Consider the following 53,974-nt stretch of genomic DNA (forward strand, 5'->3'; position numbering starts at 1 on the left):
CATATCACATCATAGTCCGCAATTGACGGGTGGTATCGTTTCAACAGCTACCCAGTCTGCGGACAACATGCAATTGGCATGATTCATGCCTGCCCATTTTGGCGCAATTAGTTTTTGCGGGGAGGAACGGTAAAGGTACCCGATACGCGGCCACCCGAGGTGCTTGTTCCTGCAGGGCCGCCGCCATTGATTGTCGAGCGTCCGGAATTGAGATCAATCACCAGCCGGCCGCCATTCAGCTTGTTGCTTCCCTGCACCAGATTCACATTGCCGATTAAGGTAATCAGGCTGGAATTAAGGTCGTAAATGGCTGCATTGCTTGTCGCGTGCAGATCGTCTTTGGTGATCGTCACGCCGCCGGTTGCATCCAGCCGCTCCACATCCGTCCCGCCGCGGGCGTTTGAATAGGCTGCGGTCAGGCGGCTCGACTTTAGCACAAGCCCGGCCTGCGTAACGGTAACGCCGCCTGCAAGGACAACGCGGTCGGCCCGGTCTTGCAGTTCCAGTGAGCCTGCGGTGAAGTCCACAGGCGCGTTGCTGTTGTGGTTGCGGATCGATTGTGCCGAAGAGGCGGTCGACAGAATTGCCGCCGCGCCCATTGCCGCGCACAGACCGGTCATGAAGGATCGTGTGTTCATTGCGGCCTCACTTAATCGCATTCTGGTTGATACGCAAATGGACCCCGCCGTCGAGCCGGACGACACGGGTTTCCAGATCCGCTTTCAGCCGCTTTGCCTCAAACGTACCGACCTTTGTCCGGCCGCTGACGGCACCGAAGCTTTGCATGGTCTTGTCCTTCAACGACAGCTCCACATTGCTGGCGACCATATTGTAATCGGGCGAAGTGACGGCAAGGGGTCCGTTGACCCGCATTGTTTCGCGGTTGAGATTATAGGTCCCCCGCTGTGCGGAAATGGATGCAGGTCCGTCGTTCAGCAGGATACGGGCGGACAGTGACGTCATGTCGAGCACGGGTTCGGCAGATGTTTTCTGCACAGCGCTTCCGGCGCGCAGAGAGAAAGGCCGGCCTTCGCTGTCTTCGCCGCGGTAGAGCGCCTCGATAAGCCGCATCCGTTCGCGCGACAGGTTGACCTCATCCTTGTTGAGAACAAAGCTGAGCTCCTGCGTTCCGGCAAATGGGCTGAAGGCCAGCACGGCGAGCAATATGCCGATGATGCTGGGCAAGCCGACGCGCAGGAAACGGATCAGCCGGTCGTGCCGTCCGCCGGGCAGGGCCCAGCGTTGTCGTTGCGTGCGTTCAAGATCGGCCTGTTCGGACATGGGGACTATTAAGCGCCTTCGAACCTTAACTGTGTCCGAATATATCTATTTCCGGCCAGCCGGCCAGATCCAGCTCGGCGCGATGGGGCAGGAAGTCGAAACAGGCCTGGGCAAGCTGCGTCCGGCCTTCGCGTTCCAGCCGGACAACAAATTCGGCATGGAGCCGGTGCAGATAGCGCACATCGCTTGCGGCATAGTCCTTTTGCGCCTCGGACAAGGTTGGACCGCCCCAGTCGCTCGACTGCTGCTGCTTGGAAATATCCATGCCCAGCATTTCCTTCACCAGTTCCTTAAGGCCATGCCGGTCGGTATAGGTCCGCGTCAGGCGCGATGCGATTTTGGTGCAGAAAAGAGGCGCAGCCGTCACATTCAGATAATGCGAGATCGCAGCCAGATCAAAACGCGCGAAGTGGAAGAGCTTCAGCCGTTGCGGATCGGCGAGGACGGCGCGCAGATTCGGCGCGGCATAATCACTGTCCGCGGCAAAACGGACGAGATGCTCGTCGCCCTTGCCATCGGAAATCTGCAACAGGCACAGCCGGTCACGGGGCGTGATCAGGCCCATGGTTTCGGTATCGACAGCGACGGGTCCTGCGGCCAGAACGTCGGCGGGCAAGTCTTCTTCATGCAAATAAACAGTCATGACCGGTCCCTTGCCCCACCATGCCCGTCAACGCAAATAAAACTGCGATTCTGTGCGCCGGAAAAGGGCACGTAATATTTGCTATCGCGTAATCTTTTAATGGGATATAGCTTGGGCTTGCGCGATCAGGAAGGGCCGCGCTTGTGATGTGCAGGACTGTCGCCCTCGACTGCATAGACTAATTTGTTTTGGGCGGTGAGAAGGCAAGTACGAAGACATGGGTTTTGATCGCAAGCGTAACGGCCGTGGCCGGGACAAACGAGACGGTTTTGGGGATGACAGCTATGATGGCTACCGGTCGCCCCCTCCATTCCAGAGTGATTTTGGTGGCGGACGCCCAGGTGGCGGATTCGGTGGCGGCGCAGGTGGCGGTGGTGGCTTCGGCGGACCACGTCGCGGTGCCGGCGGACCCCCGATGCCCGCGCAGGTCATTGGATCTGGCAAGGGAATAGTGAAGTTTTTCAATAGCCAAAAGGGTTTTGGCTTCATTCAGGTGGATGACCGGCCCGATGATGTGTTCGTGCACATCAGCGCTGTTGAGCAGGCCGGCCTGTCCGGTCTGGCCGAAGGTCAGCCACTCGAATTCACATTGGTGGACCGTGGCGGCAAGGTGTCCGCAACCGATCTGGTAATCGATGGCGAACCTATTGCCGTACCCGAACGCGCACCGCGTCATGAACGTAGTTTTGACCGCGATCGTGGCCCCCGTGATGGTGGTGGCTTCCGGGGTGGTGACCGCGACTCGGCACCACGCGGACCGCAGCGCGAATCGACCGGCGAACGTGCCAATGGCACGGTGAAATTCTTCAACGACATGAAGGGTTTTGGATTTGTGCAGCGCGATGACGGTGGCGAAGATGTGTTTGTGCACATTTCGGCATTGGAACGTTCGGGCATGGGCCAGGTGGCACAGGGCGACCGTTTGTCATTCGATATCGAGATCGACCGCCGGGGCAAATTCTCGGCCGCTAATCTGAGCGCGCTCTCCGAATAAACCGCATATAAAAAGAAAAGGGCGAGTGTGGCATTTGCTTCACCCGCCTTTTTTGTGCCTGGTGCAGAAAAGGATCAGGCTTTCCCGATGGTCGCCTCAAGGAACCATGCGCGCTGCTCCGCCTGGTCCGTCCAGTCGTCGAGCAGACCGTCGGTCGCATTGTCGCCTGCCTCTTCGGCAAGGTCTTTGGCTTCCTTTAGTGCTTTTACCAATGTCTCGTTATCGGCGTGCAGTTCCTTCAGCATCTTCGTCGCATCTGTGGACGTCGAGTCATGATCCTTGATACGCTGCTTACCGGCAATCGCGCCAATTGATGTCAACGTATCCTGCCCCAGTTTCCGCACACGCTCGGCGACAAGGTCAGTGGTTGCAATCAGTTCGGCGGCCTGTTCGTCGAACAGGAGATGATATTCGCGAAAATGTGGTCCGGTGACATGCCAGTGGAAATTTTTCGTCTTCAGATAAAGCGCATAATAGTCTGCAAGCAGGCCATTCAGGGCATCGGCCAGTGCCTTTTTGCTGTTATCACCTTCTGCCATCATCATTCTCCATTGTCTGAGTTCGTCCGTTGAACGTCATATAAGGAGGCAGGTTCCCTTTCGCTATTGGAGCTTCTCGCTGAGACAGAGTGAGAGCATCGTTCAAGCAATCCCGAACGCCTGAGTTGCAAGGACGAATCCCCAGATCAGCAACAAGCCCCCCGAAATCCAGCGAATGGGTTTGAGCGGTACGATCCGGGCAAGCCGCTCACGCAGCAGGACCGCAGGAATGGTCGCAGCCATGATTCCCACAAATCCGCCAATCAGGGCCATTCCCCAATAAGGGGTACGCGCACTTTGGGCCGCAATGATAAACTGGCTTTTGTCCCCGAATTCGAGAATGAACAGCCCGAGAAATGCTGTCAGGAAAGCCGGCAGTTTCCAATCTGTGAGCGGGTCGACCGTGCGCCGCCACATCAGCATGCCCGCGCCTGCAAATATATAAGCGAGACCGGCAAACAGCTTCACCGGTGCTTCGCTTATCCATTGATCGATAACGGAACCGCCCGCGGCGGATAGGGCGCAGTTGCATAAGGTTGCCAACGCCAGTCCGGTAAGGATTGCACCATTCTTATGGTAACGCAACGCGAGCGCCGCTGCCAGAATCTGCGTCCGGTCGCCCATTTCGGCGAGAAAGACAGACAGGAATGTGGAAAGCAGTGCGTCCATGACATGCCACTAGCATCGGGGGATTAAAATCTGGAGAAAAAGATATCGGCCTGTTCGGCGTCAGTTGGGCAGGCGAACAGCCACCGATGCCAACAGCGATTGCGTCACCGAAGGGCTCAGCTGCGAACACCCGATCGCATCTTCCAATATACCGGTAAAGCTGCTGACCACCGAATCGCCACCACCATGATCGATGACGCGCTGCATCGTTGCCTCAAAAACACTCGCAATTTCGGCAACAGTTGCGAACTGGTGCACCATTGCCGTTTTCCGGATGGCTTCCAGACGGACGAGGAATTGCAGGGGATTTGTGTCAAACGACGTTAAGCGCAATGCTTCCAGCAAGTCGCTTAGCTCTGCCCGAATCAGCATTTGCCGATCATGATCCATTTCCATGGCAATGCCCCTGTGCCCTTTTGCAGAGGCAGTTTGCGCCAACATGGTTAACAAGTGGTGAAACTGTGGCTGGTATCGCAGATGCGGTGTATATCTGCCAGAATCTGGCCCAAACCCGACTCAAGGCTTGACTTTACGCGCGCGAATCCGCAAAGGCGCGCGTCTGTGAACGGGACGCGTTGTTGCGGCCGCTGTTTTTAACGAAATTCGAACACGAAGGAATGGGCCATGGCGAAGCCAGCCACGATCAAGATCAAGCTGCTCAGCACTGCTGACACTGGCTTTTTCTATGTCACCAAGAAGAATCCGCGCAACATCACCGAAAAGATGACGTTCCGCAAATATGATCCCGTCGTGCGCAAGCATGTCGAGTTCAAGGAAGCCAAGATCAAGTAAGCTTCACAGCTGCTTTTTCAGTGATCGATCAGGGCGCTTTCGGCGCCCTTTTTGATTCATGTCGCCCCTGCCCTTGCGCATGGCGGCCTTGCCTCTACATCTAGCCCAGATGCAAAAGCTTACTCTCCAATGGACCTGGGCTGCCCCTTTGTGCGCATGGCTCATGATTGCCGCAACCGCTGGCATGGCTTTGCCCGCCGGTCTTCTGGCAGCAGTCCTGATTGCAACCGTATTGGCCGCCGTGCACCATGCCGAGCTGGTGGCACATCGGGTGGGGGAGCCGTTCGGGACATTTTTGCTGGCGATTGCCGTCACCATCATCGAACTGGGCCTGATTATCACCCTCATGTCTGCGGCCGGTCCCGATGCCGCGAGCCTGGCGCGTGACACCGTTTTCGCCGCGGTCATGATCATCCTCAATGGCCTGATTGGCGCCTGCATATTTTTCGGTGCTATTGTGCATAAGGAACAGAGTTTCAAACAAACCGGTGTCAGCGCATCGCTTGCCACGCTCTGTGCCCTGACGGTGTTGACACTGGTCCTGCCCAATTTCACCCTCAGCGAACCGGGGCCTGTCTATTCACCTGCGCAACTGGGTTTTGTCGCGATTGTCTCCTTTCTTCTCTACGCGACTTTTGTTGCGGTGCAGACGGTTCGCCACCGCGACTATTTCTTGCCGGCCAAGACGCTGGCGGCGGATGAAGATATCCACGCCGACCCGCCTACAAATGCGCAGACGCTGTTCTCGGCTGTCGCCTTGCTGGCCTGTCTGGGCGCTGTGGTGCTGCTGGCCAAGACCCTTGCGCCCACTATTGAGGCGGCCGTCGCCTCGGCCGGCGCTCCGCGTGCCATTGTCGGTGTGATTATCGCGGCGCTGGTATTGCTGCCCGAAAGTGTCGCTGCCGTGCGGGCGGCGCTGGCGAACAGACTGCAGACCAGCCTCAATCTAGGCCTTGGTTCTGCGCTGGCGACCATTGGCCTGACGATTCCGGCGGTTGCCGCGCTTTCCCTGATGATGGGGCTGCCCATTGCCTTGGGTCTGGATATGAAAGGGATGGTTCTTCTGTTCCTGACATTGGTCGTGACCACGCTGACGCTCGGAACCGGTAAGACGACCGTGTTGCAAGGGGCGGTGCACCTGCTGATTTTTGCGGTCTATCTGTTTACGACCATTGTGCCCTGACGGCACCGGCATCAGCCGATAATGGCGCGCACAGCCTCCAGAAATTTCATGACCGAAACAGGTTTTGAAAGATAACCGCGTGCCCCGGCCTGAAGTATGCGTTCCTCATCCCCTTTGCCGGCGTAAGCGGTTACGGCCATGACCGGAATTGCGGCGAGCACCGGATCCTTTTGCATCGCCTCGATCAGGTCGATGCCGCTGACATGGGGCAACTGGATGTCCATGATAATCAGATCGGGGGCAAACATCCGGGCCTGCTCCAGCGCCAACCGGCCATCCCGCACACCTTCGACCGTAAACTGGTGCGCGCGCAGCAGGTCGGTGAAAAGCTTGAGGTTCAGTTCATTGTCCTCAACAATCATCACCTTTTTTGCCATGTGCGCTCTTTTCCCGCTTTGCGTTCGACCGATGCTTCGCTTAAGCCAAAGCCATGCACGAAACAAATAGCAAGTTAGAAGCGTCGAGTCTGGCGTTCCAGGCTTTGGCCTGGGCGTTGATGGACACGTCACGTGCAGACCGGTTGCTCGCCTTGACGGGACTGACGCCGGAGGGGCTTCGGACATCAATCCATCAACGGGGGACGCAAGCGGCCATTCTTTCCTTTCTGGAAGCCTATGAGCCCGACCTGATTGCCTGCGCAGAAGTTATCGGTGTGTCCCCACTGCATCTGGTCAAAGCGCGCGAGGAATTGGAAATATGAACAAGCCTTTGTTGATCTCGGACTGCGACGAAGTGCTGTTGCATATGATCGTGCCTTTTCGCGACTGGCTCGATGAAGCACATCACATCCATTTTGATCTCGTCCACGGGGACTGGGGCGAGGCCCTGCGTCACAAGCATGACGGAACGGTAGTTGAACGGGGACGTGTCTGGGATTTGCTGAACGGATTTTTCGATACGGAAATGCACCGGCAGCAGGCCATAGACGGAGCCGTGGACGCTATAAACCGGCTTAACGAAGTTGCCGATGTCGTAATATTGACCAACTTGCTGGACCATCGTGCAGGACCCCGTGCGGCGCAATTGAAAGCGGTGGGCATTTCGGCGCCGGTGTTCACCAATCAAGGCGGCAAGGGCGAAGCACTTGGCCGCATATTGGATGAATATAAGCCGAGCGTCGCGGTCTTTGTCGATGATCTGGGGCACCAGCATGACTCGGTCGGGGAGCTTTTTCCCGATGTCTGGCGGCTCCACTTTGTCGGTGAGCCGTTATTGTGGGAAAGGGTGAAGCCATCCAGGGCCGCCCATGCACGTCTGGACCGATGGGCGGACGCCGAACATTGGATCCGGGAGAAACTGGTGGCAAATGAAGCCGCACCTGCTTTGGAAAAGGGATTGTCATGATTGAAGAAAAACTGGCCGAACTGGGCATCAGCCTGCCTGAACCTGCGGCGCCTGTCGCGTCATATGTACCAACGGTCGAAGCGAACGGGATGCTGTATGTTTCGGGACAACTGCCCTTTGTCGATGGCAAGGTCGTGACCGGAAAGGTCGGCGACGCACGCAGCTTGGCCGATGGGCAACTCGCGGCCCGGGCATGCGGTATCATGCTGATCGCGCAGATGAAAAAGGCGTTGGGCGGCGATCTCGACCGGGTGGAACGGATCGTCAAACTGGGTGTGTTTGTGGCATCGACTGCGGAATTTACCGATCAACCAGAGGTTGCAAATGGTGCGTCCGACCTGATGGAGGCTGTCTTTGGCGAGGCTGGAAAACATGCTCGTGCAGCGGTGTCGGTACCTGTCCTGCCGCGCGATGCTACTGTGGAAATCGATTGTGTCGTAAAGGTGCGCGCGAATTAATGGCCGATGGCGTTGCTGCCGAACTGTTGACCCGGGTCAGCGATGTCCTGCCTGCCGAATGGGACGCACTCAACCCGCGTCGCAACCCCTTTGTCAGTCACGCCTTTCTGAGCGCGCTTGAAGAATCAGGCAGTGTCGGACCGGGTACAGGCTGGTCGCCGGCGCCTCTGATCATCCGTGACGGGGCAGGCCATCCGGCAGCTGCGCTCCCCGCCTATTTGAAAACGCACAGCCAGGGCGAATATGTGTTCGACCATCATTGGGCCGACGCCTTTGAACGGGCCGGCGGGCGCTATTATCCGAAACTGCAAGTAGCAGCGCCCTTTTCGCCTGTTCCGGGTCCCAGATTGCTGATGCGCGATCCGGCGCAGGCGGCATCGCTGCTGGCGGCGGCGGAAGCGGTGGTGGATCAGAATGGTCTGTCTTCTGCCCATGCAACTTTTATCGATAGTTCCGAGCTGGAATTTTATCGGGCGGCGGGGTGGTTGATCCGGATCGGAACGCAATTCCACTGGCAAAATCGGGACTATGGCAATTTCGACGATTTTCTGGCTGCCCTGTCTTCGCGCAAACGCAAGGCGATCCGGAAGGAACGTGTGGCGGCGCAGGCATCGGTCCGGATCGAACAAATTCCGGGGACCGAAATCACCACCGAAATGTGGGACGCCTTTTGGATTTTCTATCAGGATACCGGTGCTCGCAAATGGGGCCGTCCCTATCTCACGCGATCCTTTTTCGACATCATTGGCGACAGCATGAAGGACAGCATTGTCCTGTTCCTCGCCTATGACGACGCGACGCCTGTCGCCGGTGCGTTGAACTTCACCAGTCCGGACTGTTTATATGGCCGCTATTGGGGATGCACACGCGACATACCCTTTCTCCATTTCGAACTCTGCTATTATCAGGCGGTCGACTATGCGATTGCCCATGGCATGCCGCGTGTCGAGGCCGGGGCGCAGGGCGAACACAAGCTCGCGCGGGGCTATGAGCCGGTGCCGACTTACTCCGCGCATTATATAGCCAATGGCGGCTTTCGCGCAGCGGTTGCCGATTTCCTGGAGCGCGAGACGCAGGCTATGGAGCGTGAGATAGAATTTCTGGGCGAAATGGGGCCGTTCAAGCGGCTTTGATTTTTAAGGATCGGTACACAAAACGCCGCTTGCAATAACGGGTTTAATCGCGCAATTAAACGGGTAGAGAGGAATCAGCCATGAGCAAACCAAGCCCCCAAGAACTTGCCGATTTTGAAAAGCAATGCGACGCTTGGTTCGCCGAACATACGGTCCGCGATCCCGGATTCATGCTGCCACTGACCTTTATGGAAGTGTCCACCGACCGGCAGTTTGACTTTCTGCGCGAATGGCAGCGCAAAGTATATGAGGCTGGCTATTTCGGCATGAGCTGGCCGACCGAATATGGCGGCTATGGAATGCATCCCGAATATCAGCGGATCGCGACCCGCATCATGAAATCTCATGACGCGCCCATCATGATCAACGCGATTGCGAATGGGTGGACCGGTCCGCTCTTGCTCGACATCGGCCGGGAAGAGGACAAGCGGCGCTATATCAAACCGATGCTGAGCGCCGAGGAAATCTGGTGCCAGGGCTTTTCCGAGCCTGAGCATGGGTCGGATCTCGGCTCTGCACAGACGAAAGCTGTGCGGGATGGCGACGAATATGTCATCAACGGATCGAAAATCTGGACCTCGCTGGGCGACCGCGCGGACTATATGATCCTTCTCGCACGTACCTCGAATGACGGGCCCAGCAAATATGCAGGGCTGAGCTTTTTCCTCGCCCCGATGAAGATCCCCGGCGTGGAAACGCGGCGGCTGAAGAAACTGACCGGCGAATATGGTTTCACCCAATGTTTCTTTACCGACGCGCGCATTCCCGCATCGGGCCTTGTCGGTGAAGAGGGGCAGGGATGGATGGTTGCGATGAAGACGCTGGAATATGAGCGCGGCGCAAAGGTTAATCCGGTCGGCGGCTATTTCGTCAAGGAAATGGACGTGATGAGTATCGTCGATTTTGCCCGCACGGCAAAACGGGGCGGCAAGCCGGTGCTTGATGATCCCGTCATGCGCGACAAGCTGGTTGAATATATGATCGACATTCAGGCGCTGAACCTGAATAACCAGCGCCGCCGCATGGCACCCTTGACCAGCGACCGGCCCATGGGCCTCGCCCTGATGAACAAGCTGGCGCGCACGGAATTGGTCCGCGAACTGACGGAATTTTCGCTCCAGTTCCAGGGCAGCCGCGCAGGCTATTATGTCGGCGATGAAAATGCGGTCGACGACGGCTATTGGCACCGTTCTTATCTCAACAGCTTTTCTGCCACCATCGGTGGCGGCACCAGCCAGATTCAGAAGAATATCATTGGCGAACATGTGCTCGGATTACCCAAAGGGCGATAATGCCCCCGCCCTACCGGCCAACGAAAGGTCCGGGCGGCTATTATCAATTGGAGGATTGGATGTCTGAAGTTTTGACCCAGACGCAAGACGGCGTTCTGATTATTACCATCAACCGGCCCGAGGCGAAAAACGCGGTGAACCAAGCGGTAGCGCAAGGCGTTGCCGCAGCGATGGAGCAGCTTGACGGCGACAAAAGCTTGAACGCCGGAATCATCACCGGCGCCGGTGGGACATTCTGTTCCGGTATGGATCTCAAGGCGTTTTTGAAAGGCGAATTGCCCAGCATAAAGGGCAAGGGTTTTGCAGGTTTCATTGAATCCCCACCGGCCAAGCCGCTGATCGGGGCGGTAGAGGGATATGCTCTGGCAGGCGGTATGGAAATCGCCATCGCCTGCGACCTTTTGGTCGCCAACAACCAAGCCCAATTCGGCATTCCCGAAGTAAAGCGCAGTCTTGTCGCAGCAGCGGGCGGGTTGCTGACTCTGCCTTCGATCATTGGCAAAAGAATGGCGATGGAGCTTGCGTTGACGGGTGATTTCATTTCCGCGCAACGCGCTTATGAAATCGGCTTTGTAAACCGGCTGACAGAAGGTGCGGCCATCGACGCAGCTTTGGAACTTGCGTACAAGGTGGCGGCAAACGGCCCTCTTGCGTTGATTGCAACCAAAAGGGTCATCAACGAACGGCCGGACTGGAATTCGACGGAAATGTGGACCAAGCAGAGCGAAATCTGCGGACCCGTTTTCACGTCGAAAGATTCACGTGAAGGTGCCCTTGCCTTTGCCGAAAAGCGCAAACCCAACTGGCTGGGCGAATAAGCATGGGACATCCCGTTGTTCATGCCGCAGCTTTCCCCGACAAAGCGGCCGTCATCATGGCGGGATCGGGCGAAACCGTCAGTTATCGCGAACTGGATGAACGATCCAACCAGTGCGCCCATCTGTTCCGTTCATTGGGTCTGGGTCACGGGGACACCGTCGCCATATGCCTTGAGAACCGGGCGGAATTTTTCGACCTGGTGTGGGGCGCACAGCGCGCAGGGCTGATCTATGTGGCAATCAGTTGCCGCCTTACCGCTTCGGAAATCGACTACATCCTGAAAGATAGCGGCTCTGCCGTGCTTTTTGCCTCACCTTATCTGGGGGCCACGCTGGACCAGCTGCAGGCTCCTGTGAAACGTTACATATTGGGCGGCCAACATGCAGGATGGGAATCCTATGAAGCCGCTGTGTCGGCGATGCCCAAAACGGCAATTCCGGATGAACGGGCCGGGACCGATATGCTCTACAGCTCGGGGACGACCGGGCAACCCAAAGGCGTGCGCTTTCCATTGCCAGAGGACCCCGACATCGCCTCGCCCAATGCGCTCTCCGGTCTGGCTGCGATGGCGTTCAAATTTTCAGGCAACAGCATCTATCTCTCGCCAGCCCCCCTCTATCATGCCGCTCCTTTGCGCTGGTGCATCGCGGTTCACCGGCTTGGCGGTACTGTCGTCGTCATGGAAAAATTCGATCCGGAAGCCGCGCTTGCAGCTATCCAGAAATATAAGATCAATGCCAGCCAATGGGTGCCAACCCATTTTGCCCGGATGTTGAAGCTGCCAGCCGATGTGCGCAACGCCTATGATGTTTCGTCACTGGAAACCGCCGTCCATGCCGCAGCACCATGTCCGATTCCTATCAAAGAGGCGATGATCGAATGGTGGGGACCAGTACTGCGCGAATATTATGCCGGCACCGAAGGTCAGGGCATCACTTTCATTTCCAGTGAAGAATGGCTGACACATAAGGGGTCCGTTGGACGCCCGCTCAACGCTGTAATACATATTTGCGATGAAAATGGTGACGATGTCGAAACAGGCCAGGAAGGCACCGTCTTTTTCGAAAGCGCAGCCAAGTTCAGCTACCATAACGACCCTGAGAAAACGAAGAACGCCACCAACAAGCATGGCTGGACGACTTTGGGTGATGTGGGGCGGCTGGATGAGGAAGGCTATCTTTACCTCACTGACCGCAAGAGTTTCATGATCATTTCGGGCGGTGTGAACATCTATCCGCAGGAAATCGAAAACCACCTCGTCACCCATCCGAAGGTTCGTGATGTCGCGGTCATCGGCGGGCCGCATGAGGAAATGGGTGAAGAGGTGATCGCTGTGGTCCAGCCACTCGATATGGCTGAAGCCGGTGATTCCCTGCGGGACGAACTGACCGCTTATGCGCGGGAAAAATTGTCGGGGATCAAAATTCCGCGACGGATCGATTTCCGGGAAGAGCTACCCCGTCACGACACAGGCAAATTGTACAAGCGCCTGTTGCGAGACGAATATTGGGCCGAGAAAAAGGCGTGAGTGCAGGCCCGAAAATACCACCCGATCTGGCGGCGACGATCGTCGATCCGCTGGCCTTTGGCGCTTGGCAACCGCTGTTGGATGCCTATGCGACGCTGCGCCGTGAGGCACCGATCGCTCTTGCGGAAATTCCGGGTTACCGGCCGTTCTGGGTGGTGACACGGCATGCGGATATTCTGAAGATCAGTAAAGACAATACGACATTCCTCAACAATCCCGCGACGGTTGTTCTGGCCCCGATCATGGCCGAAATGTTTGTGTCGCACCTTATGAACGGCAGCCCGCATCTGGTAAAATCGCTTGTCCAGATGGATGCGCCGGAGCATCCCAAATACCGGCGGTTGACGCAGGACTGGTTCATGCCGGCCAATCTGAAAACGATCGAGGCAAATATCCGCACCATCGCCAAAGCCTCGGTCGATAAAATGCTGGCCATGGGGAACGAGTGTGACTTCGCGCGGGATGTTGCGTCCATGTACCCCTTGCACGTGGTCATGGAATTGCTGGGCGTTCCCGAAAGCGATGAACCGCTGATGCTCAAACTGACGCAAGAGCTGTTCGGTGGCCAGGACCCTGATCTGAACAGAACGCGGGCGGTACAGATGTCGGCTGAAGACGCTGCCAAGATCATGGCCCAGACTGTTGCCGATTTTAATGCCTATTTCGAAGCGATGGCGCAGGATCGCCGGGCAAATCCGCGACAGGACCTTGCCACCATCATTGCGACCGGGATGATCGACGGTGCGCCGATTCCCGATTATGAAAGCGCAGGCTATTATACGATCGTTGCGACAGCAGGCCATGATACGACATCGGCTTCGACCGCCGGTGCCATGTGGGCGCTGGCGCAGGATCCGGATCAGTTTGCAAAGGTAAAGGCGGATCGCACATTATTGCCCGGTTTGATCGAGGAAGCCATCCGCTGGACGACTCCCGTGCAGCATTTCATGCGGACGGTGGCGACAGATACCGAGGTGGGAGGCATCGCCATGAAAGCCGGCGACTGGCTGATGCTTTGCTATATCTCCGGAAATTATGATGAGTCGGTGTTCCCCGAGCCGGAACGCTTTGATGCCACGCGCAGTCCCAACCGGCATATTGCCTTTGGTTCGGGCGCACATCAATGTCTCGGCTTGCATCTTGCCCGATTGGAGATGAAGATATTGTTCGAAGAATTACTCGACCGGCTGGATTCGGTCGAACTTGCTGGCGAACCAAAGCGGTCGCAATCGACTTTTGTTGGTGGACCGAAAACATTACCGCTGCGCTTCAAAGCAGCTTGAACGAGAGAGGATGCTCCCATGGTAACGCAGTATAAAAATCTTATTGGCGGCGAACTGGTCGACAACGGAAAATGGATTGATGTCGTCAATCCGGCGAACGAACAGGTTATCGGACAGGTTCCCGATTGCGGTCAGGCCGAACTCGATAAAGCCGTTGCGGCGGCGCGCGCCGCATTCCCCAAGTGGAAAAAGACAAGCGTGGAGGAACGGCGCGCCTGTTTTGCGAAAATGGCCGACGCCATCAAGGCAAATAGCGATGAATTGATGCGTCTTCTGACAAGCGAGCAGGGCAAGCCCCATATGCAGGCTGGCAGTGAAATTGCCGGTTGTGTTGGCATGACACGGGCGCTGCCGACGCTGAATCTCGAAGAGAAGATCAGCGAAGACAGCGACAAGCGTCTTAGCCGTACCCGCCGGGTTCCGGTGGGCGTCGTAGGGGGCATTGTGCCGTGGAATTTCCCGGTACTGATGGCTGTGCAAAAGATTGTGCCGGCCTTGCTGTCCGGCTGCACCATGGTCCTGAAGCCTTCGCCTTTCACGCCGCTTGCAACATTGCGGATGGCCGAACTGATTGCCGATGTGTTCCCCGCAGGCGTTCTCAACATCATTACCGGTGGCGATGCTCTCGGGCCGTTGCTGACGTCGCATCCGGACATCGACAAGATCACATTCACCGGTTCGACCGCCACGGGCAAGCGCGTGATGGAATCGGCGTCGAAAGATCTGAAACGCATCACGCTCGAACTTGGCGGAAATGATGCCGCGATCGTGTTGCCGGATGCAGATGTCGCCAAGGTCGCCGAAAAGCTATTCTGGGCGAGCTTCTACAATGCCGGTCAGGTCTGCATCGCGGCGAAGCGCATTTATATCCACGAAGATATCTATGACGAGCTTTCGGCAGCGATCGCGGCCTATGGTGCTGCTGTGAAAGTCGGTGACGGTGCGGAGCAGGGCACGGCTATCGGTCCGATCCAGAACAAGCAGCAATATAACCGCGTTCTGGAACTGATCGCCGATGCCAAGGAAAAGGGATATAAATTCCTGATCGGTGGCGACCATGATCCGTCCATTCCCGGCTATTTTGTTCCTGTAACGGTACTCGATAACCCGCCCGAAGACGCGCGCATCGTAGCCGAAGAACAATTTGGTCCTGTCATGCCGCTGATGAAATTCTCGTCGGTCGATGAAGTCATCAGTCGCGCCAATGCGTCCGATTATGGCTTGGCCGGTTCGATCTGGACCAGCAACCCCGAAGCCGCCGTTGAAGTTGCAGAGCAGTTGGAGACCGGTACGGTCTGGATCAACGAGTCGATGCATCTCGCCCCCAACGCCCCCTTTGCCGGTCACAAGCAATCGGGCTTCGGTGCGGAATTGGGCGAAGAAGGCTTGTTGGAATTCACCTATCCGCAAGTCATCACCATCGCGCGGGAAGCCGCCTGAGCCGGCCTCACCCTTTTGTCAGGGTGAAGCATGACAATCTCAACTTGACTCTCCTCGGCCAAAGTTTAATCGTCTGATTAAATTTTGACCCATAGGAGAGTGAAGATGGCAGATGCCTATATTGTAGACGCAGTGCGTACCGCCGGTGGACGGCGCGGAGGTAAGCTCGCCGGGGTGCATCCCGTCGATCTGGGCGCCGCCGTGCTTGATGCCATTGCCGACCGCAATGATTTTGACCCCGCCGCGATTGAAGATGTCATCATGGGGTGCGTGATGCAGGGCGGCGAGCAGGCCGGTGACGTCGGTCGCAATATCGTGCTCGCTTCGAAACTGCCAAACTCCATCCCGTCGGTGAGCATTGACCGTCAATGCGGATCGTCGCAGCAGTCAATGCAATTTGCCGCACAGGGCGTGATGTCCGGCACCCAGGATATCGTTCTGGCTGCCGGGATTGAAAGCATGACACGCGTCCCCATGGGTTCGACGTCGATGCTGTTCAAAAAAGAAGGTCTGGGCACATATAAGAGCCCACGGCTCGAAGAAGCCTATCCCGGCATCATGTTCAGCCAGTTCATGGGCGCCGAAATGCTCGTCAGAAAGCATGGCTTTAGCCGCGAAGACCTGGATCGCTTTGCGCTCGAATCGCATCAAAAGGCAAAGGCTGCAACGGAAGCAGGCGCCTTTGCGAATGAAATCGTCGGCGTCGAAGTGGAAACGCCCGAAGGCAATATCATCCATAATAGCGATGAAGGCATCCGCTATGATGCTACGATGGAAAGCATGGCGGCGGTCAAGCTTTTGCAGGAAGGTGGTTCGATCACGGCTGCCAATGCCAGCCAGATTTGTGACGGCGCAAGCGCCGTGCTGATCGTGTCGGAGCGTGCCCTGAAAGAACATGGACTGACCCCGCGTGCGCGCATCGTGAATCTGACTGTGACGGCAGGGGACCCTGTCATCATGCTTGAAGAACCACTCTTTGCGACTGACCGCGCATTCCAGCGTTCCGGAATGAAGATTGACGATATCGATCTTTACGAGGTCAATGAGGCCTTTGCCCCCGTCCCGCTCGCCTGGTTGAAGCATACCGGTGCTGACCGGTCGAAAATCAATGTGAATGGTGGCGCGATCGCACTGGGCCATCCGCTCGGCGCATCGGGCACAAAGCTGATGGCGACGCTGCTCAACGCGCTTGAGGCGCGCAAAGGCAAATATGGCTTGCAGACGATGTGCGAAGGCGGTGGCCAAGCCAACGTCACGATCATCGAGCGCGTATAACGCACATCAACGAAAAGGCAGTCACCCTGAAATAGGGTCGGGGTGACTGTAAAACATAAGGAAAGACACAAAGATGAAACTGGATTCCTCAATCGCCGCCGTGGTTACCGGCGGTGCTTCTGGCCTTGGCGAGGCAACGGCTCGTCAACTGGCCGCCAAAGGCGTAAAGGTCGCAATTTTCGATTTGCAGGCCGACAAAGGTATGGCCGTTGCTGCCGATATCGGGGGCATTTTTTGCGAAGTGAATGTTACGAGCGACGAAAGCGTCGATGCCGGTTTTGCCAAGGCGCGTGCAGCGCACGGTCAGGAACGGATTCTGGTCAATTGTGCCGGGACCGGCAATGCAGCCAAAACGGCCAGCCGATCGAAGGAAGACGGTTCCATCAAGCATTTCCCGCTTGATGCTTTTGACCGGATCATCCAGATCAACCTTGTCGGCACATTCCGCTGCATCGCCAAATCGGCAGCCGGCATGCTGACACTGGACCCGCTGGAAGATGGAGAACGCGGCGCGATTGTAAACACCGCTTCGGTTGCGGCAGAAGATGGCCAGATGGGGCAGGCGGCCTATTCGGCGTCCAAGGGCGGCGTTGTTGGCATGACTTTGCCGATCGCACGTGACCTGATGAGCGAAGGCATTCGGGTCAACACGATCCTGCCGGGTATCTTTAACACACCGCTGATGAACGGTGCGCCGCAACAGGTGAAGGATGCGCTGGCCGCATCCGTGCCTTTCCCCAAACGTCTCGGCCATCCCGAAGAATATGCGATGGTTGCGCTGACCATGATCGAATGCGGCTATTTCAATGGTGAAGATGTGCGCATCGACGGCGCCATCCGCATGGCACCGCGCTAAGGCCGTGACCGACTTTACCCAGATCCGTTATGACGTGGCCGACGGCATCGCCACCATCACGCTCAATCGTCCGGAAAAGATGAACGCCTTCACCAATGTGATGATGCGGGAAATGTGTTCGGCTTTTGATTTGGTGGATGCCGATGATGCCGTCCGTGCGGTCATCGTAACGGGTTCGGGGGAGCGGGCATTCTGTGCAGGCGCGGATCTGACGCCTGAAGGTGGTGGCGATGTCTTTGCCAGCGGATCGAAAGTCGAAACCCTGTCGGACGAGCGGGTGCGCGATTCGGGCGGGCGGCTCACGCTTCGTATCTTCCAATGCAAGAAACCGGTCCTTGGCGCGATCAATGGAGCGGCGGTCGGCATCGGCGCGACAATGCAATTGCCGATGGATTTCCGGTTGGCGAGCGAAACCGCACGGTTCGGTTTTGTCTTCGCACGCCGTGGAATCGTTCCTGAAGCAGCATCGAGCTGGTTTCTCCCGCGATTGGTGGGGATGCAGCAGGCACTGGAATGGTGCATGACGGGACGCGTTTTCGATGCGGCAGAAGCGTTGAAGGGGGGATTGGTCCGCTCGGTCCACGCCCCTGCTGATCTGTTGCCTGAGGCGCAGAAACTGGCGCGCGAAATTGCGGACAATACCGCACCCGTCTCGATCGCACTCACCAGGGCGATGCTATGGCGCCTGCCCTCCGCAGATCATCCAATGGCCGCGCACCAGATCGACAGCCGCGCCATATACCGCCGTGCCCGGTCCGGTGATGCCGCGGAAGGCATTGCCAGCTTTCTTGAAAAACGCACGCCCATTTATCCGGATAAGATATCCACAGATTTGCCGGACTTCTTCCCTTGGTGGGACGAACCTGCTTATAAGTGACGCTACGGCAGGGAGGCAATGGGGACCATATGGCGAGCAGCGGACCAAAATTGATTAGCGACGCACCGGAAAGCGGAAACGCCCGTGACCAGTTGATTGAGGCCGCAAGCCAGATCATGCGTGACGGCGACACCATTGATTTGTCCTTGTCGGAACTGTCGATGCGTGCCGGTCTCAATAGCGCGCTCGTCAAATATTATTTCGGGAACAAGAATGGCCTGATGCTGGCCCTGCTCGACCGGGACATGGGCAATATCGTCCACGGGCTCGGGGCTCTGGTGGCCAAGGATATGCCGCCGGAGGAAAAGCTGCGCCTGCATATTGGTGCAGTGATCGATACCTATTACGCCTTCCCCTATTTAAACCGTCTGCTGATGCGCATGGTGCGCGATAGCGCGCCGATTGAGGCTGCCCGGATTGCCGATCTTTACCTCCGTCCAATATCCAAGGCCTATGACACGCTGATCAGTGAAGGGGTAAAAGCGGGCAAGTTCCGGAACATTGACCCCCAGTTTTTCTATTTCACCGTCACCGGTGCGGCGGACCGTTTCTATTCCTCGCGCCTGGTATTGCGGCATTGCTATAATCAGGACGATTTTAACGAGAATATGCGCGACCGCTATCGCGACCACACTATCGAGCTCATCATGCGCGGTCTGTTGGTCTGACACCCGACGTCACGGGCTAGAGATCGAGTGCCCGCCTGATTTCGTCGCCGTCAGCATCAAGCATCGGGGGGTGGGCGTAATTGGTCGCCGGTGTTCCGGCATAATGCACCGGATGTTTCATGGTCCGGTATTTCCCGAGTTCGGGACTTTCCAGTTCCTCGAAAAAGCCGACGTCGGCCAGATGCGGGTCCGTGAGCACATCGGCCATCCGGTTATACTTCATCGCCGGTATGTCGTTTTCCGCCAGCAAATCGAGCCATTCGTCCGTTGTGCGTTCCGCCGTGACTTCCTCAATAAGGGTATAAAGCTCGCCCGTATGCTTGGTCCGTTCCTGATAGGTGGCAAAACGGGGATCATCAAAGACACCCGGCCGTCCACCCAGTTCAAAGAACTTCGCCCATTGCCGGTCGTTATAGGGCACGATCGCGATGAAGCTGTCCTTGGTGGGATAGGGTCGCCGCCGCGGGTTGACCGACCTCGTATAGCCCATGCGCCCATTTCCCGGGATGAAGGTTTCGCCCCAGAGATTTTCGACCATATGAAACCATGTGAAGCATTCGAACATCGGGACCTGCACAAATTGCCCGCCCTTCCCGTTTGCGCGAGCAAGCAAGGCAGCCATGGTGGCATTGGCAGCGAACAGGCCACTGACCTTGTCGGCAACCAGAGATGGCGCATAAGTCGGCCTTCCGCCGTCCCGTTGTTCGCTCAACGCGGCAAAGCCCGACGCGGCCTGAATGAGATCGTCATAGGCCTGCCGCTCCCCATAAGCGCCGCCTGCTCCAAAACCGGCGCAATGCACATATATGATGTCGGGGTTGATCGCCTTGACGGTGTCATATCCAAAGCCGAGGCGTTCCATGCCGGCCATCCGCACATTGTGGATGAAGACATCGGCCTCTTCCAGCAAGGCGGCAAGTACGGCCTTGTCCTCGGGCTTTTTGATGTTGAGGTTGATGGCTTTTTTGTTGCGGTTCAGTGCTGCAAATATTGGGCCATGCTGCTTGGTGGGCGAATCGCCTGCATGGCGCATCAGATCGCCCGGTGTATTTCCTTCGCTGTTTTCGATTTTGATGACCTCGGCCCCAAGATCGGCCAGCTGCACGGTGGCATAGGGGCCCAGCACGACCGTCGCCATGTCGACTACCTTGATGCCCTTTAAAGGTCCTGTGGGCTCTTTATCCCATTTCAGCTTCGGCCAGGCCGCCATCACACTCTCCTTTATCCTTGCATCACCTGCTAGCATATTTAAGCGTACAGTTAAGAACTTTATGAGAGGAATATCGGGTGGGATTTGATGCACATGCTCCCGTCATCATTGGCGTAGGTGAAGCAAGCCGCAAGTCGGTATCAGGTGAATGGCCACGTCCGGTCGAGCTTGCGGGCCAGGCTATAAAGGCAGCGCTCGCCGACACGGGCCGGCCGGATGCTGTCGCTGCCGCTGTTGATGCAGTCGCGGCAATCCGGACGTTTGAAGACAGTGGCATTTCCATGGGTACCGGTTCGCCTGATAATGTCCCTGAAGCCTTTGGTGCGGCGGGGGGAATATCTGCCGCTCGGTTGATCTATGCCGATGTTGGCGGCCAAAGTCCGCAGGCAATGGTCCACGAACTGGCGGGCGATATCCGGCGAGGGGAAACCGGATTGGCCGTTATCGTTGCCGCTGAGGCAATGGGCACTGCCAAAAGGGCACGTAAAGCAGGTGTGCAACTGGACTGGCGTCTTGCGTCGGATACCGGCTATGACAATCGCCTGTCGACATTTCCGATACTGAGCCGTGCCGAAATCCGGCATGGCATAATTTCCATGCCGCTGGCCTATTCGCTGCTTGAAAATGCCCGGCGCTTGGGTCTTGGACTTTCGCGTGACGATTATCAGGTTCGCATGGCCGAATTGAGTGCCGCCATGTCGGAGGTGTCCCTGACGCGCGAACATGCACAATTTGCAAAACGGTTCACCACGGGCGACCTCGTCAAAGGTAGCGAAAGCGACTATTGGCTAACCGATATCTATCGCAGATGGCGGGTTGCACAGGATGCCGTCGATCTGGGAAGCGCGATTATTCTGACCAGTGCCGGCAAGGCGCGTGAACTGGGTGTCGCGGACGACAAGATGATCTGGCTTGCCGGGTCCAGCGAAACCAAAGAGTCGCCCTATAGCGAGCGCAAGGACATCACCCACCCGTCCGCGCTGGAATATGCGCTGCATGCGGCATTGGACCAGGCTGGGTTTGAGGCAGCGCAGCTCGGGTCGGTCGATATCTATAGCTGTTTTCCTGTCGCGGTATTTGCTGCGGTCGATGCCCTTGGTGACCCTGCCCGGGCTCTGGGCGATTACACCATTACTGGCGGACTCAATTTCTTCGGCGGGCCGGGCAATGGCTATGCGATGTACAGCATCGCTGCCGTCGTGGAACGCTTGCGGCAGGATGGTAGCAAGCCGGCCCTGATAACCGCCAATGGTGGCGTGATGTCCAAACAAGCCGTCGGCATTTACACCGCAAGCCAGCCGCCGCGTCCATGGACCGGCGACACCCGTTCTGCCTACCAACCCGAAGCAGTTGTACTGGACGAAGCACCGCAAGGTGCCGGACGGGTCCTGACCTATACCCGCCCGGTTGCCAAGGATGTTGCAGGCCCGGCAACATTATTGCTCGAAATGGAAAATGGTGCCCGCGCACTTGCGGTGATGGACGATGCCCCCGAGACCGATCTGGGCGGTGTGAAAGTTACCGTTACACCGCACGAAAAGAGACATAGCGCTACTATATATTGCTAATGTCCGGTTCAGGTTGCTACAGTTAACACTCCTCCAAGGAGAAAGATCATGCACAGCAAGTTGATTCTCGCGCTCGCCTTGCCCTTCGCGGCGCTTACCGCATGTGGCGATGTCGATAGCACCCCCAAGCCTCTGACGGAAAAACAGTCCGAATTGCTGACCAAAGAACTGGCGGGCAAGGTAGCAGGTGCGCCGGTCAACTGCATCAGCGATTTCAACAGCACCAATGTCGTGCGCGTCAGCGATGACATCCTGCTCTATCGGGTGTCGGGCAATCTGGTTTATAAAAACACCTTGCGCAGCAGCTGCCCCGGACTCGCGCGGGACAGCGATATCATGGTGACGGAGCAATTTGGCGGCCAGAAATGCCGGGGTGACCTTGTAAAGCTGGTCGACCGGACAAGCGGTATCCCGGGGCCAGTATGCAGCCTTGGTGAATTTGTACCTTACCGGAAAGACAAGTCAGGCAGCTAAATCACCAACCTTATTTTCAGCTTTTAAACGTCATTGGTCCGGTATGACTTACACCCGGACCCAAATAAGCGTGAATTTCAAACCCTGCACGCTTAACGCGGGTACAAAAACTATAATCCTCGGAAAGATGCCCAAGTTCATCGTCCGTTACATTGTTGAAAAAGCCATAAGTTGCTTGGCTGAAGTTGGGCATTCTCGTTAGCATTTTTAAGGCGATTCCTTGGTCGATAATGGACTCCAACACCGCTTTCTTAAGAATGTAAAAACCGGTGCCGATGAATTGAACTTTTCCAATAGAGCCATAGGAAGGATTGGTGGGATTAGATGTAGTGCCGACAAAAGGTGCCGCTGCATACTGCGCGTTTCGTCCGCTTTTTCCAGACAGAATGGCGGCTTCAAATGCATTGAGATCTAATGTTCGCTGTGGCTGATAGACGGCCAGAAAGTCAGCTTCATGATCTAACAGTCGTTCGAGCACGGAGATTTCAACGCCTATGTCATCATCAATCCCAATAAACTTGTCATGCGCACTCGCCAAAAAATGGGCCGCCAAAATGTTGCGGGCAGTTCCAACTTCGGCATTTGAAACGCTAACAAAGCTGTAATCAATATTCCGATTTCTAAAAATAAGACTTAAATTCATCAGCGTCGTTGTCGTTTCGACGGACATGGATCCGCGTCCAGCGGGGACGCCTATGAGGATGGACATTCAAATTTCTTTCACTCTTGTGAGGCATGCGCATCCCCATTAACGCATGCAGGAATGTAGCTTTCTTAGACCTTCTGGAAACAACGGCAATATGCATTATTGGCAAAGAACCTGTAACTTATAGAAATTTCTGATTAAATTGTCGGGGGCGTTACTTGTTCCCACTCAGAAAATCAGCCAGTTCCTTTGCGAATTTTTCCGGTTGGTCCAGCATGATGAAATGATAGCTGCCCGTGATCTGGATGGCTTTCAAATGGGGCGTTCCGGCATATTGCGGCAGGAAGGCCGCAGTGGATTGTTCGACGGTCATGGCCCGGTCATCCTGTGCATAGAGCAAGGTGACCGGCGCGCTGATCTTGGGAAGTTCGGGCCGCATATCGGTCGTCATGACATCTATTAGAGCTTGCGCGACAACGCGGGGGTCCGAATTCCGGCTCCACCGGTCAACTGTCATACGGCCCCGGGGTGTGTTGGTCAGCCCGCCCGCCTGGCTTTGCGGCCCGGGATCGCGGCCTGTATCGACCGGCTTCGGCTGACCATAGGCCGACCGGATGGAGGCGGCCAATCGTTCGGCCTGGGGACGGACGAGATCGACCGTGGCGGCGGGATGGAATAGGGTGCCGATAAAGGGCAGTGCATCCACGACCATGACTTTCTGGACAAGATCGGGATAGCGGGCTGCAATCATCAACGCCGACAGGCCACCTAAGGAATGGCCGACGATCAGCGGTTTCTTCCCTCCACCGGCCATGATCCGGTCAGCGATATAGTCGCCCAGTTCGCGGACGAACGGTTCCAGAACAGGGCCTTCGCCATTGGCCTCAGCAGCGTCGCCAAATCCCCTGATCTGCACCACATGAAGCCGGATGCAAGACCGCTGCGCCATGCGCGTCGCGTCCCATATTTCGCGCGGCGTTGCAAGGCCGGGTATTAGAATGAGGTCGTCGATATTTTCCCGGGCGGGACCTTCGATTTGGACACTGAAATGACGTCCGTCATAGGTTGAACGCTCAACCGCCACCGTCGGGTTTGCGCTGCATTGCGGTGTTTGCGCCCATGACGATACGGGCAATATGACGGCCATGGAAGCAAGGACCAGGGGCAGGGCGAATTTCACATTCAGTCTCCAACGCTAAAAAAACTCAGTCGCGTAGAAAAATCGCTTCGATGGCCAGATCAAAAACATCGGCGATACGAAAGGCGAGGGGCAGCGACGGGTCATATTTACCGGTCTCGATTGCATTGACCGATTGGCGCGACACGCCCAGAGCGTCGGCTAGATCCTGCTGGCTCCAGTCGCGTTCGGCGCGCAGAACCTTAAGCCGGTTCTTCATGCTTTCCAGCGCGCAATCGGTCCGGCCAGACCCAGCATGGCAAACCATATGACGCCCATCCATTGAGGCCCCGTTGCCACGACATCATAGACCTGCAGAAACTGCCATACCGTGACAATCACCAACGTAAATGCGGTCGCGAACAGGGTCTGTTTGGCAAACAGGAAGCGCTGATATTCATCGTCCGTTTCTACCAATAACCGGAATATCGCCCAGAACACGCCAATCACAGGAAAGGCGGTAATCAATGCCAGCCCGATTTTCGTTGCTTGTCCGTGGGCAGCCCCGCTGCGGGCAAAACTAAGACTGGCGGTCAGGATTACGACATAAGATGCCATGAACAGCAGGATGCGTATGCTGTACCGGCGCATATAGGGAGCCATGCTGTTCCAACCTGCCATGTCAATGAACCTTTAAATTAAGACAAGTTACCTTTACATGACATGGCCATAATGTCAAGCGTCCTTTGCACGTTTGGCAGCAGAGCAGCGCTGGAGGGGCATTGCGCACGATTTCTGCGGGGTTGCGGCATTGGTCGCAGGCTGGCAAAGGGGCACTTCTTAAACACACCAGAAAGTTAGTTTTTCCCATGTCCGAGATGATCCGCGTCACCCTTCCCGATGGCTCCGCCCGTGAAGTGCCCAGCGGAACTACCCCTGCGGATATTGCCGCCGCCATTGGACCGGGTCTTGCCAAGGCCGCTCTTGCCGCCCGCGTGGATGGCGAGGTGCGCGACATCATGCGTCCGCTTGAATCAGATGCCCAACTCGCCCTCATTACCGCGAAGGACGAGGCGGATGCGCTTGAACTGGCGCGCCACGATTATGCGCATATTCTTGCCGAGGCGGTGCAGGCATTGTTTCCGGGCACGCAGATCACATTCGGGCCCGCCACCGACGACGGTTTCTACTATGATGTGATGGCGCCTGCCAGCCGCGGACCGTTCACGCTCGATGACTTGCCGGTGATTGAGGAAAAGATGCGCGAGATTATCCGCGCCGACAAGCCGTTGCGCCGCGAGGTCATGTCCCGTGACGCTCTGATCGCGACATGGGCTGCGGCGGGCGAAAGCTTCAAGGCAGAATGGGCGCGTGAATTGCCCGATGGTGAAGAGCTGACGGTCTACTGGTCGGGCGATGACTGGATGGACATGTGCCGCGGCCCGCATCTGGCATCGACCGGGAAGCTTGACCCGCAGGCGTTCAAGCTGACGCGCGTCGCCGGTGCCTATTGGCGGGGTGATCAGAATAACGCGCAGTTAAGCCGCATCTATGGCACCGGCTGGCTGAATAAAAAGCAGCTTGATGCGCATCTCGTACGTCTTGAAGAAGCGGCAAAGCGCGACCATCGCCGTCTGGGACAGGATATGGATCTGTTCCACCTGCAGCAGGAGGCACATGGATCGGTCTTCTGGCACCCGCATGGTTTCACCATCTGGCGGCAACTTGAATCCTATATGCGCCGGGCTATCGACGCCGCGGGCTATCAGGAAGTCAAAACGCCTCAGGTCATGGACGCGCGTCAGTGGGAACAGTCCGGCCACTGGGGCAAATATCGGGAAAATATGTTCGTGATTCCCGACGAGGTCCCGAATACCGAGGATGAAGGCCCTGTCATTTCGGGCAACGCCGACTGGATGGCGCTGAAGCCCATGAACTGTCCCGCTCATGTGCTGATTTTCCGGCAAGGCATCAAATCCTATCGTGACCTGCCGCTCCGGCTTTATGAACATGGCTGCTGCCACCGCAACGAACCGCATGGCGCGCTGCATGGCCTGATGCGGGTACGGCAATTTACGCAGGACGATGCGCATATCTTTTGCCGCGAGGACCAGATTGTTGCCGAGGTGCAGGACTTCTGCGCATTGGCGGACCGGATCTACAAGGATTTCGGCTTTACCTATTCGATCAAGCTCGCGCTTCGTCCTGAAAAGCGGTTCGGGTCCGATGCCGATTGGGACAAGGCGGAAAACGAACTGCGTGATGCCGTTGTGCGCGCTGGCCTTGCGACCGAAGAATATGGCTGGGAAGAACTGCCCGGCGAAGGCGCCTTTTATGCGCCCAAGCTGGAATGGCATCTGACCGATGCAATTGGACGCACCTGGCAAGTGGGGACGATCCAGTCCGACCGTGTTTTGCCCGAGCGTCTGGACGCAAGCTATGTCGGCGAAGATGGCGCCCGCCACCGGCCCGTCATGCTGCACCGCGCCATCTTTGGGTCCTATGAGCGGTTTATCGGAATCCTGATTGAACATTATGCCGGCCGCTTCCCGGTCTGGCTCGCACCCGTGCAGGCGGTGGTCGCGACAATCGTGTCGGATGCCGACGGCTATGCTGAGCATGTCGAGGCGAAGTTGAAAGCCGCCGGGATCCGGGTCGAATCCGACCTGCGCAATGAAAAGATCAACTATAAGGTGCGCGAGCATAGCCTTGCGAAGGTTCCGCACCTGCTGGTGGTCGGCATGCGCGAGGCGGAAGAGGGCAAGGTTGCCATCCGTTCGCTCGGGTCGGAGGGGCAGCGCATCATGACAGTCGACGAAGCGGTCGCGCTGCTGATCGCCGAAGCGACCCCCCCGGATTTGCGTGCTTAAGCCATCGGCGGCGCAGGACCATTTCCGATTTCTGGTCTGCATCTCTTAATATGCTGAATCCTGCCAGCACCTTGGCGGGGGTCGGACCGTGGATGCTGGTGTCCGCTGCGGTTATGACTTTTGGTGCCGCCTATGTCCGGGGACTGACCGGCTTTGGCATGGCGATCATTCTGGTCCCGATGCTGGGTCTGATTGTCAGCCCAGGCGAGGCCGTGGTGCTGGGTATCTTGCTGCAAGTGTTGATCGGACCTGTCGGGCTGCGGATCATTTATGCCGATGCCCACCGCCAAAGCGCACTGACAATTGCCGCCTTCGCGGTACTCGCCACGCCACTCGGTATCTGGTTTTTAAAAGCTGTCACGCCCGATGTGGCACGCCTCCTGATCGTGCTGATCGCCATAGGCGCCTTTGTTCTCGTGCTTCTCCCGCCACGCGGTGAAGTGCGGCCCGGTGTCAAGGAAACCGCCATGACAGGGATCGCTGCAGGTATATTAACGGGCTTTGCAGCCATGCCCGGGCCACCTGTCGTGCCCTATTATCTGCGCCAGCCGATCCCGCCTGCTGAAGCGCGGGCGTCCATGATGCTTGTATTTTTCGCAACGGCAATTGCCGGCACTCTATCCGCCTTTGCATTGGGCTTGGCGAGTTGGCGGTTGTTCTGGCTCTCACTCATTTTATTTTTACCCATGTTGGCGGGAAACTGGCTGGGGGCAAAATCATTTGGCCGGGTTCCGGCGAATCTGTGGCGTATGTTTGTGGCGCTGATTTTGGGATTGGCCGCGATTTCAGCGGTAGTCAGGCTTTTCTGACTTGCGAAACGGATAGGCGATTTAAGGGCATATTAAACTCTGTTGCCGTGCCGTTAACCATAAGCATTATGATGGCATTTGTGATCTTAATTTATCACATTTTACATGAAAGCGCTTTTTCTGTCCCTGTTGCTGGTTGCAACGCCTGCCGCGGCGTTGAACGAAGGGCTGCAATGCGTGCCCTATGCGCGCGCCTTGTCGGGCGTATCGATTTACGGTGACGCCCATACCTGGTGGGGTCAGGCAGAGGGTAAATACGCCAGAGGTAATGAGCCTGAAATAGGGGCCGTGCTTGCGTTCCCGCCACATGGAAATATGCGGTTGGGCCATGTCGCCGCCGTCCGGCGCATCGTGGATGATCGCACAATCATCATCAGCCACGCAAACTGGTCGACCATCGGTGGTGTGCGTGGCCACATCGAGGAGGACGTCCGCGCTGTGGACGTATCCGAAGCCAATGACTGGAGCCGTGTCCGCGTCTGGTACACCCCCAATGAGGCGCTGGGCAGCACGGAGTGGCCGGTGCACGGTTTCATTTATCCCAAAAAACGTCGCAGCGAAGCGGAGGCACGAAAAGCCGTCGCTATGCTGCTGAAAGACCGCACTATCCCGGATCTGCCATCTGCGGCACCAGTGCGCATGGCCGAAGCGGCAATGCCACCGATCAAACCGGCCACGTCAACAGCAAAGGCCAAAGCCGGCTTCGGACTTTCGGGTGATCTTCTGAAAGATATCGACCGCAAGGCTGCCAAGGAAATGAAGACGGTACCTGCTCCGGCAAAGCCGGTACGCCTTGCTTCGGTTGAAAAGCTGATTGCGAAACTTCCCAAAAGCTAAAAACTAGCGTCCGAACTTCTTCTGCACTTTGCCATAACGCAATTTGCGTGTGCCGGGTTTTCCTTCTGTCGCGCGTCCCTTGGGGGCTGTGACTTGCATGTCGGTCGGCAGACCCAATTCTGTCGCCTCCAGCGAACGAATCTCGTCGCGCAACCTTCCTGCTTCCTCGAACTCCAGATCGGCTGCGGCTGCGCGCATCTTCTTTTCGAGTTCCTCGATATAGGCCCGTAAATTGTGGCCGACGAGGTTGTTGGCACCCTCGGCATCGATCTCCACCAAGACGGAATCCCGGCTGGCGGTGTCGGCGACGATGTCGTGGATATTCCGCTTGATGGTGGCAGGGGTGATGCCGTGGAGCAAATTATACTCGCGCTGTTTTTCCCGGCGACGATCCGTTTCGCGGATGGCGCGTTCCATGCTGCCGGTCATGCGGTCTGCGTAAAGAATAACCCGCCCGTCGACGTTGCGCGCCGCCCGTCCGATGGTCTGGATCAGGCTGGTTTCACTGCGCAGGAATCCTTCCTTGTCGGCATCCAATATGGCAACCAACCCGCATTCCGGAATATCGAGGCCTTCGCGCAACAGATTGATACCGACCAGCACGTCATAGACCCCGCGCCGCAAATCGCGGATCAGTTCGATACGCTCCAAAGTTTCCACATCGGAGTGCATGTACCGTACTTTCAATCCGGCTTCGTGCATGAATTCGGTCAGGTCTTCGGCCATCCGCTTGGTCAGCGTGGTGACAAGTGTGCGATACCCCGCTTCTGCCGTTTTGCGGCATTCGTTGATACAGTCCTGCACCTGATCCTCAACCGGCTTGATCTCGACAGGAGGGTCGATAAGGCCGGTGGGTCGGATTACCTGCTCGGCAAAGACGCCGCCCGATTGCTCCATTTCCCAACCGCCGGGGGTTGCCGACACGCAGACAGTTTGCGGGCGCATCACGTCCCATTCGTTGAAACGGAGCGGCCGGTTGTCGATGCAACTCGGCAGACGGAATCCATATTCGGCCAAGGTCAGCTTACGCCGGTGGTCACCCTTGGCCATCGCGCCGATTTGCGGCACGGTCTGGTGGCTTTCGTCGACAAACAGCAAAGCGTTGTCGGGAAGATACTCGAACAGGGTCGGTGGCGGTTCACCGGGCAAGCGGCCGGTCAGGAAGCGCGAATAATTTTCGATTCCCGCACATGATCCCGTGGCGGCAATCATTTCCAGATCAAATTGCGTTCGCTGCTCCAGGCGCTGCGCCTCCAGCAATTTGCCTTCGGACACAAGCTCCTTCAACCGCTCGGCGAGCTCGAATTTGATTGCCTCGCTCGCCTGCTTCATGGTCGGCCCAGGCGTCACATAATGGCTGTTGGCATAGACGCGGACACTGTTCAGCTTTACGCCCGTCGTACCTGTAAGGGGGTCGAATTCGGCAATTTCCTCAATCTCGTCGCCGAAGAAACTGATGCGCCAGGCCATATCTTCATAATGGCTCGGGAAAATTTCCAGATTGTCACCCCGGACCCGGAAATTGCCCCGGGTAAAGGCGGTGTCATTCCGTTTATACTGCAAAGCAACCAATTTGCGGATCAGTTCCCGCTGGTCGACATTCTCGCCCTTTTTCAGGTCGAAGATCATCGCCGAATAAGTTTCAACCGAACCGATACCGTAAATGCACGACACCGATGCCACGATCAGCACGTCGTCGCGTTCCAGGAGAGAACGCGTAGCCGAATGCCGCATGCGGTCGATGGCTTCGTTTACCGACGATTCCTTTTCGATATAGGTGTCGCTGCGCGGAACATAGGCTTCGGGTTGGTAATAATCATAATAGCTGACAAAATATTCGACAGCGTTGTCGGGAAAAAAGCTTTTGAACTCGCCATAAAGCTGCGCTGCCAAGATCTTGTTGGGGGCAAGGATCAGCGCGGGGCGCTGCAACTCTTCAATGACCTTGGCCATTGTGAAGGTTTTACCGGAGCCCGTGACGCCCAGCAGAACCTGGTTCTTTTCGCCCGCCCGGGCCGTTTCCACCAATTCGCGGATTGCCGTTGGCTGGTCGCCAGCGGGTTCATAATCCGATACGATACGAAAGGGTTTGCCCCCTTCCATCTTGGGCGGGCGTTCGGGCTTGTGCGGTGTGAAGCTGCCGACGGTATCCGGTTCTTCAAGCCCGCGGCGGATAATGAGTTCGGCCATGTTCGCTATATGTGCTTTTTGAAGGGGAGGGGCAAGGGGGCGATACGTCCGCTCGTCCGATAATCCGCCTTATCCTTGTTGCCTTTTCGCGCGTGTAGGGACAGAAGAAGGCACCAAACAAAAAACGGGAGGTCAAACCCATGCGAAAGTTTCTCATATTGGGCGTTGCCGCGCTTGCTATTTCGGCATGCTCGGACAAGGGCGCCGACGCCGACGGTGACGGCAAAATTTCCAACAGCGAAGCAAATGCGGAAATGTCTGACGGTGGCGCAATGGCGATGAAGCCCGGTCAATGGGAAGTAAAAATCAGCTTTGACAAGATTGATGCACCGGGCCTGCCAGCAGAACTGCAAGGCAAGATGAAAGAACAGATGGGCAAGGGGATTGTGCAGAGCAGTTGCCTGACGCAGGAACAAGTGGATAAGCCGGGCAGCGATTTCTTCGGAGGTACGCCTGAAGCAAATTGTTCCTTTGACGATTTGAAAAGGTCCGGCGACACGATGAAAGTGGCGATGACATGCAAGCCAGGTGGCAATATGGTCATCAAGAGCAGCATGGACGGCAAATTTGCTGCAGAAACCTATACGATGAAAATCGACCAGAGCACCGAAGGTACACCGATGGGCACCGTCAAGATGACGGGCAAGATCGAAGGCAAGAGAATAGGGGACTGCCCGGTATGACAAAGCTCAGGGTCGCAGCTGGAGTTTTGGTGGCGTGCATGACACTCATATCCTGCTCGGATAATGGGGCCGACAAGGATGGCAATGGTGTCGTCGATAGCGAAGAGCGTGCTGCCGAGATGGATTATGATGCCTTTGTCCCGATGAAGGCCGGACTGTGGGAAACGAAATTCGTGTTTTCCGATATCAATGTGCCATCGCTGGGCAAGGCGCAGAAACAACAGATCATGGACGAAATTGCCAAGGGCGCTTCGAACCGGAGCTGTCTGTCCGAAGCCGAAGCCAAGAAGCCGGGCGCAGACTTTTTTGGCGGGGATGGTGCCGAAAAATGCCTGTACAAGGCCTTCGATGTTTCGGGGCAGAATGTGCATATGAAGCTGAGCTGCGGCATGGATGGCATGGGCAGCATCGATATGCAGTTGGCAGGCGTGATGGGCGATACCGCCTTCAACTACGAAAGCGAAGTCGATGTCCGTTTGCCCATGATCGGAAAGGTCAAGATGAAGGGCAATGCGATAGGAAAGCATATCGGGGACTGTCCGGCGCCATGACGGGGTTGGGCCGGATCCTCGCGGGGCTGTTGCTTCTGGGATTTGCCCAAATAGGCCCAGCCCATGCCAAAAAGGCGTCGGAACGGCCAATAGAGCCCGCAGAGATAAAGGTCGTTTTTACAAAATCGACCATAGCGACCGAATATGTCCGGGGAAATGCCGGGGTGTCCGGCCGCAAGGTCACGATAAACGATCCTGTGCGCGTCGCCTCCATTTCCAAGCTTGTGGTGGCTTTGGCCGCTATGCGCCTTGTTGAGCAGGGCAAGCTGGATCTCGACCGGGATATCAACGCCTATCTCGGTTGGAATGTCCGCAACCCCGCCTTTCCCGATGCGCCCATAACCCTGCGGCATCTCTTGTCGCACCGGTCGGGCTTGCGGGATAATGTGGATTATACTGTTCCGCTGGACGGTGATTTGTCGCAGGTGCTTGCCGCGAACAAGGCGTGGGAACTGCGCTACCCGCCGGGTGATTATTTTGCCTATGCCAATATAAATTCGCCGCTGATTGCTGCGGTACTCGAAGGGGCGACCGGCGAACGGTTTGACCGGCTGATGGCCCGGCTGGTGCTGGAGCCTTTGAAACTCGACGCCTGCTATAACTGGGGCGCGGGATGCAGAGCGGGTCGCCGGGCACAAGCGGTAACGCTGCTGCGGCCCAATGGCGATCTGGCGCGTGACGCGCCGATGAAAGGCAAAGACCCCTGCGCTATCTATCCTGCATCCAATGGTAGCTGCGATGTCGATGCCCTGTACAAATTGGGCCGCAACGGTTCGGCTTTCAGTCCGCAAGGCGGCTTGCGCATTTCGGCACGCGATCTAGCGAAGATCGGCCAGCTTTTACTGAATGATGGCGCGCCGCTGCTCTCGTCCAAATCCTTTGCTGAAATGTTGGGCCCGGCCTGGACCTTCGATGGCAGCAATGGCGACGATGACAAGGGGTACTTCAAAGCCTACGGTCTCGGCGTACACTGGCTGGACGACGGCAAAGGCGGGCAATGGATCGGTCATGTGGGTGAAGCCTATAGTCTTCGGGCGGGTTTCTGGGTGAACAGGGCGTCCGGCAAGGGCTTCGTCCGCTATGTCACCATGGTCGATGAATTTGCACCGGTAGGCCATTGCTTCGACCAATGCCCGTGATAGAGTTAAGGGAAGACAGGGGGAAAAGAGATGCTGGGATATATTACATTAGGGTCAAACGACCTGGCTGCAGCCCAGGCTTTTTACAGCAATCTGGTGCCGGTGATCGGCGGAAAAGAGCTGATGCGCTTCAGCGACAGCTTTATCGTCTACGGCGTCAGCCTCGACAAAGCGGGCATCGCCATTACCACCGCCTATAATGGCGAACCGGCGACGCCGGGCAACGGCAATATGGCGGCGATTGTTGTTCGGGACCGGGCGCAGGTAGACGCCCTTTACAACAAGGCAATCGAGCTGGGCGGCACCTGCGAAGGCCCCCCGGGACTGCGCGGGGATGAAGGGCCCATGGCCTTCTACGCTGCTTACTTCCGCGATCCCGATGGTAACAAATTATGCGCATACAGAATGGGGCCAGCATGATGAAAAAGTCGATGATATTGGCGTTGGTTGGCAGTGCTCTCCTGACCGCACCTGTAACGGCGCGCCCGGATTATTCCGCTTCGGTGAAGGCGGATTATGACAAGTCGCTCGCCGCGCTGTGGGACCATTTCCACCGCAATCCCGAATTGTCGTTCCGTGAATACAAAACCGCTGCACGCATGGCGCAGGAATTGCGCGCTGTACCAGGCATGGTGGTGACAGAGAAAGTTGGCGAGACGGGCGTCGTGGGCGTGCTGAAAAATGGTACCGGACCAGTGGTTCTGGTGCGCGCCGACATGGATGGCCTTCCGGTTCAGGAACGCTCCGGTCTCGCTAACGCGTCAACGGTTCGGCAAGTGGGTGTGGATGGGCTGGAAATGCCGGTCATGCATGCATGCGGCCATGATGTTCATATCACCTCGCTCGTGGGTACGGCGCGGCAGCTGGCATCGCTGAAGGACCGCTGGAAAGGGACGGTGGTCTTCATCGTGCAGCCGGCAGAAGAACGGGTCGGCGGTGCAGCGGCGATGATAAAGGATGGCCTATACACCCGTTTCCCGAAACCAGACTATGCGCTTGCCTTCCATGTCGCGGCCGAACTCGAAACCGGTAAGATCGCAGCGTCGGAAGGCATTCAATATTCCTCCGCCGACAGCGTGGACATCCGCGTCCCCGGTATTGCCACCCATGGCGCAGCGCCGCATCTTGGACGTGATCCCGTCTATATTGCCTCGCAGATTGTGGTTGGCCTGCAATCCATCATCAGCCGTGAAAAAGGTCCGCTTGACGCAGGCGTGATCACGGTCGGGGCGTTCCATTCGGGTACCAAGCACAATATCATTTCGGAATTTGCAGACCTGCAGGTAACGGTTCGGGCGAACAGCAAGGATGTCCGTGACAAGCTGATCGCGTCGATTGAGCGCGTGGCTGTCGGTATCGGCCGAGCCCATGGCCTGCCCGAAGACAAGTTGCCCATCGTCAAGGTAACCGAATCAACGCCGGTTACCGTGAATGACGCCGCTCTCGCCCGCCGCTTGAATGGTGCCATTGCCAATGCACTTGGTGCAGATGTTGTTGTGCCATTCCGCCAGACCAACATGGGGGCCGAAGATTTCGCCTTTTTTGTCGATCCGCAGTTCAAGATTCCAGGCTATTATTTCGCCGTCGGCGGGACAGCGCCGGAATGGATCGAAGCGGCGAAGAATGGTGGCAAGCCCGTTGCAGGACATCATTCACCGCTCTTCAAGATCGACCCTGAACCGTCCGTGCGTCTGGGTATCGAGGCGATGACCGCGGCGGTGCTCGATTTGCTTGGCCCGACCAAAAGCTGATGCCCATTGCGGTGGCAGCTTAAGTGGCCCGAAAATCACGCGACTGGTTCGATGAGGAAGAGGCGTCCGCGCCGCCCGCGCTCCACTGCTGGCTGTGCAGGCGCGAGATGGGCAGTGTAACCGAATGGCACCATCCGGTTCCCAAAAGCCGGGGCGGGAAATCGCGCGAACCTGTCCATCCGATCTGCCACCGGACCATCCACGCCAATTTCACGAACAGTGATCTGGAGAAGCGCTATTCGACAGCCGATGCGCTGTTGGCGCATGAAGAAATCGGGCGGTTTGTGGCGTGGATAGCCAACAAACCGCCCGACTTTAATGCCCCGACGAAAGACCGCCGTTAGCTATGCGCTGCGGCCTCTTCGCCCTTTGTTTTCCATAGCGAATAGAGGATACCGCCAAGGATGAGGCCGAAGGTAACCGCCAGACTTAATACCGGCGGGAACTTGTCGCCGCCCAGAATGAAGTCGGCGACAAAGATCTTCGAACCAATGAACACCAGCACCAGCGCGAGCGCATATTTCAGATAGTGGAAACGATGCACCATCGCCGCGAGGGCAAAGTAAAGCGCACGCAGACCCAGTACCGCCATGATATTTGACGTGTAAACGATGAACGTATCGGTCGTGATCGCGAAGATCGCCGGCACCGAGTCGACCGCAAACACAAGGTCAACAACGTTGATCACAACCAGCGCCAGGAACAATGGCGTCGCGGCCAATGCCATTTTGCCTGTCTTGCTGTCGGGCAAGCGGACGAAAAACTTCTGTTCGTGCAATTCCGGCGTGACCCGCATGATGCGCGATATGAATTTCACCGCCGAATTGTTGGCAACGTCCATCGGCTTTTCGCTGGCAAACAGCATTTTGACACCGGTCGCGATCAGGAACACGGCGAAGAAATACAATATCCAGTTGAACTGCTCCACCAACGCCGCGCCCAGCGCAATCATCACACCGCGCAGTACGATGACGCCGATAATGCCCCATAACAGGGCGCGATACTGATATTTGGGCGGGATCGAGAAAGTGGCGAATATCAGGCCGATGACAAAGATGTTATCAATGGACAGGGCCTTTTCGATGAAGAAGCCCGTATAATATTTCATTGTCAGGTCGGCACCGATTTCGGCACCGAATGCCGCCGTTTTCTGGAAATAGACCCAGACGCCAAAGGCGAGTGCGATAGAGATATAGAAAGCGGAGAGCTTAAGGCTTTCGCCGATGCCCATCTCCTTGTCTTCCTTGTGCAGGATACCAAGGTCAAAGGCAGTCAGCGCGACAACCAGACCCAGAAAGGATATCCAGAACCAGACAGGCGTTCCGAGCCAGTCCATTGTAAGAAATTCCATTTTGCATTCCCTGTTAGAAATTCAAAACGGCACCATGTGGGCGTACCACATGGTGCCGTGAAAGATATGTTGTCGTTTAAATCTTCTGCGGATGCAGACGCGACTTGCCTCCACGACCAATGGCGCTTTTCTGCAGCCGGTCTTTGACCGCCAGCTTCAGCCGCTTCAGCTTCTGGATCCGGAAAACATCCGGCCAGCGCCGCTTCAGCTCGGCACGTAATTCACGGTCGAGTTTCTGATGAAACTGCATCAGTCGAAATGAAGAAAAAGTCATAAAATCATCCTCTTTGAACTTGTTGTGGTTCAATCGGATGCTCCGGCGACCGGAATGGCAGGGTTTCGGGGGTTTGGAGGGAGGACCGCCAAGCCAGTGCACCGGAAACATCCGATGCGGCCGACATCACGTTTCTCCGAAAAGAAGCCAACGCCAGAGGGGCCCGGTCCGCCCTTATTATATGGAGTGATTCGTTCCGATTTGCAAGTGTGTTTTTGGCTTAAACACACTCAACTTATCGATTTAATCTCTCAATAGGTCGTTAATTGCCGTCTTTGCGCGGGTCTGTGCGTCCACCCGCTTGACAATGACGGCGCAGGAAAGGCTTGGCCCTGGGCTGCCATCTGGCAAGGGTTTGCCCGGCAGCGACCCCGGAACGACCACCGAATAGGCAGGAACGCGGCCTACAAATATTTCGCCGGTGGTGCGGTCGATAATCTTGCTGGTGGAACTGATGAAGACGCCCATGGAAAGCACAGCGCCTTCTTCCACAATTACGCCCTCCACCACTTCGGAGCGTGCCCCGATGAAACAGTTATCTTCGATGATGACCGGACCGGCCTGTAGCGGTTCCAGCACCCCGCCTATCCCGACACCGCCCGACAAATGGACATTCTTGCCGATCTGCGCGCAGCTACCGACAGTCGCCCATGTATCGACCATGGTGCCTTCATCAACACGGGCACCAATATTGACGAAGCTCGGCATCAAAACGACGTTTTTTCCGATGTGGCATCCGTGACGAGCCACCGCGCCAGGGACAACACGAAAGCCGGAATCGCGAAACCGGTTTTCGCCCCAACCGGTAAATTTGGACGGCACCTTGTCATAAGCCGGCGCACCCGAAGCGCCGCCATCCACCACCACATTGTCGTTCAACCGGAAGGATAGGAGTACCGCCTTTTTCAGCCATTGGTTGACCTGCCATTGGCCATCGACCTTTTCCGCGACGCGGAACCGGCCGTCATCGAGACCGGCAAGAGCGGTGTTGACTGCATCGCGCACCTCACCCTGCGTCGCCGAACTGATCCCGTCGCGGGCATCCCAGGCGTTGTCGATGATAGTGGAAAGCTGGTCTGTCATGGTGCTCTTTCAAGGCTGTGAATTGCGGAGAGCCATTCGGTCACATCGGCAATTTCATGGTCAATATGATCATCATGGCCACCGCTATCAGCTTCGCCATCATGTTTCACCCAAATTGTGGTCATGCCCATCGCTTTCGCAGGAACAAGATTATGGGCTGAATCCTCGACAAAAAGTGCGCGGGCCGCGTCTATCTTCAGCTCGGAACAAAGCGCTTCGTAGCTGATGCTATTCGGTTTGGGCCGATGCGCCATGCGGTGGATGTCAAATACATCCTCAAACACACCGGACAGTCCACGTATTTCCAGCACACGCTCTGCATAGGGTGCATCGGCATTTGTAAAAATCAGCTTCCGGCCGGGCAACGCTTCGATATGGGCGCGCAAGTCCGGCGCCGGAAGCAACAAGGACAAGTCGACGTCATGGACGAAATCGAGATATCCATGCGGGTCGACCCCATGCTCATGCATCAACCCGCCCAGCGTCGTGCCGTATTTTTTCCAGTAACGGTAGCGGATATCGTGTGCCTCTTCCGGGCCAATCCGGAAATGGTTCTGCACGAAAAGGGCAATACGATCCCGCACCTGCGCCATGATATTGGCATTCGGCGGATAAAGGGTCAGATCGAGATCGAAAATCCACGTATCGATATGTGAAAAAGCCGGATTCATATCCGGTCGCCTAGCCATCTATTGCCAATAGCTCAACTAGGCCGTGAACTCTTAGACATCTTCGCCATCTTGGCGCCTCGACGACGACACTCATAAGTTCGCGGCCTAAAGATGGTCCCGTTAATTTTTGCGAAAGCGGTCCGTACCTAATATACCGATCGAAAATGGGGAAGGTTCGAACTGTTATGCGTGCAACCAATAATCGCCGGTCCGTAGTTATTGGCAGTTCGGTCGTTTTTGCACTGGCGCTTTCGGCCTGTGGTGGCGGAGGTGGTGGTGTAAGTTCCACGCCCGCGCCGCCCGCTGCCCCGCCGGTCGTTGCGCCGCCACCGCCACCGCCGCCCCCATCTCCTCCTCCCCCGCCGCCGCCACCGACGACCAATTTCGCAACGACGGAGTTCAACCGTTCGGACGGACCCGGCTTTCATAATGCCATCACCGCTTATCAGGCCGGGGCATCCGGGCAGGGGATTATTGTTGGCGTTATCGATTCGGGTATCGACCCCAATAGCCATGAGTTTACCGGACGAATCCATCCGCAGTCCGGCGATGTGACGGGGGCCGGACGTCCCCTAGGTGATGATGATGGACACGGCACCGAGGTCACGCGTGTCATTGCGGCTGCGAAAGATGACCGCGACACCCATGGCATCGCGTTCAATGCCAGGATCCTTGCATTGCGTGCCGACCAATCGGGCAGTTGCACCACACCAGCGCCCGGCGAGGACGAGGCAAGCTGTTCCTTTTTTGATTCCGCAATCGCCGCCGGTGTGAACAGGGCGGTCGACAACGGCGCGCGGGTGATCAACATCTCGCTTGGCGGGGCCGGAGGTGCCAATTCAACCCTGCGCGCCGCGATAAACCGCGCCACAGCCGCAGGGATCGTCGTGATCGTATCAGCGGGGAATGAAGGCAATGATGCCTCACCTGCCTTTGATCCGAATAATCCCAGTCCTTTCGCGCAAGCGTTGGTGGCCAATGGTAATGGCCTTGTGATCATTGCGACATCGGTGGATGATCAAGGCGTCATTTCGGACTTTAGCAACAAGGCGGGTATCTCTCAAAGCACGGTCCTTTCCGCTTTGGGCGAAGGCATTTGTTGCGAATATCAAAATGACACGATCTACAGGTTTCAGCAGAACGGGCAGACGTTCGTCCGGGTGTTTAACGGAACATCCTTTGCCGCACCGCAGATTTCTGGTGCCGCTGCCTTGCTGGCGCAGGCATTTCCCAATCTGACGGGGCAGCAAATCGTGAATCTGCTGCTGACCAGCGCGCGCGATGCCGGCGCTGCGGGTACCGATGCCATTTACGGGCGCGGCATTCTGGACATTGCGCGCGCTTTTGCGCCCGCAGGCACGACTTCGCTTGCAGGAACGACAACCGTTGTTCCTCTCGCCGGAAATGGCGGCACAACCTCCGGTCCGATGGGCGATGTTGCGCTGTCCAACCGCCCTGTTGAAGCGGTGATCCTGGACAGTTATGGGCGGGCTTATGACATCAATCTGGCCCACGGATTAAATGCCACTACGCCGCGTCTTCGCCTGACGCCCGCTTTGATTGATCAGGGACGTTCGGTCAGCTTCGGCGCCGGATCGACGCAAATCGCCTTCTCCATCCGGGGGGACCTGTCGGGCGCCGTGGATGTATTGCCCCTCGCTCTCTCCGACAGTCAGCAGCGCCAGGCGCGCGTTCTTGCCGGACGCGTCAGCGCGGAAATTGCCCGCGACACGCGGTTCAGTCTGGGTATCCGGCAGGCGGCAGCAGGACAGGTTGCGGCATTGCAGGATATGCAAAGCGGGTCATTCCTCACTGCGAGCGAAGCCCGGCTGGAGAGCGGATTTGAACGCCTGCCGGGCAGTTCATTTGCGCTCCGCCGGGAAGTTGCCGGCTTTGGCCTGACCGGAAGTGTTGAAATGGGCGACGCCCGTCTTTTTGAACGAAGTGGCATTGAATTCAGCCGCAGCGGTACGCATCGCTATCCCTATTCGACGCTAGGTTTCTCATTGGATCGCCAGTTCGCGGACGCGAAAATCGCTTTGGGTGCAAACTGGATGCGCGAGGATGAGACAATATTGGGTGCCCGTTTTGCCCAGTTTATCGGACAGAATGGCGCGCGCTCGCTCTTTGTTGATGGCAATGGAGAAGTAGCACTGGGGTCAAACTGGCTTTTGGCCGCAAGCTGGCGGCAGGGCTGGACCTATGCGCAAGGGGGCGGAAGCATTGGCGGAAACAGCCTGCTAAAAAGCAACGCCTTTTCGATGGACATTGCGCGGTCCAACGCCATTGCCAGCGGTGACCGGCTCGCCTTCCGTGTGGCACAGCCGTTGCGCGTCACCGGCGGCGGGCTCGCGCTGAATGTGCCTGTGTCGTATGATTATGCGACGTTGACGCCCACTTTCGGCATCCGCCAATTCAGTCTAGCGCCCAAGGGGCGTGAAATCGCGAGCGAGCTTGCATGGATGGTTCCCCTGACAGGAGGATATTTTTCTTCGAATATCTTCTGGCGGCAGGAACCAGGCCATTTCGAAAATATGCCTGATGACGTCGGTGTCGCCTTCCGGCTCCAATATGATTTTTGATCGCCTGGCCTAAACGGTAAAGCTTTCGCCGCAGCCGCAACTGCCGGTCGCGTTAGGATTGTTGAAGACGAAACCAGCGGAAAACTCGTCTTCGATCCAGTCCATGGTGGAACCGACCAGATAGAGGACGGACCCGCCATCGATGTAGAGCACGCCGCCGGGTGTCTCGATCTTCTCGTCGAAGGGAACCGCTTGGGTGACATAATCGACCGAATAGGCAAGACCCGAGCAGCCGCGCCGCGGGGTAGAGAGTTTTACACCAATCGCATCTGCCGGCGCCTTGGCCATCAGTTCCGCTATGCGTGCTTCCGATGCGGGGGTTAGCGTAACCGCAGCAGGACGTGCTCGTGTCTTCACATCGCTCATAACATTCCAAGCTCCAGACGGGCTTCATCGGTCATATTGGCCGGGCTCCATGCCGGTTCCCAAACCAGATTCACTTCGGCGTCGCCGATACCCGGAACGGCCCCTACACGCAGTTCCACTTCGCCCGGCATGGATTCGGCGACGGGGCAATGCGGTGTGGTCAGCGTCATCGAAATCAGGGCATGTCCGTCGTTGATCTCGACATTGTAGATGAGGCCAAGGTCATAGATATTGACGGGAATTTCAGGGTCGTAAATTTCCTTCAGCGCGGCAATCACAGCCTCATACAGATCGCCATCCGGCTCTCCAGCAGCAGGCGCAGCCGGCTTCTGCGCCAGAAAGCCTTCCAGATAGTCCTTCTTGCGCTCGAATGTTTCGGCAGCCGTTTCGACCCGTGCTTTAGGCGGCTTCTCCACGCTTTCGACTTCTTCCATGCGGATGCCATCGTCGCTCATCCGAAAATCCTTTTCACTCTTTCAAGGCCGCGCACCAAGGCCGCGACATCGCTTTCATCATTATAAATACCGAAACTTGCCCGCGCTGTTGCCGGGACGCTCAGATGGTCCATCAACGGCTGTGCGCAATGGTGCCCCGCACGGATGGCCACGCCTTCTTCGTCCAATATGGTGCCGATGTCGTGCGGATGCACCCCTGCCATCGAAAAAGACACAATTCCCGCCGACTTTACAGGGCCGAAAAGTGTGATCGAATTGATGCTCCGCAACGCGTCCCGCGTCTGCGCAGCAAGGGCGCTTTCATGCGCGAAAATATCTTCTGGGCCGATGGCATCGACGAAATCAATGGCTGCATGCAACCCCAGCACCTCAATGATCATCGGTGTCCCTGCCTCAAACCGGGAAGGGGGCGGGGCGTAGCTTGTCTTTTCAAAAGTGACGCGGTCGATCATCGCGCCGCCACCCTGCCAGGGGGGCATGGATTCAAGCGTTTCCGCCTTTGCCCAGAGGACGCCGACCCCTGTCGGGCCATAAAGCTTGTGTCCCGAAAAGACATAGAAGTCGCAGCCGAGTTCCGCCATGTTCAACCGCATCCGTGGTGCCGCCTGACAGCCATCCAGCAACAGCTTTGCGCCTACGGCATGCGCCGCCTTTGCCGCCCGCTTCGCACCGAGCACCGAGCCGAGCACATTGGATACATGGGCCAGCGCGACCAGCCTGTGCTGTTCGGTCAGATTTTCTTCCAGCCAATCAAGATCGACCAGCCCGTCTGCTGTCAGCGGACATATATCGATATGCGCGCCGACCTTTTCGGCAACCATCTGCCAAGGCACGATGTTGCTGTGATGCTCCAACTGACTGAGCATGATGCGGTCGCCCGCTTTCAGATGTGCACCGCCCCAGCTCTGCGCGACGAGGTTGATGCCCTCTGTCGCGCCGCGCACGAAGATAATCTCGTTGGCCGAAGCTGCACTCATGAAGCGCGCCACGCGTTCCCGGGCGGCTTCGAATGCGACGGTCATATGGGCAGAGCGGGCGTAGACGCCGCGATGCACGGTGGCGTAATTGGTGCCGCCCGCGCGCATCATCGCATCGAGTACTATCTGCGGCTTTTGCGCGGTCGCGGCCGTGTCGAGATAGTGCCAGTTGTTGGCAAGGCCAGGGAATTGTTCACGCATCTCGGTGGCGATGGACACAGGCGCGTTCACACCAGTTCCTCCAGCTTTTCTAAGGCTCGCGAAGTCAGCATTTCTGCATCTGCCGCGCCTTCGAAAACTCCTGCGACGAAAGCCTGCAGCATAAGCTTCTTTGCATCGGCCGGTGTCAGACCGCGCGCCTGCAGATAGAATAACCCCATCGGGTCCAGCTCGCCAATGGCACAGCCATGCGCACATTTGACATCATCGGCATAGATTTCGAGTTCGGGTTTCGCGTTCGCCGTGGCGCTGCGGTCGAGCAGCATGGCTTTGACCGATTGTTCGCTGTCGGTGGCCTGTGCATCCCGGGCAACAGCAACTTTACCCAGATAGGTTCCGGTCGCCGTCCCGGCTAGGACCGAGCGCACCATTTGCGAGGAGGTGGCGCCGGGTTCGGCATGGGTCACCGTCGTCACAATTTCGAGATTCTGTGTGTCCCCGCCAATCTGCACCGCGCCCAGTTTGAAATCCGCGCCTTCGTGCAGTGTGACGTTCAGTTCCACGCGGCCATAATTGCCGCCGATGTTCAGCACATGGACAGTTGCGGTTGCGCCCTTACCGATCGCGATGTCGAGCTGGTGGATCGCGCCGCTGTCCTGAACGATTGTGCGCGCAAAATGCCCGTTCGCTGGTACCAGTATCGCTTCTGCGTCTGGCAAAGGCCATGCGGCTTTGACGGCGGCGATGTCGCTGTAACGCCATGCCTCATCGCGGTGTGTGGGCAGGGTCGTTGTCCCGCTCATACCGCGTCACCCGGCTTTTTCATGGCCCAGATTGCGTAGACATAGGTCAGCGCGGCGGCGCCTGCGACCGCAGCCGTTTTAATGGCATCGGGCGCAAACATATAGGCGGCATAGCAAAGCGCGGCGCGGATAATGAAATGGATCATACCCGCGCGGTCATTGGCGCACCAACCGTGCGGGACCCAGATCATGCCGGCCAATATGGCAAGGCCGAGAACCAGAAGTTCAAGCGACTGCGCCGCCTGTGCCGCGAAAATGACGAAGGGTATGATCAGCGCGATGACGAAAATGAACTGCATGAACAATTGCGTCAGCGGATTCTTGTTGGACTGCGTCGAAAGTCCTTTGGCGCCCCTTATCTTGTCGATCACAATAGACAGAGGCAAAGGCGCTGCGGCCGCGGTGAACGCAACCCATGCCGGCATCGCATCGCCCAGTTGCCAGCTGATCAGCGCCAGCGCACCCCACGCAATCAGCCCGCCAATCGGCATCCCGGCGGTACTGTCGTCCAGATATTGGCGCTGCAGTTCCACAAGGGGTTGGGTGTGCATTTCGGTCATGCGGCAATCTCCGCATAACCATGCTCTTCCAGTTCCAGCGCAAGCTCCGCGCCGCCGGTCCGCGTGATCCGGCCATCGGCGAGAACATGGACGAAGTCGGGCTTCACATAGTCGAGCAGCCGCTGGTAATGGGTGATGAGCAGAACAGCCTTGTCGGGCTTGCGCATGATGCGGTTGATGCCGTCGCCAACCACGCGCAGCGCATCGATGTCGAGGCCGCTGTCAGTCTCGTCCAGGATTGCAAGCGCGGGATCGATGATACCCATTTGCACCATCTCGTTACGCTTTTTCTCGCCACCGGAAAATCCGACATTCACCGGACGTTTCAGCATGTCCATGTCCATGCCCATCGCATCAGCCTGCGCGCGTGCGACTTTCAGGAACTCGGCGCCCGAAAGCGGGTCTTCGCCACGCTGCTTGCGCTGCGCATTCAAAGCCTCGCGCAGGAATTGCACATTCGACACACCAGGGATTTCAACCGGATATTGGAAACCCAGAAACAGGCCAGCGGCGGCACGCTCATGCGGCTCCATGCCAAGCAGATCTTCGCCGTTGAACGTCACCGATCCTTCGGTCACTTCATATCCGGGTCGTCCTGAGAGCACATAGCCCAGCGTCGATTTGCCCGCACCATTGGGGCCCATGATCGCATGGATCTCGCCCGCGTTCAGGCTAAGCGTAAGCCCCTTCAGGATCGGCTTGTCGGCAACGGTGGCGTGGAGGTTAGTTATTTGAAGCATATTCTCTCTTCAATCCATAAGGGCCGCTATATTCAATCCGACCCGGAAAGTGCCCGCCTTTTGAGTAGATGGTGATCATGGCGTCGGCGATGATCTGGTTGATGTCGTGCGGGACCACATCGCCCAGAATCCGTTTTGGTTTGGCATATGTGTGCAGCGAGATACGGGGTGCCGAACCATAAACTTCAACCAGCTTTCCATCCTTGCCGGGCGTCCATGCCGCATCAAAAAGCTCGCCTTCGGCGGTCACCGTAAATTTCCAGTCGGCATGTTCAAACCGCCAGATGCCGCCAATTTCATGCTGCTCGGGGCGTCGGCCCAGGCCGCTCTCCCAAACGACAGAGATTTGGCGTTTCTCTTCGACAACTGTCGGCTCTCCGTGCGGGTCAAGACGATAGGTAAATGTCACCCCACCGACCCTTCAAGACTGATCCCCAAAAGCTTCTGGGCCTCGACGGCAAATTCCATCGGTAATTGCTGCAGCACTTCCTTGGCGAAGCCGTTGACGATCAGAGCGACTGCCTCTTCCTGCCCCAGCCCACGCTGCATCGCGTAGAATAGCTGGTCGTCGGAAATCTTGCTGGTTGTTGCCTCATGTTCAATCTGGGCGCTGGGGTTGCGGACCTCGATATAGGGTACGGTGTGCGCCCCGCACATGGAGCCCAAGAGCAGGGAATCACACTGGGTAAAGTTACGCACCCCTTCCGCATTGGGCGCGACGCGCACCAGTCCGCGGTAGGTGTTGTTGCTGTGCCCGGCGCTAATGCCTTTTGACACGATGGTGGAGCGTGAGCCCTTGCCATTGTGGATCATCTTGGTGCCTGTGTCGGCCTGCTGGTAATTGTTGGTCACCGCGACCGAGTAAAATTCGCCGACACTGTTTTCGCCGTTCAGGACGCATGACGGATATTTCCAGGTCACGGCGCTGCCGGTTTCGACCTGCGTCCAGGACACTTTGCTGTTGTGGCCCTGGCACAGGGCGCGCTTGGTCACGAAATTATAGATACCGCCCTTGCCCTCTGCATCGCCGGGATACCAGTTCTGCACGGTCGAATATTTAATCTCGGCATCGTCGAGCGCGACAAGTTCGACCACAGCGGCGTGGAGCTGGTTTTCGTCGCGCATCGGCGCGGTGCAGCCTTCAAGATAGGACACATAGCTGCCCTTGTCGGCCACGATCAGCGTGCGTTCAAACTGGCCGGTATTTTCGGCATTGATGCGGAAATAGGTCGACAATTCCATCGGGCAGCGAACACCTTCGGGAATGTAGACGAAGGTACCGTCGGAAAACACGGCGCAGTTCAGTGTCGCAAAATAATTGTCGTGCATCGGCACAACCTTGCCGAGCCACTTTTTCACCAGTTCCGGATATTCCTTGATGGCTTCCGAAATGGACCGGAAAATCACGCCCGCGCGCTCCAGTTCGGCGCGGAAGGTGGTCGCGACGCTGACGCTGTCGAACACCGCATCGACGGCAACCTTGCGTGCGCCTTCGACACCGGCGAGCACTTCCTGCTCCGCGATGGGAATGCCAAGCTTTTCGTAAACGCGCAGGATTTCGGGATCTACCTCGTCCAGCGAATTCAGCTTGGGCTTCGCCTTTGGCGCGGCATAATAATAAGCGTCTTGATAATCGATAGGCGGGACATTCAGCTTGGCCCAGTCTGGCGGCGTCATCGTCTTCCACATGGCAAAGGCCTTCAGCCGCCATTCGAGCATCCATTCCGGTTCGTTCTTCTTTGCCGAAATGAACCGGACCGTATCTTCGTTCAGCCCCTTGGGCGCGAAATCGGTTTCGATATCGGATGACCAGCCATGTTCATAATCCGCAACCTTTTCGGCGGCGTCCCACGCGGCTTGATCCTTCATGGCGGTATCGTCGGTCATGCGGTGTGCCCCATGGCAAGGCTGCTGAGCGAAACATCGGAAAGTGCACTGCGGACCGCATTGTTCACGATTGCCCAATGGGGTTTGATATTGCAGTCGGGCTCAATCGCGCAGTTGCAGGTGGATGCGTTGATACAATTGGTCATGGCAATAGGCCCTTCCACCGCCTCGATAATGTCGGCCAGTGTGATCGCGGCCGCCGGACGGGCAAGCTGGATGCCACCGCCTGCACCGCGGACCGAGCGCAGGAGTCCGCCTTTGGTCAGGATACTGACCAGTTTCTGGACGGTAGGAAGCGCGATCCCTGTTTCACCCGACAGTTCCGTGGCGGACGTGCGCATGCCGCCGCAATGACGCGACGCCGCGCTCATCACGACCACTGCATAATCTGCCATATTGGACAAACGCATCTGCCAAACCCTAATCAGACAAAATTATTCCGATTTCAGGCAAATGGTCCCTTTGACCGAAAAAATCAACCCGGAAAGGTCTCGATGTCGCGGTAATTGTCCTTGGAAAGCCATATCCGCAGGATTTTGGTGTCATCCCCGTCAAGGGCGCCTGGTGTCCGTCCGGCAAATTGCCGGATTTCACGAATCATGTGCGGCTGATCGTAGAAAAGCGACTCGATTTGCGTGCGCAGCGCATCGTTGCAATGGGGGTCAATCAACATGCTCGCCGCCCGCAACGCCCGGTATTTTCGCATCAACTGTTTGGGAGCGGAGCCGAAATAGCGGGTGATGAGTCGCGCAGCCGTGCTGCGGGACATGTCGAGCAACGGGTAAAGCTGTTCGACATCGGGGTCCAGATCGCTGGACAGCCAGTTGATAACGGTCTGCACCATGTGGAGATGTGATGGCGGCACCGGGCGGACATGCGAAAGAAGGAGGGCGGTTGCCTTTTCAACCATCTCGGCCACACGCATCGTTCCTTGACTGTGCCCGGCCCGAAATTCCTCTGCCAACTGGTCGATCTGCGGACCGAAAAGTTCCGCCGCCGGAACCGCCCTGTCGGCGAAAAGATTGGCTGCTTTCCCTGTAAGCGCCACGAAACCCAGGGGCGACAGGGCGAAGCCCAGATCATAAAGGGGGCCTTCAAAATCAAATTCGGCGGCGGCCAGACCCGGTCCGAACACCGTGGCATCGGCGACTTCTACTATATCCCCGTTTTGAAATTTCAACGTCCCCCGTCCGCTGAGCAGGAATATAAGATGGCCCAGGGCCGCAGGTTGGCGGTCGCGGATGGCGGGTTCATCGCACCGGAAAAAATAGATCTGCGTGACATAGGGCGACAGTTCTGCCGCGGGTGCAAAATGCGACACCTCGATTTTGTCGGGCGGGGTATAGGACGGGCGCAGGTCGCAGGTTGACGCACCGGTACGTTCAAGTCCGTCACTGCGACTTTCATGCATGAAAGCGACCCCGATTTTCCGTTATGCCTGTTGTTGCCCCTTTGGCGTAAAGCAGAAGCTAGGCGAGAGCAGCAAAAGCTGCAAGCTCATCTCTTGCCCTGTATATAGGCATCCAGTGTAGCGCGTTGCGCGCTGTCAAAACGCAGTCCCAATTTGCTGCGCCGCCAGAGTATATCGTCTGCCGATCGCGCCCATTCGTGCGTGATCAGATAGTCGACCTCCGCCGCGTAAAGACCGTGACCAAAGTCCGTTCCCAGATCGGCGAGCGCCTTGGCATTGCCGAGCCAGTTTCGCGCATAGCTGCCGTAAGACCGAACCAGCCGCCTGATAAGTGGCATAGGGAGAAACGGATAAAGCGCGGCCAATTGTCCACCTAAGGCCTCTGCCCCTTCCATAGGGAAATCGCCCCCCGGCAGCGGCTTTTCCAGCGTCCAGCTCGGCCCCGCTAGCATCGGCAGATAGGGGGCCAATTTGCCGACCGCGCTTTCGGCCAGGTGCCGGTAAGTCGTGATTTTCCCGCCAAATATGGACAGCAAGGGCGCAGCCCCGTCGGCGTCGGTGTCCAGATCGAAATGATAGCCCCGTGATGCCGTTTCCGGTTTACCTGAACCATCGTCGACCAGCGGCCGGACACCGGCATAGCTGTAGATCACATCGTCGGGCGTGATCTTCTGTTTGAAATAGACGCCTGCCGATTCACAAATGTAGCGGATCTCTTCCTCGGTCGCGGTGATATTGTCGAGCGGTCCCTGATGATCGGCGTCCGTGGTGCCGATCAGGGTAAAATCATCCTCATAGGGAATGGCAAAAAAGATACGGCCATCAGGGTTTTGGCAGAAATAGGCCTGCGGCGTATCGAACATTTTTGCTACAACTATATGCGACCCCCGCACAAGACGGATATGTTCATCAGGCTTGCGTTGATGCCCTGTCGTTCGTGCCAAGAGGTCGAGAACTGCAGGGCCCGCTGCATTTGCCACTGCACGCGCCGCAACGGCGGGCTGGCCCGCAATCGTGATATGCCACAAGCCGTCACAGCGCTCGAGATGGGTGACCTCGGCCCGGGTGCGTATGTCGGCACCATGTTCGGCTGCATCCATCGCGTTCAGAACGACGAGCCGTGCATCGTCGACCCAGCAATCCGAATACTCGAAGGCTTTGTCATATTCCGGCTTTAAGGGTGCACCCGCCGGTGAGTCCTTCAGATGAAGTGTGCGGGTGGCAGGCAGTTTCTTTCGCCCCCCGATATGATCATACAAAAACAGACCCAGCCGGACGAGCCAGGCCGGACGTATTCCCTTTTGATGGGGCAATACAAAACGCAAAGGCCAAATGATGTGGGGCGCGATTGCCCAAAGCCGCTCGCGTTCGATCAGCGATTCGCGCACCAGCGCAAATTCATAATGCTCCAGATAGCGCAAGCCGCCATGGATCAGTTTTGTCGATGCCGACGATGTCCCCCGCGCCAGATCGCCCCGTTCCAGCAAAAGCACCTTCGCCCCCCGTCCGGCGGCGTCGCGGGCTATTCCTGTACCATTTACGCCGCCACCGACGATGACGAGATCATATATCTGTTCGGTCATAAAAACGCCCATGCGAAAGCGGCAGATGCGACGAAGGCCATGAACGTCGCCAGCATAACAGGCAAGAGGGCTTTCCAACCCTGGCTCAAAAGCAGATCGAGGCGTGATCGCATGGCGGTCGCTGTAACGGCGAACAGCAGCATGGCTTTGGAGGCAATCAACCCATATTCCGCAACCCAGGCAGGCGCACTGATAACCGAGTTGAGGGCAACTGTGGCAAAAAAGGCGAGGATGAACCAGGGAAGCTTGAGTTTGGCGAGCAAGCCTTTGGATGACCCGCCACTGCTTCCAATCGCCAGACCGATCAGCGCGACCGCCGGGGCAAGAAGCGCGACGCGCGAAAGTTTGACGATGGTTGCCACTTCGCCTGCACCTTGGGAAAAACTATAACCGCCACCCAGAGCTTGTGCCACATCGTGCACTGCAGCACCCATCAGGAAACCGGCCTGCTTGTCGGTAAAGTCAAGGGTGGCGGCGATCAACGGATAGAAAGACATTGCAATGGCGCTCGCCAGAGCGACACCAACGAGTGTCAGGGTGAATTGGTTCTGGTTCAACCGTTCCCGTCCGATCACGGCATATATGGCAAGCGCAGCGGAAGCCCCGCAGATGGCCGTGGCACCGCCGGCGAGCCAGCCCGCATAGCGACTTTGCCCGCCCCAATGCGCGCCCAGAAGTCCTGCGCCAATCACCATTGTCATGATGGCGATCAAGCCCAGAAATGCGAGGAGACCAAGACTGCCAATCTGCATGGCGGTCACCTGTGTCCCCAGCAGGACGATGCCCCAGCGAAGGCAGGAAGTGCCGCAGAAGTCGAGTCCGGGATGCACCTTTCGCTCCGCCGAAACAAAATTCAGCGCCAGACCGAGCAGTAATCCTGCTAGGATAACCGGCATGCCATAATGTTCGGAAAACCAGGTTGCCGCTGCCGAAGCGATGGCAACAACCGCAAATCCTGGGAAAAGGGCGCCAATCGCAAGACGCGTGCGGACCGCCGGATTTTCCTCGGCAAGGTAGGTCTCGCCATAGAGGTCGGCGATATAATTCGCGTTTATGTCTTGCGGTGTCATATGGCCTTCTATAGGCATCTATGCGAGGAGTTCCAGCATAAAGCGGGACGGGGGAAAGACAAAGCGGGAATGATGCTGTTCATGGATGCACCGAAATGAAGCCGATCACCCCGGCGCTGCGTTGGACTCTGTTCGGACTGCTCTGTGTGGCAGGCATCTTTAACGCGATGGATCGACCGGTCATCGCAATCCTTAAACCCGACATGTCGGCAGACTTGGGATGGAGCGACAGCGATTTCGCGAATCTCGCGTTCGTCACACAGGTCGCCGCGGCATTATCCTTCCTCTTTACAGGCTGGCTCGTCGACAAGATCGGCGTTTTGCGGTCGATGATCTTTGGCGTGACGACCTGGAGCCTTGCCGCAATGGCGCATGGCTGGGCCGTCGCCGGTTGGCATGTGGTATCGGCGCGGATCGGGCTGGGCGCGACCGAGGCGGTGCAGACACCGCTGACGATCAAGACAGTCGCGACGCTCTTTCCACCGGACAAGCGGTCATTTGCATTCGGGGTCGGCACAGCGATTGCCGGGATTGGCACCATTACAATGCCATTTTTCATACCCGTTATTGCGGCCATCTGGGGCTGGCGCGGCGCACTGATATTTGGCGGCATCGGCGGATTTGTGACATTGGCGCTTTGGCTTTGGTTCGCGCGCGGTGTGAAATTTGACGATAAGGCCGAAGATGCCCAACGTGATTTTTCCGACGATGGTGCGCCTTATGGCCCAATCCTGATGGAGCGGCGGACATGGGCAATCGTGATTGCAAAAGCGCTTTCCGACGCCACATGGTGGCTTATTAATTTCTGGCTCCCGGATTTTTACCGCAAGGAGTTTGGCCTGACGACAAGCGAACTCGCGGTTCCGCTTGCCATCGCCTTTCTCGGTTCTGGCGCAGGCGCTCTTTTCGCAGGGTGGCTGTCCACCCGGCTTCTGGAGGCGGGTTGGAGCGTCAACCGGGTCCGCAAAACGGTGATGTTCGGCTCTGCGGCAATCGTGGTGCCGCTGCCCTTTGTCCTGACGCTCGATTCATTCTGGCCCGTTGCGATCATGATGGGTGTGGTGATGGCCGGGCATCAAGGCTTCTCACTCTCCATTTTCTCAATCATCACCGATGTCGTCCCGCGTCGCAAGGTAGGTCGAGTGACAGCCTTTGGAGCCTTTATGGGCAATATGGGCGGGGCGACGATCCAGCTGGTGACAGGTGCGGTTTTGGCAGCAGGTCTTGGCTTCACACCGCTCTTTATCTTTGCGGCGCTATCCTATCTGCTCGCGCTTGGATGGTTGCACCTGCTGCTGCCCGCCATTCGGCGCGCAGAAACAGACCAGGAAGCTGTTTCGGCCCAATAATGGATGGTGCAAAGTCGTCCTTCGGCGGACGACGGACTTATCCGGCTTTGGCCAGTCCCTGGCTTGTGACGATATCCTGAAGCTCTCCGGCTTCATACATTTCCATCATGATGTCCGAACCGCCCAGAAACTCGCCTTTGACATAAAGCTGCGGGATGGTTGGCCAATCGCTATATTCTTTGATCCCGGAACGGATTTCCATGTCCTGCAGCACGTCAACGCTTTCGTAAGCGACGCCCAGATGGTCGAGTATGGCGACAGCCTTGCTGGAAAAACCGCATTGCGGGAACAGCGGGGTGCCCTTCATAAACAGCACAACATCATTATTCTTGACGATTTCGTCGATCCGTTCGTTCACGCTCATATCATATGCTCCAAATCACGGGGTGGCGGTGGTCAGTTGCAGGGCATGCAGAACGCCGCCCATTTTCCCACCCAAGGCATCATAAACTGTTTTGTGCTGCTTCACGCGCGGCAACCCGCGAAAGCTCTCGCTTACTACACGCGCGGCATAATGGTTCCCGTCACCTGCAAGATCGGTGATCTCGACCAAAGCGTCGGGAAGGGCGGCCTTGATCATGCCCTCGATTTCATGCGCCGCCATTGCCATCAGGCTTGCTCGATAAACTGACGGCGCGCTTCGACCATTTTTTCGTCCAGCGCGGCGCGGATCATGGCATCATCGACGTCGACGCCGGCTGAGGTCAGATCGCCCAGCAATTTGCGAATGACGTCCTCGTCGCCTGCTTCCTCGAAATCGGCCTGAACAACCGATGTCGCATAAGATGTGGTCTCTTCCGGTGTCAGCCCCATCTTTTCGGCGGCCCATTGACCAATCAGCTTGTTCCGGCGTGCCGTAATCTTGAACTGAAGATCGGCATCATGCGCGAACTTATTTTCGAAAGCGTTTTCGCGGTTGTCAAAGGTGGTCATGAAGCGGTTCCTGTAATGTGCTGTGTCAGAGATAATGGTTCGGGCGCTGATCGGCAAGGCGGCGCATGTCAAATGTGCACAACGAGCTTGCCAACAGCGGCACGGTCACCAAGCCTTGCGATGGCCTGACCGGCATTTTCCAAGGTGAAAGTTTCTGAAATGCGCGGCTTGATCTTGCCTTCGGCGTATAAGCCGAACAGCTCGGCGACATTGGCGTGGTTCTTGGCCGGGGTCCGCGCAGCAAAGGCGCCCCAGAACACACCGCAGATATCGCAGCTTTTCAAAAGCGTGAGGTTGAGCGGCAGTTTAGCGATGCCCGCGGGGAAACCGACGACCAGAAACTTGCCTTCCCACGCAATCGAACGGACGGCAGGCTCGCTGTAATCGCCACCGACGGTATCATAAATGATGTTAAACCCGTCCTTACCCGCAGCATTTTTAAACATCTCCGCCACCGCTTTGGACTGGTCCTTGTCAAAGGGCTGGTGCGGATAAACAACAACTTCATCAGCGCCTGCTTCACGGGCAATCTGCGCCTTTGCCTCGCTCGAAACACCGGCCACGACGCGGCCGCCATAGGCCTTGGCAAGTTCGATGGCGGAAATGCCGATGCCACCCGCACCGCCGAGGACCAGGACATTGTCCCCGGCTTTCATATGACCGCGGTCTTTCAGGGCATGGATAGATGTGCCGTAAGTCATCAAGAGGGAAGCGCCATCGTCAAACGACATGGCGTCAGGCATTTTGAAACAGTTAAACGCCGAAATCGCGACTTTCTCCGTCAGTCCGCCATTGCCGCAC

General features: G+C 57.1%; 63 protein-coding genes (2 of these 63 only partly in view). 29 read left to right on the forward strand and 34 right to left on the reverse strand.

All coding sequences use genetic code 11. From position 1 onward, the window contains the following. The 4 genes from lptB to FOM92_RS13430 form a co-directional block, all read right to left on the reverse strand. Positions 1 to 3, reverse strand: the 5' portion of a protein-coding gene (gene lptB, locus FOM92_RS13415) for an LPS export ABC transporter ATP-binding protein (protein ID WP_143777339.1). It extends 777 nt beyond the left edge of the window; only the first 3 of its 780 coding nucleotides appear in the window; the start codon lies at positions 1 to 3; the stop codon falls past the left edge of the window. A 104-nt stretch (positions 4 to 107) separates the two neighbouring features. Beyond that, the gene (locus tag FOM92_RS13420) at positions 108 to 638 is read right to left on the reverse strand and encodes an LptA/OstA family protein (protein WP_425473392.1); all 531 of its coding nucleotides are present in this window, start codon (positions 636 to 638) and stop codon (positions 108 to 110) included. A 7-nt stretch (positions 639 to 645) separates the two neighbouring features. After that, positions 646 to 1,281 (reverse strand): LPS export ABC transporter periplasmic protein LptC, encoded by a 636-nt coding sequence (gene lptC, locus FOM92_RS13425; protein ID WP_143777340.1) that lies wholly within the window; start codon positions 1,279 to 1,281, stop codon positions 646 to 648. A 25-nt stretch (positions 1,282 to 1,306) separates the two neighbouring features. Continuing rightward, the gene (locus FOM92_RS13430) at positions 1,307 to 1,924 is read right to left on the reverse strand and encodes a ribonuclease D (RefSeq protein ID WP_143777341.1); all 618 of its coding nucleotides are present in this window, start codon (positions 1,922 to 1,924) and stop codon (positions 1,307 to 1,309) included. Between the two features lie 217 nt (positions 1,925 to 2,141). Here FOM92_RS13430 and FOM92_RS16205 point away from each other — a divergent pair, with 217 nt between their 5' ends. After that, positions 2,142 to 2,918: a cold-shock protein gene (locus tag FOM92_RS16205; RefSeq protein WP_143777342.1), complete on the forward strand. Its 777-nt coding sequence runs from the start codon at positions 2,142 to 2,144 to the stop codon at positions 2,916 to 2,918. 74 nt (positions 2,919 to 2,992) lie between these two features. On the opposite strand, the gene FOM92_RS13440 is transcribed toward FOM92_RS16205, so the two are convergent. The 3 genes from FOM92_RS13440 to FOM92_RS13450 all read right to left on the reverse strand — a co-directional run bounded on the left by FOM92_RS13440 (position 2,993) and on the right by FOM92_RS13450 (position 4,522). Then, complete coding sequence (locus FOM92_RS13440; protein WP_143777867.1) at positions 2,993 to 3,457, reverse strand: Dps family protein; 465 nt, start codon at positions 3,455 to 3,457, stop codon at positions 2,993 to 2,995. Between the two features lie 102 nt (positions 3,458 to 3,559). Next, positions 3,560 to 4,126: a TMEM165/GDT1 family protein gene (locus FOM92_RS13445; protein WP_143777343.1), complete on the reverse strand. Its 567-nt coding sequence runs from the start codon at positions 4,124 to 4,126 to the stop codon at positions 3,560 to 3,562. Positions 4,127 to 4,186: 60 nt separating this feature from the next. Beyond that, positions 4,187 to 4,522, reverse strand: a complete 336-nt coding sequence (locus FOM92_RS13450) for a hypothetical protein (RefSeq protein ID WP_143777344.1) — start codon at positions 4,520 to 4,522, stop codon at positions 4,187 to 4,189. A gap of 228 nt (positions 4,523 to 4,750) precedes the next feature. Between FOM92_RS13450 and rpmG the strand changes: the two genes are divergently transcribed. After that, positions 4,751 to 4,918, forward strand: a complete 168-nt coding sequence (gene rpmG, locus FOM92_RS13455; RefSeq protein WP_125229418.1) for a 50S ribosomal protein L33 — start codon at positions 4,751 to 4,753, stop codon at positions 4,916 to 4,918. Between the two features lie 163 nt (positions 4,919 to 5,081). Next, positions 5,082 to 6,101 carry a calcium:cation antiporter gene (locus FOM92_RS13460; RefSeq protein WP_246087301.1) on the forward strand — a complete coding sequence of 340 codons (1,020 nt, stop codon included), beginning with the start codon at positions 5,082 to 5,084 and terminating at the stop codon, positions 6,099 to 6,101. A gap of 11 nt (positions 6,102 to 6,112) precedes the next feature. Here FOM92_RS13460 and FOM92_RS13465 read toward each other — a convergent pair whose 3' ends face one another. Then, on the reverse strand, positions 6,113 to 6,478 hold the full coding sequence (locus FOM92_RS13465) for a response regulator (RefSeq protein WP_143777346.1): 366 nt from the start codon (positions 6,476 to 6,478) through the stop codon (positions 6,113 to 6,115). 53 nt (positions 6,479 to 6,531) lie between these two features. On the opposite strand from FOM92_RS13465, the gene FOM92_RS13470 reads away from it, so the two are divergent. The 13 genes from FOM92_RS13470 to FOM92_RS13530 all read left to right on the forward strand — a co-directional run bounded on the left by FOM92_RS13470 (position 6,532) and on the right by FOM92_RS13530 (position 19,074). Continuing rightward, positions 6,532 to 6,801, forward strand: coding sequence for a DUF3572 family protein (locus FOM92_RS13470; RefSeq protein WP_143777347.1), 270 nt, complete (start codon positions 6,532 to 6,534; stop codon positions 6,799 to 6,801). Continuing rightward, positions 6,798 to 7,445 carry an HAD family hydrolase gene (locus FOM92_RS13475; protein WP_143777348.1) on the forward strand — a complete coding sequence of 216 codons (648 nt, stop codon included), beginning with the start codon at positions 6,798 to 6,800 and terminating at the stop codon, positions 7,443 to 7,445. Before FOM92_RS13470 ends, FOM92_RS13475 begins: the two co-directional genes overlap by 4 nt. Next, positions 7,442 to 7,903 carry a RidA family protein gene (locus FOM92_RS13480; protein WP_143777349.1) on the forward strand — a complete coding sequence of 154 codons (462 nt, stop codon included), beginning with the start codon at positions 7,442 to 7,444 and terminating at the stop codon, positions 7,901 to 7,903. The genes FOM92_RS13475 and FOM92_RS13480 overlap by 4 nt, the downstream gene beginning before the upstream one ends. Further along, entirely contained in the window at positions 7,903 to 9,036 is a 1,134-nt protein-coding gene (locus tag FOM92_RS13485) for a GNAT family N-acetyltransferase (RefSeq protein ID WP_143777350.1), read from the forward strand. Before FOM92_RS13480 ends, FOM92_RS13485 begins: the two co-directional genes overlap by 1 nt. Positions 9,037 to 9,116: 80 nt before the next feature. Then, complete coding sequence (locus FOM92_RS13490) at positions 9,117 to 10,328, forward strand: acyl-CoA dehydrogenase family protein (protein ID WP_143777351.1); 1,212 nt, start codon at positions 9,117 to 9,119, stop codon at positions 10,326 to 10,328. 59 nt (positions 10,329 to 10,387) lie between these two features. After that, positions 10,388 to 11,146 carry a crotonase/enoyl-CoA hydratase family protein gene (locus tag FOM92_RS13495; RefSeq protein ID WP_143777352.1) on the forward strand — a complete coding sequence of 253 codons (759 nt, stop codon included), beginning with the start codon at positions 10,388 to 10,390 and terminating at the stop codon, positions 11,144 to 11,146. 2 nt (positions 11,147 to 11,148) lie between these two features. Continuing rightward, positions 11,149 to 12,675, forward strand: a complete 1,527-nt coding sequence (locus tag FOM92_RS13500; RefSeq protein ID WP_143777353.1) for an acyl-CoA synthetase — start codon at positions 11,149 to 11,151, stop codon at positions 12,673 to 12,675. Continuing rightward, positions 12,672 to 13,958 carry a cytochrome P450 gene (locus tag FOM92_RS13505; RefSeq protein WP_143777354.1) on the forward strand — a complete coding sequence of 429 codons (1,287 nt, stop codon included), beginning with the start codon at positions 12,672 to 12,674 and terminating at the stop codon, positions 13,956 to 13,958. The genes FOM92_RS13500 and FOM92_RS13505 overlap by 4 nt, the downstream gene beginning before the upstream one ends. Positions 13,959 to 13,976: 18 nt before the next feature. Continuing rightward, positions 13,977 to 15,398, forward strand: a complete 1,422-nt coding sequence (locus tag FOM92_RS13510) for an aldehyde dehydrogenase family protein (protein ID WP_143777355.1) — start codon at positions 13,977 to 13,979, stop codon at positions 15,396 to 15,398. 105 nt (positions 15,399 to 15,503) lie between these two features. Continuing rightward, positions 15,504 to 16,673: an acetyl-CoA C-acetyltransferase gene (locus FOM92_RS13515; RefSeq protein ID WP_143777356.1), complete on the forward strand. Its 1,170-nt coding sequence runs from the start codon at positions 15,504 to 15,506 to the stop codon at positions 16,671 to 16,673. A 73-nt stretch (positions 16,674 to 16,746) separates the two neighbouring features. Continuing rightward, positions 16,747 to 17,529 (forward strand): SDR family NAD(P)-dependent oxidoreductase, encoded by a 783-nt coding sequence (locus FOM92_RS13520; protein WP_143777357.1) that lies wholly within the window; start codon positions 16,747 to 16,749, stop codon positions 17,527 to 17,529. A gap of 4 nt (positions 17,530 to 17,533) precedes the next feature. After that, on the forward strand, positions 17,534 to 18,406 hold the full coding sequence (locus tag FOM92_RS13525) for a crotonase/enoyl-CoA hydratase family protein (RefSeq protein ID WP_246087302.1): 873 nt from the start codon (positions 17,534 to 17,536) through the stop codon (positions 18,404 to 18,406). A gap of 29 nt (positions 18,407 to 18,435) precedes the next feature. Beyond that, complete coding sequence (locus FOM92_RS13530) at positions 18,436 to 19,074, forward strand: TetR family transcriptional regulator (RefSeq protein ID WP_143777358.1); 639 nt, start codon at positions 18,436 to 18,438, stop codon at positions 19,072 to 19,074. Positions 19,075 to 19,090: 16 nt separating this feature from the next. Here FOM92_RS13530 and FOM92_RS13535 read toward each other — a convergent pair whose 3' ends face one another. Further along, positions 19,091 to 20,284: a CaiB/BaiF CoA transferase family protein gene (locus FOM92_RS13535; RefSeq protein ID WP_143777360.1), complete on the reverse strand. Its 1,194-nt coding sequence runs from the start codon at positions 20,282 to 20,284 to the stop codon at positions 19,091 to 19,093. Between the two features lie 77 nt (positions 20,285 to 20,361). Between FOM92_RS13535 and FOM92_RS13540 the strand changes: the two genes are divergently transcribed. Further along, complete coding sequence (locus FOM92_RS13540; RefSeq protein WP_143777361.1) at positions 20,362 to 21,852, forward strand: hypothetical protein; 1,491 nt, start codon at positions 20,362 to 20,364, stop codon at positions 21,850 to 21,852. A 48-nt stretch (positions 21,853 to 21,900) separates the two neighbouring features. After that, positions 21,901 to 22,326: a DUF6491 family protein gene (locus FOM92_RS13545; RefSeq protein WP_246087303.1), complete on the forward strand. Its 426-nt coding sequence runs from the start codon at positions 21,901 to 21,903 to the stop codon at positions 22,324 to 22,326. A 16-nt stretch (positions 22,327 to 22,342) separates the two neighbouring features. On the opposite strand, the gene FOM92_RS13550 is transcribed toward FOM92_RS13545, so the two are convergent. The 4 genes from FOM92_RS13550 to FOM92_RS13565 all read right to left on the reverse strand — a co-directional run bounded on the left by FOM92_RS13550 (position 22,343) and on the right by FOM92_RS13565 (position 24,770). Next, a complete protein-coding gene (locus FOM92_RS13550; protein WP_143777362.1) occupies positions 22,343 to 22,996 on the reverse strand; it encodes a hypothetical protein in 654 nt (217 codons plus the stop codon). A gap of 190 nt (positions 22,997 to 23,186) precedes the next feature. Then, positions 23,187 to 24,152 carry an alpha/beta fold hydrolase gene (locus FOM92_RS13555; protein WP_246087304.1) on the reverse strand — a complete coding sequence of 322 codons (966 nt, stop codon included), beginning with the start codon at positions 24,150 to 24,152 and terminating at the stop codon, positions 23,187 to 23,189. A 25-nt stretch (positions 24,153 to 24,177) separates the two neighbouring features. After that, on the reverse strand, positions 24,178 to 24,369 hold the full coding sequence (locus FOM92_RS13560; RefSeq protein WP_143777363.1) for a helix-turn-helix transcriptional regulator: 192 nt from the start codon (positions 24,367 to 24,369) through the stop codon (positions 24,178 to 24,180). After that, complete coding sequence (locus tag FOM92_RS13565; RefSeq protein ID WP_143777364.1) at positions 24,366 to 24,770, reverse strand: hypothetical protein; 405 nt, start codon at positions 24,768 to 24,770, stop codon at positions 24,366 to 24,368. The genes FOM92_RS13560 and FOM92_RS13565 overlap by 4 nt, the downstream gene beginning before the upstream one ends. 188 nt (positions 24,771 to 24,958) lie before the next feature. Here FOM92_RS13565 and thrS point away from each other — a divergent pair, with 188 nt between their 5' ends. From thrS to FOM92_RS13580, 3 genes are all read left to right on the forward strand, one after another. After that, a complete protein-coding gene (gene thrS, locus FOM92_RS13570; protein ID WP_211347410.1) occupies positions 24,959 to 26,959 on the forward strand; it encodes a threonine--tRNA ligase in 2,001 nt (666 codons plus the stop codon). Positions 26,960 to 27,009: 50 nt separating this feature from the next. Further along, complete coding sequence (locus FOM92_RS13575) at positions 27,010 to 27,768, forward strand: sulfite exporter TauE/SafE family protein (RefSeq protein WP_246087305.1); 759 nt, start codon at positions 27,010 to 27,012, stop codon at positions 27,766 to 27,768. A 105-nt stretch (positions 27,769 to 27,873) separates the two neighbouring features. Further along, positions 27,874 to 28,605, forward strand: coding sequence for a CHAP domain-containing protein (locus tag FOM92_RS13580; protein ID WP_143777365.1), 732 nt, complete (start codon positions 27,874 to 27,876; stop codon positions 28,603 to 28,605). Between the two features lie 3 nt (positions 28,606 to 28,608). On the opposite strand, the gene uvrB is transcribed toward FOM92_RS13580, so the two are convergent. After that, positions 28,609 to 30,795 (reverse strand): excinuclease ABC subunit UvrB, encoded by a 2,187-nt coding sequence (gene uvrB, locus FOM92_RS13585; RefSeq protein ID WP_143777366.1) that lies wholly within the window; start codon positions 30,793 to 30,795, stop codon positions 28,609 to 28,611. Positions 30,796 to 30,935: 140 nt separating this feature from the next. Here uvrB and FOM92_RS13590 point away from each other — a divergent pair, with 140 nt between their 5' ends. The 6 genes from FOM92_RS13590 to FOM92_RS13615 all read left to right on the forward strand — a co-directional run bounded on the left by FOM92_RS13590 (position 30,936) and on the right by FOM92_RS13615 (position 35,263). Continuing rightward, on the forward strand, positions 30,936 to 31,478 hold the full coding sequence (locus FOM92_RS13590) for a DUF3617 domain-containing protein (protein WP_143777367.1): 543 nt from the start codon (positions 30,936 to 30,938) through the stop codon (positions 31,476 to 31,478). Then, positions 31,475 to 32,029, forward strand: coding sequence for a DUF3617 domain-containing protein (locus FOM92_RS13595; protein ID WP_143777368.1), 555 nt, complete (start codon positions 31,475 to 31,477; stop codon positions 32,027 to 32,029). The genes FOM92_RS13590 and FOM92_RS13595 overlap by 4 nt, the downstream gene beginning before the upstream one ends. Continuing rightward, entirely contained in the window at positions 32,026 to 33,168 is a 1,143-nt protein-coding gene (locus tag FOM92_RS13600; protein ID WP_143777369.1) for a serine hydrolase domain-containing protein, read from the forward strand. Before FOM92_RS13595 ends, FOM92_RS13600 begins: the two co-directional genes overlap by 4 nt. Before the next feature lie 30 nt (positions 33,169 to 33,198). Further along, entirely contained in the window at positions 33,199 to 33,588 is a 390-nt protein-coding gene (locus FOM92_RS13605) for a VOC family protein (protein ID WP_143777370.1), read from the forward strand. Beyond that, on the forward strand, positions 33,585 to 34,919 hold the full coding sequence (locus FOM92_RS13610) for a M20 metallopeptidase family protein (RefSeq protein WP_246087306.1): 1,335 nt from the start codon (positions 33,585 to 33,587) through the stop codon (positions 34,917 to 34,919). The genes FOM92_RS13605 and FOM92_RS13610 overlap by 4 nt, the downstream gene beginning before the upstream one ends. 107 nt (positions 34,920 to 35,026) lie before the next feature. Continuing rightward, positions 35,027 to 35,263, forward strand: a complete 237-nt coding sequence (locus FOM92_RS13615; protein WP_143777874.1) for a hypothetical protein — start codon at positions 35,027 to 35,029, stop codon at positions 35,261 to 35,263. Here the strand turns inward: FOM92_RS13615 and FOM92_RS13620 are convergent. The 4 genes from FOM92_RS13620 to FOM92_RS13635 all read right to left on the reverse strand — a co-directional run bounded on the left by FOM92_RS13620 (position 35,260) and on the right by FOM92_RS13635 (position 38,298). Next, complete coding sequence (locus FOM92_RS13620) at positions 35,260 to 36,270, reverse strand: TerC family protein (protein WP_143777371.1); 1,011 nt, start codon at positions 36,268 to 36,270, stop codon at positions 35,260 to 35,262. The genes FOM92_RS13615 and FOM92_RS13620 overlap by 4 nt on opposite strands. A 76-nt stretch (positions 36,271 to 36,346) precedes the next feature. Then, the gene (locus FOM92_RS13625) at positions 36,347 to 36,544 is read right to left on the reverse strand and encodes an HP1242/YdcH family protein (protein ID WP_143777372.1); all 198 of its coding nucleotides are present in this window, start codon (positions 36,542 to 36,544) and stop codon (positions 36,347 to 36,349) included. Between the two features lie 243 nt (positions 36,545 to 36,787). Continuing rightward, a complete protein-coding gene (gene dapD / locus FOM92_RS13630) occupies positions 36,788 to 37,627 on the reverse strand; it encodes a 2,3,4,5-tetrahydropyridine-2,6-dicarboxylate N-succinyltransferase (protein ID WP_143777373.1) in 840 nt (279 codons plus the stop codon). After that, the gene (locus tag FOM92_RS13635) at positions 37,624 to 38,298 is read right to left on the reverse strand and encodes a pyrimidine 5'-nucleotidase (RefSeq protein WP_143777374.1); all 675 of its coding nucleotides are present in this window, start codon (positions 38,296 to 38,298) and stop codon (positions 37,624 to 37,626) included. The genes dapD and FOM92_RS13635 overlap by 4 nt, the downstream gene beginning before the upstream one ends. A gap of 185 nt (positions 38,299 to 38,483) precedes the next feature. Between FOM92_RS13635 and FOM92_RS13640 the strand changes: the two genes are divergently transcribed. Further along, the gene (locus FOM92_RS13640) at positions 38,484 to 40,880 is read left to right on the forward strand and encodes a S8 family peptidase (protein WP_143777375.1); all 2,397 of its coding nucleotides are present in this window, start codon (positions 38,484 to 38,486) and stop codon (positions 40,878 to 40,880) included. A 9-nt stretch (positions 40,881 to 40,889) separates the two neighbouring features. On the opposite strand, the gene FOM92_RS13645 is transcribed toward FOM92_RS13640, so the two are convergent. The 12 genes from FOM92_RS13645 to FOM92_RS13700 all read right to left on the reverse strand — a co-directional run bounded on the left by FOM92_RS13645 (position 40,890) and on the right by FOM92_RS13700 (position 50,891). Further along, positions 40,890 to 41,246, reverse strand: a complete 357-nt coding sequence (locus FOM92_RS13645) for a HesB/IscA family protein (protein WP_143777376.1) — start codon at positions 41,244 to 41,246, stop codon at positions 40,890 to 40,892. Continuing rightward, positions 41,243 to 41,701 (reverse strand): SUF system Fe-S cluster assembly protein, encoded by a 459-nt coding sequence (locus tag FOM92_RS13650; protein WP_143777377.1) that lies wholly within the window; start codon positions 41,699 to 41,701, stop codon positions 41,243 to 41,245. The genes FOM92_RS13645 and FOM92_RS13650 overlap by 4 nt, the downstream gene beginning before the upstream one ends. After that, a complete protein-coding gene (locus tag FOM92_RS13655) occupies positions 41,698 to 42,879 on the reverse strand; it encodes a SufS family cysteine desulfurase (protein WP_143777875.1) in 1,182 nt (393 codons plus the stop codon). Before FOM92_RS13655 ends, FOM92_RS13650 begins: the two co-directional genes overlap by 4 nt. Positions 42,880 to 42,905: 26 nt before the next feature. After that, on the reverse strand, positions 42,906 to 43,640 hold the full coding sequence (locus FOM92_RS13660) for a SufD family Fe-S cluster assembly protein (protein WP_143777378.1): 735 nt from the start codon (positions 43,638 to 43,640) through the stop codon (positions 42,906 to 42,908). After that, positions 43,637 to 44,200, reverse strand: a complete 564-nt coding sequence (locus FOM92_RS13665) for a DUF7010 family protein (RefSeq protein WP_143777379.1) — start codon at positions 44,198 to 44,200, stop codon at positions 43,637 to 43,639. Before FOM92_RS13665 ends, FOM92_RS13660 begins: the two co-directional genes overlap by 4 nt. Further along, a complete protein-coding gene (sufC, locus tag FOM92_RS13670) occupies positions 44,197 to 44,940 on the reverse strand; it encodes a Fe-S cluster assembly ATPase SufC (RefSeq protein WP_143777380.1) in 744 nt (247 codons plus the stop codon). Before sufC ends, FOM92_RS13665 begins: the two co-directional genes overlap by 4 nt. Next, positions 44,924 to 45,349, reverse strand: a complete 426-nt coding sequence (locus FOM92_RS13675) for a hypothetical protein (protein WP_143777381.1) — start codon at positions 45,347 to 45,349, stop codon at positions 44,924 to 44,926. The genes sufC and FOM92_RS13675 overlap by 17 nt, the downstream gene beginning before the upstream one ends. Next, positions 45,346 to 46,827 carry a Fe-S cluster assembly protein SufB gene (gene sufB / locus FOM92_RS13680; protein WP_143777382.1) on the reverse strand — a complete coding sequence of 494 codons (1,482 nt, stop codon included), beginning with the start codon at positions 46,825 to 46,827 and terminating at the stop codon, positions 45,346 to 45,348. The genes FOM92_RS13675 and sufB overlap by 4 nt, the downstream gene beginning before the upstream one ends. Beyond that, positions 46,824 to 47,237 carry an SUF system Fe-S cluster assembly regulator gene (locus FOM92_RS13685; RefSeq protein ID WP_143777383.1) on the reverse strand — a complete coding sequence of 138 codons (414 nt, stop codon included), beginning with the start codon at positions 47,235 to 47,237 and terminating at the stop codon, positions 46,824 to 46,826. Before FOM92_RS13685 ends, sufB begins: the two co-directional genes overlap by 4 nt. A 65-nt stretch (positions 47,238 to 47,302) precedes the next feature. Then, complete coding sequence (locus FOM92_RS13690) at positions 47,303 to 48,238, reverse strand: helix-turn-helix domain-containing protein (protein ID WP_143777384.1); 936 nt, start codon at positions 48,236 to 48,238, stop codon at positions 47,303 to 47,305. 86 nt (positions 48,239 to 48,324) lie between these two features. After that, entirely contained in the window at positions 48,325 to 49,821 is a 1,497-nt protein-coding gene (locus tag FOM92_RS13695; RefSeq protein WP_143777385.1) for a glycerol-3-phosphate dehydrogenase, read from the reverse strand. After that, complete coding sequence (locus FOM92_RS13700) at positions 49,818 to 50,891, reverse strand: YeiH family protein (RefSeq protein ID WP_143777386.1); 1,074 nt, start codon at positions 50,889 to 50,891, stop codon at positions 49,818 to 49,820. Before FOM92_RS13700 ends, FOM92_RS13695 begins: the two co-directional genes overlap by 4 nt. A 95-nt stretch (positions 50,892 to 50,986) precedes the next feature. Here FOM92_RS13700 and FOM92_RS13705 point away from each other — a divergent pair, with 95 nt between their 5' ends. Beyond that, positions 50,987 to 52,240 carry an MFS transporter gene (locus FOM92_RS13705; RefSeq protein WP_143777387.1) on the forward strand — a complete coding sequence of 418 codons (1,254 nt, stop codon included), beginning with the start codon at positions 50,987 to 50,989 and terminating at the stop codon, positions 52,238 to 52,240. Positions 52,241 to 52,277: 37 nt separating this feature from the next. Here the strand turns inward: FOM92_RS13705 and grxD are convergent, their stop codons facing one another. The 4 genes from grxD to FOM92_RS13725 all read right to left on the reverse strand — a co-directional run. Continuing rightward, positions 52,278 to 52,604, reverse strand: a complete 327-nt coding sequence (grxD, locus tag FOM92_RS13710) for a Grx4 family monothiol glutaredoxin (protein ID WP_143777388.1) — start codon at positions 52,602 to 52,604, stop codon at positions 52,278 to 52,280. 15 nt (positions 52,605 to 52,619) lie between these two features. Then, positions 52,620 to 52,850 carry a BolA/IbaG family iron-sulfur metabolism protein gene (locus FOM92_RS13715; protein ID WP_143777389.1) on the reverse strand — a complete coding sequence of 77 codons (231 nt, stop codon included), beginning with the start codon at positions 52,848 to 52,850 and terminating at the stop codon, positions 52,620 to 52,622. Further along, complete coding sequence (locus tag FOM92_RS13720; protein ID WP_143777390.1) at positions 52,850 to 53,173, reverse strand: DUF1476 domain-containing protein; 324 nt, start codon at positions 53,171 to 53,173, stop codon at positions 52,850 to 52,852. The genes FOM92_RS13715 and FOM92_RS13720 overlap by 1 nt, the downstream gene beginning before the upstream one ends. A 68-nt stretch (positions 53,174 to 53,241) precedes the next feature. After that, positions 53,242 to 53,974: the 3' portion of an NADPH:quinone oxidoreductase family protein gene (locus FOM92_RS13725; protein ID WP_143777391.1), read on the reverse strand. The gene runs 263 nt beyond the window's last position; 733 of the gene's 996 nt are visible here — the last part of the coding sequence; the start codon falls outside the window, past its right edge; the stop codon is at positions 53,242 to 53,244.

This window comes from Sphingorhabdus contaminans (genome assembly GCF_007280415.1).
In the GTDB taxonomy this organism is placed as follows: domain Bacteria; phylum Pseudomonadota; class Alphaproteobacteria; order Sphingomonadales; family Sphingomonadaceae; genus Sphingorhabdus_B; species Sphingorhabdus_B contaminans.

What these genes read in the sequence shown, in the direction of transcription:
- FOM92_RS13420 (WP_425473392.1), bottom strand. Translation starts at nt 638, where the DNA reads ATGAACACACGATCCTTCATGACCGGTCTGTGCGCGGCAATGGGCGCG.
- lptC (WP_143777340.1), bottom strand. Translation starts at nt 1,281, where the DNA reads ATGTCCGAACAGGCCGATCTTGAACGCACGCAACGACAACGCTGGGCC.
- FOM92_RS13430 (WP_143777341.1), bottom strand. Translation starts at nt 1,924, where the DNA reads ATGACTGTTTATTTGCATGAAGAAGACTTGCCCGCCGACGTTCTGGCC.
- FOM92_RS16205 (WP_143777342.1), top strand. Translation starts at nt 2,142, where the DNA reads ATGGGTTTTGATCGCAAGCGTAACGGCCGTGGCCGGGACAAACGAGAC.
- FOM92_RS13440 (WP_143777867.1), bottom strand. Translation starts at nt 3,457, where the DNA reads ATGGCAGAAGGTGATAACAGCAAAAAGGCACTGGCCGATGCCCTGAAT.
- FOM92_RS13445 (WP_143777343.1), bottom strand. Translation starts at nt 4,126, where the DNA reads ATGGACGCACTGCTTTCCACATTCCTGTCTGTCTTTCTCGCCGAAATG.
- FOM92_RS13450 (WP_143777344.1), bottom strand. Translation starts at nt 4,522, where the DNA reads ATGGAAATGGATCATGATCGGCAAATGCTGATTCGGGCAGAGCTAAGC.
- rpmG (WP_125229418.1), top strand. Translation starts at nt 4,751, where the DNA reads ATGGCGAAGCCAGCCACGATCAAGATCAAGCTGCTCAGCACTGCTGAC.
- FOM92_RS13460 (WP_246087301.1), top strand. Translation starts at nt 5,082, where the DNA reads ATGATTGCCGCAACCGCTGGCATGGCTTTGCCCGCCGGTCTTCTGGCA.
- FOM92_RS13465 (WP_143777346.1), bottom strand. Translation starts at nt 6,478, where the DNA reads ATGGCAAAAAAGGTGATGATTGTTGAGGACAATGAACTGAACCTCAAG.
- FOM92_RS13470 (WP_143777347.1), top strand. Translation starts at nt 6,532, where the DNA reads ATGCACGAAACAAATAGCAAGTTAGAAGCGTCGAGTCTGGCGTTCCAG.
- FOM92_RS13475 (WP_143777348.1), top strand. Translation starts at nt 6,798, where the DNA reads ATGAACAAGCCTTTGTTGATCTCGGACTGCGACGAAGTGCTGTTGCAT.
- FOM92_RS13480 (WP_143777349.1), top strand. Translation starts at nt 7,442, where the DNA reads ATGATTGAAGAAAAACTGGCCGAACTGGGCATCAGCCTGCCTGAACCT.
- FOM92_RS13485 (WP_143777350.1), top strand. Translation starts at nt 7,903, where the DNA reads ATGGCCGATGGCGTTGCTGCCGAACTGTTGACCCGGGTCAGCGATGTC.
- FOM92_RS13490 (WP_143777351.1), top strand. Translation starts at nt 9,117, where the DNA reads ATGAGCAAACCAAGCCCCCAAGAACTTGCCGATTTTGAAAAGCAATGC.
- FOM92_RS13495 (WP_143777352.1), top strand. Translation starts at nt 10,388, where the DNA reads ATGTCTGAAGTTTTGACCCAGACGCAAGACGGCGTTCTGATTATTACC.
- FOM92_RS13500 (WP_143777353.1), top strand. Translation starts at nt 11,149, where the DNA reads ATGGGACATCCCGTTGTTCATGCCGCAGCTTTCCCCGACAAAGCGGCC.
- FOM92_RS13510 (WP_143777355.1), top strand. Translation starts at nt 13,977, where the DNA reads ATGGTAACGCAGTATAAAAATCTTATTGGCGGCGAACTGGTCGACAAC.
- FOM92_RS13515 (WP_143777356.1), top strand. Translation starts at nt 15,504, where the DNA reads ATGGCAGATGCCTATATTGTAGACGCAGTGCGTACCGCCGGTGGACGG.
- FOM92_RS13520 (WP_143777357.1), top strand. Translation starts at nt 16,747, where the DNA reads ATGAAACTGGATTCCTCAATCGCCGCCGTGGTTACCGGCGGTGCTTCT.
- FOM92_RS13530 (WP_143777358.1), top strand. Translation starts at nt 18,436, where the DNA reads ATGGCGAGCAGCGGACCAAAATTGATTAGCGACGCACCGGAAAGCGGA.
- FOM92_RS13535 (WP_143777360.1), bottom strand. Translation starts at nt 20,284, where the DNA reads ATGGCGGCCTGGCCGAAGCTGAAATGGGATAAAGAGCCCACAGGACCT.
- FOM92_RS13545 (WP_246087303.1), top strand. Translation starts at nt 21,901, where the DNA reads ATGCACAGCAAGTTGATTCTCGCGCTCGCCTTGCCCTTCGCGGCGCTT.
- FOM92_RS13550 (WP_143777362.1), bottom strand. Translation starts at nt 22,996, where the DNA reads ATGTCCGTCGAAACGACAACGACGCTGATGAATTTAAGTCTTATTTTT.
- FOM92_RS13560 (WP_143777363.1), bottom strand. Translation starts at nt 24,369, where the DNA reads ATGAAGAACCGGCTTAAGGTTCTGCGCGCCGAACGCGACTGGAGCCAG.
- FOM92_RS13565 (WP_143777364.1), bottom strand. Translation starts at nt 24,770, where the DNA reads ATGGCAGGTTGGAACAGCATGGCTCCCTATATGCGCCGGTACAGCATA.
- thrS (WP_211347410.1), top strand. Translation starts at nt 24,959, where the DNA reads ATGTCCGAGATGATCCGCGTCACCCTTCCCGATGGCTCCGCCCGTGAA.
- FOM92_RS13575 (WP_246087305.1), top strand. Translation starts at nt 27,010, where the DNA reads ATGCTGAATCCTGCCAGCACCTTGGCGGGGGTCGGACCGTGGATGCTG.
- FOM92_RS13580 (WP_143777365.1), top strand. Translation starts at nt 27,874, where the DNA reads ATGAAAGCGCTTTTTCTGTCCCTGTTGCTGGTTGCAACGCCTGCCGCG.
- uvrB (WP_143777366.1), bottom strand. Translation starts at nt 30,795, where the DNA reads ATGGCCGAACTCATTATCCGCCGCGGGCTTGAAGAACCGGATACCGTC.
- FOM92_RS13590 (WP_143777367.1), top strand. Translation starts at nt 30,936, where the DNA reads ATGCGAAAGTTTCTCATATTGGGCGTTGCCGCGCTTGCTATTTCGGCA.
- FOM92_RS13595 (WP_143777368.1), top strand. Translation starts at nt 31,475, where the DNA reads ATGACAAAGCTCAGGGTCGCAGCTGGAGTTTTGGTGGCGTGCATGACA.
- FOM92_RS13600 (WP_143777369.1), top strand. Translation starts at nt 32,026, where the DNA reads ATGACGGGGTTGGGCCGGATCCTCGCGGGGCTGTTGCTTCTGGGATTT.
- FOM92_RS13605 (WP_143777370.1), top strand. Translation starts at nt 33,199, where the DNA reads ATGCTGGGATATATTACATTAGGGTCAAACGACCTGGCTGCAGCCCAG.
- FOM92_RS13610 (WP_246087306.1), top strand. Translation starts at nt 33,585, where the DNA reads ATGATGAAAAAGTCGATGATATTGGCGTTGGTTGGCAGTGCTCTCCTG.
- FOM92_RS13615 (WP_143777874.1), top strand. Translation starts at nt 35,027, where the DNA reads ATGGGCAGTGTAACCGAATGGCACCATCCGGTTCCCAAAAGCCGGGGC.
- FOM92_RS13620 (WP_143777371.1), bottom strand. Translation starts at nt 36,270, where the DNA reads ATGGAATTTCTTACAATGGACTGGCTCGGAACGCCTGTCTGGTTCTGG.
- FOM92_RS13625 (WP_143777372.1), bottom strand. Translation starts at nt 36,544, where the DNA reads ATGACTTTTTCTTCATTTCGACTGATGCAGTTTCATCAGAAACTCGAC.
- dapD (WP_143777373.1), bottom strand. Translation starts at nt 37,627, where the DNA reads ATGACAGACCAGCTTTCCACTATCATCGACAACGCCTGGGATGCCCGC.
- FOM92_RS13635 (WP_143777374.1), bottom strand. Translation starts at nt 38,298, where the DNA reads ATGAATCCGGCTTTTTCACATATCGATACGTGGATTTTCGATCTCGAT.
- FOM92_RS13640 (WP_143777375.1), top strand. Translation starts at nt 38,484, where the DNA reads ATGCGTGCAACCAATAATCGCCGGTCCGTAGTTATTGGCAGTTCGGTC.
- FOM92_RS13645 (WP_143777376.1), bottom strand. Translation starts at nt 41,246, where the DNA reads ATGAGCGATGTGAAGACACGAGCACGTCCTGCTGCGGTTACGCTAACC.
- FOM92_RS13650 (WP_143777377.1), bottom strand. Translation starts at nt 41,701, where the DNA reads ATGAGCGACGATGGCATCCGCATGGAAGAAGTCGAAAGCGTGGAGAAG.
- FOM92_RS13655 (WP_143777875.1), bottom strand. Translation starts at nt 42,879, where the DNA reads ATGCGTGAACAATTCCCTGGCCTTGCCAACAACTGGCACTATCTCGAC.
- FOM92_RS13660 (WP_143777378.1), bottom strand. Translation starts at nt 43,640, where the DNA reads ATGAGCGGGACAACGACCCTGCCCACACACCGCGATGAGGCATGGCGT.
- FOM92_RS13665 (WP_143777379.1), bottom strand. Translation starts at nt 44,200, where the DNA reads ATGACCGAAATGCACACCCAACCCCTTGTGGAACTGCAGCGCCAATAT.
- sufC (WP_143777380.1), bottom strand. Translation starts at nt 44,940, where the DNA reads ATGCTTCAAATAACTAACCTCCACGCCACCGTTGCCGACAAGCCGATC.
- sufB (WP_143777382.1), bottom strand. Translation starts at nt 46,827, where the DNA reads ATGACCGACGATACCGCCATGAAGGATCAAGCCGCGTGGGACGCCGCC.
- FOM92_RS13685 (WP_143777383.1), bottom strand. Translation starts at nt 47,237, where the DNA reads ATGCGTTTGTCCAATATGGCAGATTATGCAGTGGTCGTGATGAGCGCG.
- FOM92_RS13690 (WP_143777384.1), bottom strand. Translation starts at nt 48,238, where the DNA reads ATGCATGAAAGTCGCAGTGACGGACTTGAACGTACCGGTGCGTCAACC.
- FOM92_RS13695 (WP_143777385.1), bottom strand. Translation starts at nt 49,821, where the DNA reads ATGACCGAACAGATATATGATCTCGTCATCGTCGGTGGCGGCGTAAAT.
- FOM92_RS13700 (WP_143777386.1), bottom strand. Translation starts at nt 50,891, where the DNA reads ATGACACCGCAAGACATAAACGCGAATTATATCGCCGACCTCTATGGC.
- FOM92_RS13705 (WP_143777387.1), top strand. Translation starts at nt 50,987, where the DNA reads ATGAAGCCGATCACCCCGGCGCTGCGTTGGACTCTGTTCGGACTGCTC.
- grxD (WP_143777388.1), bottom strand. Translation starts at nt 52,604, where the DNA reads ATGAGCGTGAACGAACGGATCGACGAAATCGTCAAGAATAATGATGTT.
- FOM92_RS13715 (WP_143777389.1), bottom strand. Translation starts at nt 52,850, where the DNA reads ATGGCAATGGCGGCGCATGAAATCGAGGGCATGATCAAGGCCGCCCTT.
- FOM92_RS13720 (WP_143777390.1), bottom strand. Translation starts at nt 53,173, where the DNA reads ATGACCACCTTTGACAACCGCGAAAACGCTTTCGAAAATAAGTTCGCG.